This window comes from Echinimonas agarilytica (assembly GCF_023703465.1).
In the GTDB taxonomy this organism is placed as follows: domain Bacteria; phylum Pseudomonadota; class Gammaproteobacteria; order Enterobacterales; family Neiellaceae; genus Echinimonas; species Echinimonas agarilytica.
Map to the genome: position 1 here is coordinate 230686 of NZ_JAMQGP010000006.1, position 56685 is coordinate 287370.

62 protein-coding genes (2 of these 62 cut by a window edge) are annotated in these 56685 nt (G+C 46.2%); 40 read left to right on the forward strand and 22 right to left on the reverse strand.

Features of this window, described 5'->3' with window-relative positions:
- The 4 genes from NAF29_RS12755 to ettA all read right to left on the reverse strand — a co-directional run.
- On the reverse strand, positions 1-315 hold the 5' portion of the coding sequence (locus NAF29_RS12755) for a PilZ domain-containing protein (RefSeq protein WP_349665578.1). The gene continues 48 nt to the left of window position 1, outside the view; only the first 315 of its 363 coding nucleotides appear in the window; it begins with the start codon at positions 313-315; its stop codon lies off the left edge, out of view.
- A 70-nt stretch (positions 316-385) separates the two neighbouring features.
- Positions 386-697: a hypothetical protein gene (locus tag NAF29_RS12760; protein ID WP_251261980.1), complete on the reverse strand. Its 312-nt coding sequence runs from the start codon at positions 695-697 to the stop codon at positions 386-388.
- Positions 697-1584, reverse strand: coding sequence for a VOC family protein (locus tag NAF29_RS18430; RefSeq protein ID WP_251261981.1), 888 nt, complete (start codon positions 1582-1584; stop codon positions 697-699). Before NAF29_RS18430 ends, NAF29_RS12760 begins: the two co-directional genes overlap by 1 nt.
- A 104-nt stretch (positions 1585-1688) precedes the next feature.
- Positions 1689-3356, reverse strand: a complete 1668-nt coding sequence (gene ettA / locus NAF29_RS12770; RefSeq protein ID WP_251261982.1) for an energy-dependent translational throttle protein EttA — start codon at positions 3354-3356, stop codon at positions 1689-1691.
- A 255-nt stretch (positions 3357-3611) separates the two neighbouring features.
- Between ettA and glyA the strand changes: the two genes are divergently transcribed.
- The 9 genes from glyA to NAF29_RS12815 all read left to right on the forward strand — a co-directional run bounded on the left by glyA (position 3612) and on the right by NAF29_RS12815 (position 10792).
- Entirely contained in the window at positions 3612-4865 is a 1254-nt protein-coding gene (gene glyA / locus NAF29_RS12775) for a serine hydroxymethyltransferase (RefSeq protein WP_251261984.1), read from the forward strand.
- A 71-nt stretch (positions 4866-4936) separates the two neighbouring features.
- On the forward strand, positions 4937-5386 hold the full coding sequence (gene nrdR / locus NAF29_RS12780; RefSeq protein WP_251261985.1) for a transcriptional regulator NrdR: 450 nt from the start codon (positions 4937-4939) through the stop codon (positions 5384-5386).
- Positions 5387-5389: 3 nt separating this feature from the next.
- Positions 5390-6499 (forward strand): bifunctional diaminohydroxyphosphoribosylaminopyrimidine deaminase/5-amino-6-(5-phosphoribosylamino)uracil reductase RibD, encoded by a 1110-nt coding sequence (gene ribD / locus NAF29_RS12785; protein ID WP_251261986.1) that lies wholly within the window; start codon positions 5390-5392, stop codon positions 6497-6499.
- A gap of 13 nt (positions 6500-6512) precedes the next feature.
- Complete coding sequence (locus NAF29_RS12790; RefSeq protein ID WP_251261987.1) at positions 6513-7178, forward strand: riboflavin synthase; 666 nt, start codon at positions 6513-6515, stop codon at positions 7176-7178.
- Positions 7179-7226: 48 nt separating this feature from the next.
- The gene (gene ribBA, locus NAF29_RS12795; protein ID WP_251261988.1) at positions 7227-8336 is read left to right on the forward strand and encodes a bifunctional 3,4-dihydroxy-2-butanone-4-phosphate synthase/GTP cyclohydrolase II; all 1110 of its coding nucleotides are present in this window, start codon (positions 7227-7229) and stop codon (positions 8334-8336) included.
- Between the two features lie 116 nt (positions 8337-8452).
- Complete coding sequence (gene ribH / locus NAF29_RS12800; protein ID WP_251261989.1) at positions 8453-8920, forward strand: 6,7-dimethyl-8-ribityllumazine synthase; 468 nt, start codon at positions 8453-8455, stop codon at positions 8918-8920.
- A gap of 15 nt (positions 8921-8935) precedes the next feature.
- Positions 8936-9337, forward strand: coding sequence for a transcription antitermination factor NusB (gene nusB, locus NAF29_RS12805; RefSeq protein WP_285817747.1), 402 nt, complete (start codon positions 8936-8938; stop codon positions 9335-9337).
- 20 nt (positions 9338-9357) lie between these two features.
- A complete protein-coding gene (gene thiL / locus NAF29_RS12810) occupies positions 9358-10326 on the forward strand; it encodes a thiamine-phosphate kinase (RefSeq protein WP_251261990.1) in 969 nt (322 codons plus the stop codon).
- Positions 10310-10792, forward strand: a complete 483-nt coding sequence (locus NAF29_RS12815; protein WP_251261991.1) for a phosphatidylglycerophosphatase A family protein — start codon at positions 10310-10312, stop codon at positions 10790-10792. Before thiL ends, NAF29_RS12815 begins: the two co-directional genes overlap by 17 nt.
- A 310-nt stretch (positions 10793-11102) precedes the next feature.
- Here the strand turns inward: NAF29_RS12815 and dxs are convergent, their stop codons facing one another.
- From dxs to xseB, 3 genes are read right to left on the reverse strand one after another with little or no spacing between them, the layout of a single operon-like run.
- Complete coding sequence (dxs, locus tag NAF29_RS12820) at positions 11103-12974, reverse strand: 1-deoxy-D-xylulose-5-phosphate synthase (RefSeq protein ID WP_251261992.1); 1872 nt, start codon at positions 12972-12974, stop codon at positions 11103-11105.
- Positions 12975-13008: 34 nt separating this feature from the next.
- A complete protein-coding gene (ispA, locus tag NAF29_RS12825) occupies positions 13009-13908 on the reverse strand; it encodes a (2E,6E)-farnesyl diphosphate synthase (RefSeq protein ID WP_251261993.1) in 900 nt (299 codons plus the stop codon).
- Positions 13905-14147, reverse strand: a complete 243-nt coding sequence (gene xseB, locus NAF29_RS12830) for an exodeoxyribonuclease VII small subunit (protein ID WP_251261994.1) — start codon at positions 14145-14147, stop codon at positions 13905-13907. Before xseB ends, ispA begins: the two co-directional genes overlap by 4 nt.
- A 205-nt stretch (positions 14148-14352) precedes the next feature.
- On the opposite strand from xseB, the gene pomA reads away from it, so the two are divergent.
- The 3 genes from pomA to thiI all read left to right on the forward strand — a co-directional run bounded on the left by pomA (position 14353) and on the right by thiI (position 17641).
- On the forward strand, positions 14353-15117 hold the full coding sequence (gene pomA / locus NAF29_RS12835; RefSeq protein ID WP_251261995.1) for a flagellar motor protein PomA: 765 nt from the start codon (positions 14353-14355) through the stop codon (positions 15115-15117).
- A 5-nt stretch (positions 15118-15122) separates the two neighbouring features.
- Entirely contained in the window at positions 15123-16040 is a 918-nt protein-coding gene (locus NAF29_RS12840) for a flagellar motor protein MotB (protein WP_251261997.1), read from the forward strand.
- Positions 16041-16183: 143 nt separating this feature from the next.
- Positions 16184-17641 carry a tRNA uracil 4-sulfurtransferase ThiI gene (gene thiI, locus NAF29_RS12845; protein ID WP_251261998.1) on the forward strand — a complete coding sequence of 486 codons (1458 nt, stop codon included), beginning with the start codon at positions 16184-16186 and terminating at the stop codon, positions 17639-17641.
- An 11-nt stretch (positions 17642-17652) separates the two neighbouring features.
- Here the strand turns inward: thiI and NAF29_RS12850 are convergent, their stop codons facing one another.
- The 10 genes from NAF29_RS12850 to NAF29_RS12895 form a co-directional block, all read right to left on the reverse strand.
- Positions 17653-18273 (reverse strand): DJ-1 family glyoxalase III, encoded by a 621-nt coding sequence (locus NAF29_RS12850; RefSeq protein WP_251261999.1) that lies wholly within the window; start codon positions 18271-18273, stop codon positions 17653-17655.
- Positions 18274-18285: 12 nt separating this feature from the next.
- Entirely contained in the window at positions 18286-19188 is a 903-nt protein-coding gene (locus NAF29_RS12855; RefSeq protein ID WP_251262000.1) for a ketopantoate reductase family protein, read from the reverse strand.
- Entirely contained in the window at positions 19176-19565 is a 390-nt protein-coding gene (locus NAF29_RS12860) for a VanZ family protein (protein ID WP_251262001.1), read from the reverse strand. Before NAF29_RS12860 ends, NAF29_RS12855 begins: the two co-directional genes overlap by 13 nt.
- A gap of 63 nt (positions 19566-19628) precedes the next feature.
- Complete coding sequence (locus tag NAF29_RS12865) at positions 19629-20156, reverse strand: 3'-5' exonuclease (protein WP_251262002.1); 528 nt, start codon at positions 20154-20156, stop codon at positions 19629-19631.
- On the reverse strand, positions 20143-21468 hold the full coding sequence (locus tag NAF29_RS12870) for an AmpG family muropeptide MFS transporter (protein ID WP_251262003.1): 1326 nt from the start codon (positions 21466-21468) through the stop codon (positions 20143-20145). Before NAF29_RS12870 ends, NAF29_RS12865 begins: the two co-directional genes overlap by 14 nt.
- A gap of 57 nt (positions 21469-21525) precedes the next feature.
- Positions 21526-21867 carry a hypothetical protein gene (locus NAF29_RS12875; protein ID WP_251262005.1) on the reverse strand — a complete coding sequence of 114 codons (342 nt, stop codon included), beginning with the start codon at positions 21865-21867 and terminating at the stop codon, positions 21526-21528.
- Between the two features lie 27 nt (positions 21868-21894).
- On the reverse strand, positions 21895-22476 hold the full coding sequence (locus NAF29_RS12880; protein ID WP_285817768.1) for a peptidylprolyl isomerase: 582 nt from the start codon (positions 22474-22476) through the stop codon (positions 21895-21897).
- 43 nt (positions 22477-22519) lie between these two features.
- Positions 22520-23707 carry a methyltransferase gene (locus NAF29_RS12885; protein ID WP_251262009.1) on the reverse strand — a complete coding sequence of 396 codons (1188 nt, stop codon included), beginning with the start codon at positions 23705-23707 and terminating at the stop codon, positions 22520-22522.
- Positions 23708-23792: 85 nt separating this feature from the next.
- Positions 23793-25241: an ATP-binding protein gene (locus NAF29_RS12890; protein WP_251262010.1), complete on the reverse strand. Its 1449-nt coding sequence runs from the start codon at positions 25239-25241 to the stop codon at positions 23793-23795.
- Complete coding sequence (locus NAF29_RS12895; RefSeq protein WP_349665579.1) at positions 25234-26019, reverse strand: response regulator; 786 nt, start codon at positions 26017-26019, stop codon at positions 25234-25236. Before NAF29_RS12895 ends, NAF29_RS12890 begins: the two co-directional genes overlap by 8 nt.
- 26 nt (positions 26020-26045) lie before the next feature.
- Between NAF29_RS12895 and NAF29_RS12900 the strand changes: the two genes are divergently transcribed.
- From NAF29_RS12900 to NAF29_RS12990, 19 genes are all read left to right on the forward strand, one after another.
- Positions 26046-26681, forward strand: a complete 636-nt coding sequence (locus NAF29_RS12900) for an alpha-ketoglutarate-dependent dioxygenase AlkB family protein (protein WP_251262012.1) — start codon at positions 26046-26048, stop codon at positions 26679-26681.
- Between the two features lie 49 nt (positions 26682-26730).
- On the forward strand, positions 26731-27045 hold the full coding sequence (locus NAF29_RS12905) for a BolA family protein (protein ID WP_251262013.1): 315 nt from the start codon (positions 26731-26733) through the stop codon (positions 27043-27045).
- 219 nt (positions 27046-27264) lie between these two features.
- Entirely contained in the window at positions 27265-27702 is a 438-nt protein-coding gene (locus tag NAF29_RS12910) for a TRAP transporter small permease subunit (protein ID WP_251262014.1), read from the forward strand.
- Positions 27692-29080 carry a TRAP transporter large permease gene (locus NAF29_RS12915; RefSeq protein ID WP_285817748.1) on the forward strand — a complete coding sequence of 463 codons (1389 nt, stop codon included), beginning with the start codon at positions 27692-27694 and terminating at the stop codon, positions 29078-29080. The genes NAF29_RS12910 and NAF29_RS12915 overlap by 11 nt, the downstream gene beginning before the upstream one ends.
- 13 nt (positions 29081-29093) lie before the next feature.
- Entirely contained in the window at positions 29094-30179 is a 1086-nt protein-coding gene (locus tag NAF29_RS12920; RefSeq protein ID WP_251262015.1) for a TRAP transporter substrate-binding protein, read from the forward strand.
- Between the two features lie 364 nt (positions 30180-30543).
- Positions 30544-31872: a Na(+)-translocating NADH-quinone reductase subunit A gene (locus NAF29_RS12925; RefSeq protein ID WP_251262016.1), complete on the forward strand. Its 1329-nt coding sequence runs from the start codon at positions 30544-30546 to the stop codon at positions 31870-31872.
- On the forward strand, positions 31872-33080 hold the full coding sequence (locus NAF29_RS12930) for an NADH:ubiquinone reductase (Na(+)-transporting) subunit B (protein ID WP_251262018.1): 1209 nt from the start codon (positions 31872-31874) through the stop codon (positions 33078-33080). The genes NAF29_RS12925 and NAF29_RS12930 overlap by 1 nt, the downstream gene beginning before the upstream one ends.
- Positions 33073-33858 carry a Na(+)-translocating NADH-quinone reductase subunit C gene (locus NAF29_RS12935; RefSeq protein WP_251262019.1) on the forward strand — a complete coding sequence of 262 codons (786 nt, stop codon included), beginning with the start codon at positions 33073-33075 and terminating at the stop codon, positions 33856-33858. The genes NAF29_RS12930 and NAF29_RS12935 overlap by 8 nt, the downstream gene beginning before the upstream one ends.
- Positions 33851-34483, forward strand: a complete 633-nt coding sequence (locus NAF29_RS12940; protein ID WP_251262020.1) for an NADH:ubiquinone reductase (Na(+)-transporting) subunit D — start codon at positions 33851-33853, stop codon at positions 34481-34483. Before NAF29_RS12935 ends, NAF29_RS12940 begins: the two co-directional genes overlap by 8 nt.
- Entirely contained in the window at positions 34483-35094 is a 612-nt protein-coding gene (nqrE, locus tag NAF29_RS12945; RefSeq protein ID WP_251262021.1) for an NADH:ubiquinone reductase (Na(+)-transporting) subunit E, read from the forward strand. The genes NAF29_RS12940 and nqrE overlap by 1 nt, the downstream gene beginning before the upstream one ends.
- 28 nt (positions 35095-35122) lie before the next feature.
- A complete protein-coding gene (nqrF, locus tag NAF29_RS12950) occupies positions 35123-36349 on the forward strand; it encodes an NADH:ubiquinone reductase (Na(+)-transporting) subunit F (protein ID WP_251262022.1) in 1227 nt (408 codons plus the stop codon).
- A gap of 9 nt (positions 36350-36358) precedes the next feature.
- Positions 36359-37387, forward strand: a complete 1029-nt coding sequence (locus NAF29_RS12955; protein ID WP_251262023.1) for an FAD:protein FMN transferase — start codon at positions 36359-36361, stop codon at positions 37385-37387.
- 72 nt (positions 37388-37459) lie between these two features.
- Complete coding sequence (nqrM, locus tag NAF29_RS12960) at positions 37460-37693, forward strand: (Na+)-NQR maturation NqrM (RefSeq protein ID WP_251262024.1); 234 nt, start codon at positions 37460-37462, stop codon at positions 37691-37693.
- A gap of 217 nt (positions 37694-37910) precedes the next feature.
- Entirely contained in the window at positions 37911-38951 is a 1041-nt protein-coding gene (locus NAF29_RS12965) for an acyltransferase family protein (protein ID WP_251262026.1), read from the forward strand.
- 136 nt (positions 38952-39087) lie between these two features.
- Positions 39088-39582, forward strand: a complete 495-nt coding sequence (locus tag NAF29_RS12970; protein ID WP_251262027.1) for a DUF3429 domain-containing protein — start codon at positions 39088-39090, stop codon at positions 39580-39582.
- Positions 39583-39584: 2 nt separating this feature from the next.
- The gene (locus tag NAF29_RS12975; protein WP_349665581.1) at positions 39585-40292 is read left to right on the forward strand and encodes an SDR family NAD(P)-dependent oxidoreductase; all 708 of its coding nucleotides are present in this window, start codon (positions 39585-39587) and stop codon (positions 40290-40292) included.
- A gap of 101 nt (positions 40293-40393) precedes the next feature.
- A complete protein-coding gene (locus NAF29_RS12980) occupies positions 40394-40618 on the forward strand; it encodes a hypothetical protein (protein ID WP_251262030.1) in 225 nt (74 codons plus the stop codon).
- Between the two features lie 27 nt (positions 40619-40645).
- The gene (locus tag NAF29_RS12985; protein WP_251262032.1) at positions 40646-40843 is read left to right on the forward strand and encodes a hypothetical protein; all 198 of its coding nucleotides are present in this window, start codon (positions 40646-40648) and stop codon (positions 40841-40843) included.
- 53 nt (positions 40844-40896) lie between these two features.
- Positions 40897-41184, forward strand: coding sequence for a peptidylprolyl isomerase (locus tag NAF29_RS12990; protein WP_251262033.1), 288 nt, complete (start codon positions 40897-40899; stop codon positions 41182-41184).
- On the opposite strand, the gene NAF29_RS12995 is transcribed toward NAF29_RS12990, so the two are convergent.
- Positions 41159-41677, reverse strand: a complete 519-nt coding sequence (locus tag NAF29_RS12995; protein WP_251262034.1) for an LEA/WHy family protein — start codon at positions 41675-41677, stop codon at positions 41159-41161. The two genes, NAF29_RS12990 and NAF29_RS12995, sit on opposite strands and share 26 nt — an antisense overlap.
- A gap of 58 nt (positions 41678-41735) precedes the next feature.
- Here NAF29_RS12995 and NAF29_RS13000 point away from each other — a divergent pair, with 58 nt between their 5' ends.
- A complete protein-coding gene (locus tag NAF29_RS13000; RefSeq protein ID WP_251262035.1) occupies positions 41736-42308 on the forward strand; it encodes an NUDIX domain-containing protein in 573 nt (190 codons plus the stop codon).
- 53 nt (positions 42309-42361) lie between these two features.
- The gene (gene yfbR / locus NAF29_RS13005) at positions 42362-42997 is read left to right on the forward strand and encodes a 5'-deoxynucleotidase (protein WP_251262036.1); all 636 of its coding nucleotides are present in this window, start codon (positions 42362-42364) and stop codon (positions 42995-42997) included.
- 60 nt (positions 42998-43057) lie between these two features.
- On the opposite strand, the gene NAF29_RS13010 is transcribed toward yfbR, so the two are convergent.
- The gene (locus NAF29_RS13010) at positions 43058-43381 is read right to left on the reverse strand and encodes an isoamylase early set domain-containing protein (protein WP_251262037.1); all 324 of its coding nucleotides are present in this window, start codon (positions 43379-43381) and stop codon (positions 43058-43060) included.
- A 153-nt stretch (positions 43382-43534) separates the two neighbouring features.
- Positions 43535-44206 carry a DNA mismatch repair endonuclease MutH gene (gene mutH / locus NAF29_RS13015; protein WP_251262038.1) on the reverse strand — a complete coding sequence of 224 codons (672 nt, stop codon included), beginning with the start codon at positions 44204-44206 and terminating at the stop codon, positions 43535-43537.
- Positions 44207-44900: 694 nt separating this feature from the next.
- Between mutH and rppH the strand changes: the two genes are divergently transcribed.
- The 4 genes from rppH (at position 44901) to NAF29_RS13035 (ending at position 49458) form a co-directional block, all read left to right on the forward strand.
- Positions 44901-45440, forward strand: a complete 540-nt coding sequence (rppH, locus tag NAF29_RS13020; protein WP_251262039.1) for an RNA pyrophosphohydrolase — start codon at positions 44901-44903, stop codon at positions 45438-45440.
- Positions 45430-47700: a phosphoenolpyruvate--protein phosphotransferase gene (gene ptsP, locus NAF29_RS13025; protein WP_251262041.1), complete on the forward strand. Its 2271-nt coding sequence runs from the start codon at positions 45430-45432 to the stop codon at positions 47698-47700. Before rppH ends, ptsP begins: the two co-directional genes overlap by 11 nt.
- Before the next feature lie 97 nt (positions 47701-47797).
- Positions 47798-48610, forward strand: a complete 813-nt coding sequence (gene lgt / locus NAF29_RS13030) for a prolipoprotein diacylglyceryl transferase (RefSeq protein ID WP_251262043.1) — start codon at positions 47798-47800, stop codon at positions 48608-48610.
- Positions 48607-49458, forward strand: coding sequence for a thymidylate synthase (locus tag NAF29_RS13035; RefSeq protein WP_251262046.1), 852 nt, complete (start codon positions 48607-48609; stop codon positions 49456-49458). Before lgt ends, NAF29_RS13035 begins: the two co-directional genes overlap by 4 nt.
- 74 nt (positions 49459-49532) lie before the next feature.
- Here the strand turns inward: NAF29_RS13035 and olsF are convergent, their stop codons facing one another.
- On the reverse strand, positions 49533-51251 hold the full coding sequence (olsF, locus tag NAF29_RS13040; RefSeq protein ID WP_251262048.1) for a bifunctional ornithine lipid synthase OlsF: 1719 nt from the start codon (positions 51249-51251) through the stop codon (positions 49533-49535).
- Positions 51252-51370: 119 nt separating this feature from the next.
- Complete coding sequence (locus tag NAF29_RS13045) at positions 51371-52174, reverse strand: UDP-2,3-diacylglucosamine diphosphatase (RefSeq protein ID WP_251262050.1); 804 nt, start codon at positions 52172-52174, stop codon at positions 51371-51373.
- A gap of 216 nt (positions 52175-52390) precedes the next feature.
- Between NAF29_RS13045 and NAF29_RS13050 the strand changes: the two genes are divergently transcribed.
- The 3 genes from NAF29_RS13050 to NAF29_RS13060 all read left to right on the forward strand — a co-directional run.
- Positions 52391-53431 (forward strand): lipid A deacylase LpxR family protein, encoded by a 1041-nt coding sequence (locus NAF29_RS13050; protein WP_251262052.1) that lies wholly within the window; start codon positions 52391-52393, stop codon positions 53429-53431.
- Between the two features lie 514 nt (positions 53432-53945).
- On the forward strand, positions 53946-55325 hold the full coding sequence (locus tag NAF29_RS13055; RefSeq protein ID WP_251262054.1) for a helix-turn-helix transcriptional regulator: 1380 nt from the start codon (positions 53946-53948) through the stop codon (positions 55323-55325).
- A 607-nt stretch (positions 55326-55932) separates the two neighbouring features.
- On the forward strand, positions 55933-56685 hold the beginning of the coding sequence (locus tag NAF29_RS13060; protein WP_251262055.1) for an Ig-like domain-containing protein. The gene runs 3207 nt beyond the window's last position; 753 of the gene's 3960 nt are visible here — the first part of the coding sequence; it begins with the start codon at positions 55933-55935; its stop codon lies off the right edge, out of view.

Here is a 56685-nt window from a genome sequence, read left to right on the forward strand (position 1 = left end):
ATCGCCCAAGTTTAATTCAATAACGCGGCGAAGCTCACTCATGCTTTCTATGTCTAAGGCGTCAATCACGAATGCTAATACTGAACCATTTTGTCGCAGCAAATGAGCTTTGAACTCTAAATCAAGCTGAGACTGTGGGATGTGCAAATGAATTCTGATGGTGGCGTTGGGCTCCAGTTCAATGCGCTCGCAATTAAGCAAAACGCCTTTAAACGATAAGTCGATTAAAGTTGAAGGCCAGCGTTCTCCATGCTGAATTATTTCCACAGGCCAATCTAATACTATCCTTGAAAACTGGCGACGTTCTTCCATCATTGAACCTTATTTGTCATTCGTATTTCTACATTTCAGTATAAGCCTGATCGCGTGCGACTCCAAATTTGACCTACCTCATTCGAGAGGGGCGTGGTCTAGAAGGCAACGACGGCATAGGGCGAGGCCTTGGCATTGGTTTAACATTATGCGGAGGCGCAATGGGCTGAACGGGTTTGGGAGGACGAGTTCCCGGGCGGTCCGGCCTTGGTGGCGGTACTACAATTGTTGGCCCTCGGTTCCAGTTGTTGTAATACCAAGGGTCATACCAACCACTGCCATAATAAGCCGACACGCCAACACTTGTGCTGACATTGTCTGAGCTCGAACAGCTTACCAATGAAGTACCGCTGACCAATATGATGAACATCAAAAAGTATTTCATTACTTGGCCTCCTGTGGGGTGTATTCCCACGTCATTACACCAATCACAGCACCATTGGGGTCGCTTAATACAGCGAGCTGACCGTCGAGTACGTCACTGTCTGGCGCCATGACGATGGTGGCACCATTTTCGATCGCAATATCGAGTGTCTGCGCCACGCTTTCAACTTGTACAAACGGCACCCACTGAGATTTCGCCGTTTGGCTAAATGCTTCTGGCATTGCGCGAATGGCTCCGCGGGCATGAGATTGACTGGCAAGAATGTAATGTTCAACGCCTTCCTTATTCTGCAAGGTGTGCTCAAACGTATTGTAGTTAAACAGAGTTTGATAGAAGGCCGTGGCTTTGGTGGGTTGGTGGCTATAAAGCTGCTGCCAAATCCAATCGCCCGCTTCAGCCTGAAAATCTTCTGGATCCTTGCCATTTGTTTGCAATGTGGCAAACAGAGCGCCACTTGGGTCACGTGCGATAAGCGCTTCGCCGCGCCCTAACAGATCGCGTGACTCCATTAAAACTTTACCGCCAGAAGCCGTAATCATTTTCTCTGCTTTTTGTGTACTGGCTGCGCTAATACTCGGAAGCCACAAAGCCTTGCTCGTGCTTTGTAACACTGAGTCGCGTTGTACTAGACCTGCAACAGGGTGGTCACCATTATAAAATGTGTAGTATTTGATATTCCCAGCTTCAACCGCAATGGCTTGCCAGCCGAACACAGCTTGATAAAACTTTAATGATGATTGCGGGGTGGCTGTGAAAATGTCATACCAAATAAACTTGCCCGGCAAATTGGCCCGTTCATCAGTAATGGGGGGGAATTGAACTTGCGATGCATTGGCGAGGCTTTGCACCAAGAGCAATAATGCTCCGCACACGATCCTTAATTTCACACGATTGACTCCAGTTTTATCACTGCAGTAAGCGTGGTGCTAAATCATGGTTTTGTAAAATAAAAAAGGAGGCTTAATACCTCCTTTTGTTGATAGTTAACGAGTTACTTGTGAATTCGTTTGTATTTCAAGCGGTGCGGTGCTGCTGCATCTTTACCGAGGGTTTCGGTTAGCCATGCTTCATATTCGGTGTAGTTACCCTCATAGAAATTCACTTGCCCCTCGTCACGGTAATCAAGAATATGCGTTGCAATACGGTCGAGGAACCAACGGTCATGCGAGATCACCATGGCGCAGCCTGGGAATTCTAACAAGGCTTCTTCGAGTGCTCGAAGAGTTTCAACATCCAAGTCATTGGTGGGCTCATCCAGCAGTAGCAGGTTGCCGCCAGCTTTGAGCAGTTTGGCTAAGTGAACGCGGTTGCGCTCACCTCCAGACAAGTCACCAATGCGTTTTTGTTGATCACTACCTTTAAAATTAAAACGTGACACATAAGCGCGCGAGTTAATTTCAAAACTGCCAATGCGAAGAATTTCTTCACCCTCGGAGATCTCTTGGTAAACAGTATTGCTGTCGACCATGCTGTCACGAAACTGCTCGACAGATGCCATTTGCACTGTTTCGCCCACAGAGACTGAGCCACTGTCGGGTTGTTCTGCGCCGCTGAGCATTTTAAATAATGTTGATTTACCGGCACCGTTGGGGCCGATAATGCCAACAATGGCACCTTTGGGAACTGAGAATGACAAATTCTCAATGAGTACGCGATCACCAAAGCTTTTGCTCAGATTTTCAACGTCGATGACCTTATCACCCAAACGTGGGCCCGGTGGAATGAATAATTCATTGGTTTCGTTACGGGCTTGGTGATCGCCGCTTTGTAGCTCTTCAAAACGCGCCATACGTGCTTTGCTTTTTGCTTGTCGACCTTTCGGGTTAGAACGCACCCATTCGAGTTCCTTTTCAATCGTTTTTTGGCGCGCTTTTTCTTGAGAGGCTTCTTCTTTGAGGCGAGCATCTTTTTGCTCTAACCAGCTCGAATAATTGCCTTCCCACGGAATCCCGTGGCCGCGGTCAAGTTCTAAGATCCAACCGGCTGCATTGTCGAGGAAGTAGCGGTCATGGGTAATGGCCACAACAGTGCCCGAATAATCAACCAGAAAGCGCTCAAGCCAACCGACAGATTCGGCGTCTAAGTGGTTGGTGGGTTCGTCGAGTAGCAGCATGTCTGGCTTTTCAAGCAGTAATCGACAGATTGCCACGCGACGGCGCTCACCACCCGATAGATTTTTGATCACTGCATCCCATTCAGGGAGGCGCAATGCATCGGCGGCACGTTCAAGTTGGTTTTCGATATTGTGCCCCTCTTGGGCATTGATAATGGCTTCAAGCTCGCCTTGTTCGCGGGCAAGGGCATCAAAATCTGCACCTTCTTCGGCATATTCGGCATACACTTCATCGAGCCGCGCCATAGCTTTTTTTACGTCACCGAGGGCTTCTTCAACGGCCTCGCGCACCGTTTGTTCTTCATTTAACTTAGGTTCTTGCGGTAGGTAGCCCACTTTGATGTCGGCCATAGGGCGTGCTTCGCCCTCATAATCTTGATCCACGCCGGCCATAATGCGTAGTAATGTTGACTTACCCGCACCATTGAGGCCGAGTACGCCAATTTTGGCGCCAGGGAAAAAGCTCAATGAGATGTTTTTAAGAATCTCGCGCTTTGGTGGAACAATTTTCCCCACGCGATTCATGGTATAGACAAATTGGGACATAGGATCAGTTTCGTTCTTAAGTCGGAATTTGGCGCTGATTGTAGCGCAAATTGAGATGTTTTTGGTCGCTGAGGTCAGGTTAAGTTCCAATGCATTATTTGGGACTTAGTATATTCCTAAATATTGCCGCGAAATGATGAACAAAAGGTAGGCAAAAAGGGCGTCTTGAGGGTAGAATGTGCGCCCTAAATTATAGAATCCGTTGGAGCTTTAGCCACAGATTGAGCTAAGGCTGATATTGAATTGGGAGAGACCATGTTAGAGCGCAATATGAACATTGCTGATTTTGATCCTGAGTTGTGGGAATCCATGCAGCAGGAAGTGAAGCGTCAAGAAGACCACATTGAGCTGATTGCTTCTGAAAACTATTGTAGCCCACGCGTACTAGAAGCACAGGGCTCCCAACTCACCAACAAGTATGCCGAAGGTTATCCGGGCAAGCGTTACTATGGTGGTTGTGAATACGTGGACGTGTCTGAGCAACTGGCTATCGACCGCGCTAAGCAATTATTCGGTGCTGACTACGCGAACGTGCAACCACATTCTGGTTCACAAGCAAACTCTGCGGTATTCCAAGCATTGTTGCAAGGTGGCGATAAAGTATTGGGCATGAGCTTGGCACATGGTGGTCACTTAACTCATGGCTCACACGTGAGCTTCTCTGGCAAATTATACGATGCGGTTCAGTACGGCATCGACGAAAACGGTGTGATTGACTACAACGAAATCGAAGCGTTGGCTGTTGAGCACAAGCCTAAAATGATTATCGCTGGTTTCTCAGCATATTCAGGCATTTTAGACTGGTCTAAATTCCGTGAAATCGCAGACAAAGTGGGCGCCTACCTATTTGTTGATATGGCACACGTTGCAGGTTTGATTGCTGCTGGTTTGTATCCAAATCCACTGCCGCACGCTCACGTTGTAACAACAACAACTCACAAAACATTGGCTGGCCCTCGCGGCGGTTTGATTTTGTCTGCAGCGAAAGATGAAGACATTTACAAGAAATTAAACAGCGCAGTATTCCCTGGTGGTCAAGGTGGTCCTTTGTGTCATGTGATTGCAGCAAAAGCAGTGGCATTTAAAGAAGCGTTACAACCTGAATTCAAAACTTACCAAGCACAAGTATTGGAAAATGCAAAAGCGATGGCGAGTGTTTTCATGGAGCGCGGGTACGACATCGTTTCTGGTGGTACAGACAACCATCTATTCTTGGTTGACCTGATTTCTAAGAATATGACAGGTAAAGACGCGGATGCAGCATTGGGGCGCGCCAACATAACAGTGAACAAAAACTCGGTTCCAAACGACCCGCGTTCACCGTTTGTAACCAGTGGTTTGCGTATTGGTACGCCAGCAATTACACGTCGTGGCTTTAAAGCTGATGAATCTCGCTTACTGGCGGGTTGGATGTGTGACGTATTAGACAACATTGAAGATGAAGCGGTAGAAGCCGAAGTTCGCAACAAAGTTGTGGAGATTTGCGCTAAACTCCCGGTTTACGCTTAATGATAAAGGCCGGCGTAAGCCGGCTTTTTTTTTGAGACGAATAAAGACAGTGATTCATTTAAGGAGTTGTTATGCATTGCCCCTTTTGCAATCAGGATGATACGAAGGTGATCGACTCCCGGCTGGTTTCAAGTGGTTTTCAAGTTCGCCGCCGCCGAGAATGTACCGCGTGCCACGAGCGTTTCACAACGTTCGAGAGTGCCGAACTTGTGATGCCTCGATTGGTGAAACGAGATGGCTCTCGTGAACCCTTCAATGAAGATAAATTGCGCTCAGGCATTCAACGTGCCTTAGAAAAACGCCCAGTGAGCACAGAGCAAACTGAACAAATGATTAGTTCAATCATGTCTAACCTTCGCGCGACTGGTGAGCGAGAGGTGGGCAGTGAAATGGTTGGATATTGGGTGATGGAAGCGCTCAAAGACGCCGACAAAGTTGCATACATTCGTTTTGCATCTGTGTATTTCTCATTTGAAGACTTAGATGACTTCGCTCAAGCGATTGCGAAATTGGAAAAATAACAGATGGCGGCATCAGAAATAGATCATCATTGGATGACCCGAGCGATTCAACTTGCCCGTAAAGGTTGGTACACCACAACCCCGAACCCAAGAGTGGGTTGCGTGATTGTAGGCCCTCAAGGCGTTTTATCTGAAGGCGCGCATTTGAAAGCAGGCTTGGGCCATGCTGAGGCGAATGCCATTGCCGATGCAAAGCAATCTCTTGAAGGCGCAACTGCCTACGTTACTTTAGAGCCATGTTCGCACACGGGTAAAACTGGCCCATGCTCTGATGCTCTCATCGCAGCAAAAGTGAAGCGTGTGGTGGTGGGGATGACTGACCCTAATCCGCTTGTCGCAGGCCAGGGTATTCAGCGTTTAGAAAATGCAGGCATTGAGGTCGAAGTGGGAGTGTTAGCCGAACAATGTGAAGAGCTAAACCCTGGCTTTTTGAAGCGAATGAAAACCGATTTTCCTCGTGTGACGGTGAAAATGGCATCGTCGCTCGATGGCAAAACAGCGCTGGCGAATGGCAAAAGTAAATGGATTACTTCATCGCAAGCACGCTCTGATGTGCAGCGTTTTAGAGCTGAAAGTTGCGCAGTGCTGTCCAGTGCCGAAACCGTGCTTTCAGACAATGCTCGCTTAACCGTTCGTCAAGAGCAGTTACCGGCAACCATGAAGCAATACGGCAAATCATCACTGCGCCAGCCCGATCGTATTATTTTGGATGGCCGCTGCCGTTTAACGGGTGAAGAACCCCTATTTGAACAGCTCGATAGCTTGGTCATTGTTCGCCCCGAAGGCCAACCAGCACCTCGCCCAGATGTTCGTTTGTTATCTTTACCGTACACTCGGCACAGATTTGACTTACCGCGTTTGGTGGCCGAGTTAGGGGCTCGACAATATAATGAGCTTTGGGTTGAAGCTGGCCCAGCCTTGTCAGGCGCATTTGTCGCTGCGGGACTCGTTGACCGTTTAGTGGTGTACATTGCGCCTAAGTTAATGGGGCATCACAGTAAAGATTTACTGGCGTTGCCGATGATGAACGAAATGAATCAAGTGATACAAATGCAGTGGGAGTCAGTGACAAACATTGGTCCTGATGTTCGCTTGATTGCTGAATTTAAATAAGACGTAAATTAACGTGTTTACTGGAATAATCGAATCCGTAGGAAATGTTGCGAAAGCTCGTAAGCAGGGCAGTGACATGATGTTGTCGATCAATGTTGGCAAGATGGACATGTCAGACGTGAAACTTGGCGATAGCATTGCCGTGAATGGTGTTTGCCTAACCGTCACAGGCTTTGATTCAAGCCAATTCAGTGCCGATGTTTCTGTGGAATCATTGGCCCGCACGAGCCTTGCAGATTTGCAAATGGGCACGCGTGTGAATTTAGAAAAAGCAGTCACACCTACCACACGCCTAGGTGGCCATATGGTCAGCGGTCATGTGGATGGTTTAGCCACGATAGTGTCAGTGGAGCAAGACGGGCGCGCATGGCAATACTGGTTGCAAACGCCGCCAGAGTTAAGCCGTTATATTGCTGAGAAAGGCTCGGTCACGATTGACGGTATTAGTTTGACCGTGAACGCTGTGGAACGAGATCAGTTTCGACTGACTATCATTCCTCACACGCGGGACGAAACCACACTGAAAGATTTGAATGTTGGCGATCACGTCAATTTAGAAGTTGATTTGGTGGCTCGTTATCTAGAACGGTTAATGACGTTCGGAGGCGCAAACGCGCAAAGCTCTCAGGGTGACAGGGTCAGTATGGAGCTTTTAGCTCGCAGTGGCTTTTTGAAATAACAATAATCAATAAAAACAACACACAACTAACAGTCTAGAGGTCCATGTATGAGTTTTGCAAAGGCATCTGAAATCATCGAAGCCATTCGTAATCGCGAAATGGTGATTTTAGTGGATGACGAAGACCGCGAGAATGAGGGTGACCTTATTATGGCGGCAGAGGCAATTACGCCAGAAGCAATTAACTTTATGGCGACCTATGGACGCGGATTGATTTGCTTGACTCTGACTCAGAGTCGATGCGAGCAATTGAACTTACCTTTGATGGTTGACAGTAACACCGCTCAATTTTCGACCAACTTCACCGTATCTATTGAAGCGGCTGAAGGGGTGACAACGGGGATTTCCGCTGCTGACCGTGCGCGCACTGTTCAAGCTGCAGTGGCTCCGGATGCGGTGGCGGCAGACTTGGTACAACCGGGTCATATCTTCCCTGTGATGGCGCAAGAAGGCGGCGTATTAACGCGCGCAGGGCACACTGAAGCAGGGTGTGATTTAGCTCGCTTAGGCGGGTTTGACCCATCGGCTGTGATCGTCGAAATTTTAAATGACGATGGCACCATGGCTCGCCGCGACGACCTGCTAAAATTTGCCGAAAAGCACGGTGTTAAAATTGGCACCATTGCAGACTTAATCGAGTATCGCAGTTTCAATGAAACCACCATTGAACGCGTGGCTCATTGTAAACTCCCGACCGAATTCGGCGATTTTGAGCTTCACACATTCCGTGACACCATCGACAACCAACTACACTATGCCATGCAAATGGGTGAGGTTGAGCCAGAACAGCCAACGATGGTTCGAGTGCATCTGCAGAACTTGTTTAATGATGTACTTCATACCGAGCGAGCGGCTGACCGAAGCTGGAATTTGCCCCGCGCTTTAGGACGTATTGCGTCTGAAGGTGGTGTGTTGGTGGTGTTAGGACGCGAAGAGACTAATGACGAGATTCTCGCCAAGCTCAAGAACTTTGAGCTTGAAGATCGCGGAGAGCGTCCACCTGCGGCTAAGTGGCAAGGGACTTCACGTCGCGTGGGCGTTGGCAGTCAAATACTGGCGCAATTAGGCGTTCGTCAAATGCGACTGCTAAGCTCACAGAAGCGTTATCATGCGTTGTCTGGATTTGGCTTGGAAGTGGTCGAGTACATTTCTGATTAAGCCGTTTTAGCAAATCGCTAGAAAGGTATATAACTGCCCGTATGCGGCGCGGATGTGCTATTATCCCGCCGATTATGTGCGTGGTGCACAAAACTGATGAGTTAGTGAGTTCAAAGATGAAGGTAATTGAAGGCGCCGTTGCTGCCCCAGATGCTAAAGTCACGATTGTTGTCAGTCGTTTCAACAGCTTTTTAGTCGAAAGTTTGGTCGAAGGTGCAGTGGATACACTGAAACGTTTTGGCCAAGTCAAAGATGACAATATTACGATTGTCCGTGTTCCTGGAGCCTATGAGCTCCCTGTTGCTGCGCAACGCGTTGCGAAAAAAGGCGGCACTGATGCAATTATTGCGTTGGGCGCTGTGATTCGTGGCGGTACACCTCACTTTGAATTTGTTGCAGGTGAGAGCAATAAAGGTTTGGCGCATGTTGCAATGGAATACGATATTCCTGTTGCGTTTGGTGTGCTCACAACCGACACCATTGAACAAGCAATTGAACGCGCAGGCACTAAAGCGGGCAATAAAGGCGGCGAAGCTGCTCTCGGCGCGCTAGAAATGATTAATGTTTTAGCCGAAATTGGCTAATTTGAGGTAAGTAAGTTGAATCCTAAAGCACGCCGTAAGGCACGCGAAATGGCACTACAGGCCATTTATAGTTGGCAAATCAGTGGCGATTCAATGGCTGATATTGAACTGCACTTTTTAACTGATCAAGACACTGCAGGTTGTGATCTCGAATACTTCCGAGAGTTGATTTCAGGTGTTGCCAGCCAAGTGAAAAGCCTTGATGCTCGTTTAGCTGCCCTTACTTCTCGTCCGCTGGACGAAGTTGATCAAATCGACAAAGCCATCTTGCGCTTGTCGGCCTTTGAGTTGACTGCCCGACAGACACCTTATCGTGTTGTGATCAATGAAGCTGTCGAGCTGGCAAAAGTATTTGCTCAAGATGACAGCCACAAGTTCGTCAACGGCGTACTTGATAAAATGGCTCCTCGCAGCTAATTTTCTCAGGAGTATAAGCCGTGAACGAGTTTGATCTCATACGGCAGTATTTTGAGACCCCTTCTGTGAATCGCGCTGATGTCCCTTTGGGCATCGGTGACGATTGTGCCCTCGTGCAACCCAAACCCGGTTTTCAACTTGCTATCACGACCGACACCATGGTCGATGGCATTCACTTTGATTCGCGTTTAAGCCCTGCAGATATTGGTCACAAATTACTGGCTGTTAATCTATCAGATTTAGCTGCAATGGGCGCAGAGCCTTGCTGGATTTCGTTAGCGACCACATTACCTGAAGTCAATGAACATTGGTTGGCAGGCTTTTCTGAGGGCTTATTTGCACTGGCGCGTGAGTTTGATGTGAGCCTTATTGGTGGGGATGTGACGCGCGGTGCTTTAACGTTAAGCATTACTGCGCAAGGGCAAGTTGCGGCTGGTAAAGCATTGACTCGAAGTGGCGCGAATGTTGGCGACTTAATTTATGTCTCTGGTCACTTAGGTGATGCTGCGCTGGCACTGAATCATAGCCAGATCACTCAATTGCCAAAAGACCAGCAACAGCAGCTCGAACAACGCCTGTTCAGGCCCTCACCGCGTGTATCTCTGGGGCAAGCCCTTGTTGGCTATGCGACTGCGTGTATTGATTTGTCGGATGGACTATCGGTTGATTTAGGGCACTTGCTGAAGCGTTCGGGAAAAGGCGCTTCGTTAATGTTAGATCAGGTTCCTACCTCCAGCATTGCACGCAACTTATTGGGGCACGAGCAAGCTGCAAAATTAGCCTTCAGTGGCGGCGATGATTATGAACTTTGTTTCACCGTACCGGCCCATCATCAAGAGGCTATTGAGACGATATCTACCGATGCAGAAACGCCCGTCACCCTCATCGGCCAAGTGACATCAGACTCTGGGCTGAAGCTGCGTTTTAATGACGTGCCCGTGAATTGGAAAAGCCAAGGATTTATGCACTTTTATGACCAAGACCAATAAAAAGCCGTTAAAGCCAAGCACACTCACTCACTGGTTAGCGGTGGGGTTTGGTAGCGGTTTAGCACCGAAAGCACCCGGTACATTTGGTACCATTGCCGCGTTACCCATTGTTTGGGCGATGTCATATTTGAGCCTGTATGGTTTTTTAGCTGTGACACTCGTTAGTTGTGTTGTGGGCATTTATTTGTGCGGAAAAACGGCTGAGGACTTCAATTACCACGATCACCCAGGCATTGTGTGGGATGAGTTTGCTGGCATGATGATCACCATGATCGCAGTGCCCATGACTTGGCAATACCTGCTCGCTGGATTTATTCTTTTTCGCATCTTCGATATTTTAAAGCCGTGGCCGATTAGCTGGCTTGATAAGCATGTGGATGGTGGCTTTGGAATTATGATTGATGACATATTGGCCGGCCTAATGGCACTGGGCTGCATGCACTTAGGAATGATGTGGTTAAACTAAAAAAGTGCACCGGAAGTGAGTCTTCATAGCAACTGGGTTGAGGGCCGAGACTGCAACTATAAAGATGGCTCCCACTCCCAGTGCGAGACCACTAATAAAAGTCTAAAAGATTTATGCAATTTCAGTCAGAAACTCAGTTGTGTTGGGAACTAAAACACGCCTGAGACACATAACAACACGCATAACTCAAGGGACGGATGAGAGTATATCTAAGCCAACTGAACTCAGCCTGAACGATTTTTGTAACTCTATATTTGAACACAAAAAAAGCACGCGATAAGCGTGCTTTTTTGTGGGTCAATTGAACAGGTTAGGTATTGATGTAAGCTTCTATGGAGGTTTGAATTCCTGATGAATCTAAGCCAAGTTCAGCTAAGATTTCTGCTTGTTCCCCGTGTTTGATAAACACATCTGGTAGCCCCAGGTTGAGTACAGGCTTCGGCATTTTATTGGCCATTAAATACTCTATCACCGCAGAGCCAGCGCCACCCTTAATCGCATGGTCTTCAACTGTGACGAGTACGTCATGGCTTTGCGCCAATTCTGCCACTCTAGCTTCGTCAATAGGTTTGGCGAAGCGCATATCAACGAGTGTTGCGTCTATCGCTTCTGCTACGCTAACGCATTCATGTAGTAATGGCCCAAAACAAAGAATCGCAACTTTTTGCGCCGTACTTTGACGAACGGTGTTCGACTGACCGATTTCAATGCGTTGCATAGGACCTGATATGTCCGCACCTGTGCCTTTTCCGCGTGGATAGCGAACAGCGGCAGGTTTATCTAATGTATGCCCAGTAAAGAGCATGTTACGGCACTCTGCTTCATCTGACGGTACCATAATGACCATCTTGGGAATGCAGCGCAAAAAGCTAATATCGAATGCACCCTGATGTGTAGGGCCATCGGACCCGACTACGCCAGCTCGGTCAATGGCAAACAAGACAGGTTGATCTTGAATGGCAACGTCATGAATAACTTGATCATATCCGCGTTGTAAAAACGTCGAATAAATAGCGACAACTGGATTTAGCCCTTCGCACGACAAACCCGCGGCAAGGGTTACCGCATGCTGCTCTGCAATCGCAACATCAAAGTATTGCTCTGGAAACTCTTTTGAGAACCGAACCATGCCAGAACCTTCGCGCATGGCAGGGGTAATCGCCATGAGTTTTGGATCTTCGGTGGCCATGTCACAAAGCCAGTCTCCGAATACTTTTGAATAGGTGGGTAGGCCGGGTTTGCTGCTTGGCAATTGTTGGTCGGACGGATCAAACTGCGGCACGGCATGATAGCCAATGGGATCTTTTTCCGCAGGCTCGTAGCCTTTGCCCTTGGTTGTTTTAATGTGCAACAACTGAGGGCCTTTGAGTTGGCGCATGTTCGATAGCGTGTCAACCAAAGCTTCTACATCATGACCGTCAATTGGGCCGATGTAGTTAAACCCAAGCTCTTCAAAAATAGTGCCGGGTACCACCATGCCTTTTAAGTGTTCTTCCGTGCGTTTGGCCAACTCTTTGATGGGGGGAATGCCGGAAAGAACAATTTTACTGCTTTCTCGGATAGTTGAATAGAAACTACCCGACAACAAGCGAGCAAAGTGGTTATTCAGTGCGCCGACGTTTTCACTAATAGACATCTCGTTGTCATTGAGAACGACAAGCATGTCGGGATGCACATCGCCTGCGTGGTTGAGCGCTTCAAATGCCATGCCAGCGGTAATGGCACCGTCGCCAATGATCGATACAACCTTACGGTTCTTTTGTTCTTTTTGAGCCGCAATCGCCATACCCAGAGCAGCACTGATGGTTGTACTTGAGTGACCTACATTGAAGTGGTCATACTCACTTTCATTGCGCCAAGGGAACGGGTGAAGGCCATCTTTTTTCTTGATGGTTTCCATGCGATCGCGACGGCCTGTGATGATCTTATGAGGATAGGCTTGATGACCTACATCCCACAACAAGCGGTCAAATGGGGTATTGAACACGTAATGCAGAGCAACAGTGAGTTCCACTGTTCCTAACCCTGAAGCGAGATGCCCGCTGCTACGACTCACTGACGCAAGCAGGTATTGACGAAGTTCTTGGCAAATTTGCTCAAGCTGTGGCTCTGAAAGCAGTCTTAGATCATCAGGACTGTTAACTTTCATGAGCAATGGGTAATGGGCCGGTTCAATTGTCATTGTCAGGTACGCAGAATTCTTATGTAATAATTTTTTAGTAATTGCGAGTAATGATGTAATGCGCAAAATTTGCAAGCAGGTCGCTATTGTAGGGCAAAGCTCTCAAGGCTTGTAGCGAAGATTGCAATAGAGTGTCTGCTTTTTGACGTGCACCGTCTAAGCCCAGCAGAGAGGGGTAGGTCGATTTATTGGCTTCAATGTCTGAGCCTTGGGGTTTTCCGAGGGTTTCAGTGTCAGACGTTACATCTAAAATGTCGTCTTGAACCTGAAATGCCAAGCCAATATCTCGTGCAAATTTTATGAGCTGCAGGTGCTGTTTGGGTTCAATATTGGCGGCTAATGCTGCAAGATCTACGGAACACTGTAACAAAGCCCCTGTTTTGGCTCGGTGAATGGCTTCTAATTGCTCAAGCGTGATGGACTTGTCTGTTGCGTCTAGATCCATTGCTTGGCCGCCGCACATTCCAATGTAACCACTGGCTTGCGATAGACTTTTGACCATGCGCAATTGTTGCTCCGCATTGAGGCCTTCGATGGGCGTGCTAAGCAAATCAAACGCAAGCGTCTGCAAAGCGTCACCGGCAAGTATTGCAGTGGCTTCATCGAATGCTACATGGCAGGTTGGTTTTCCGCGGCGTAAGTCGTCGTCATCCATGGCAGGCAAATCATCATGAATCAATGAGTATGCATGGATGCATTCAATGGCGCATGCGGCGGCATCGAGTTGATGTTGTGGCACATCTAGCATGTCACCCACGGCATACACCATGAATGGACGCACTCTCTTACCGCCAAGGAGCAAGCCGTGACGCATGGCTGCTTTTAATTGCGGCGTGTCGTCAGCCAGCGTATTAATGGCGCAGCTGAGTTGTTCATCAATGCGTTGGCGAACGGAATCTTGATAATCAGCTAAATTTTGTTGTGTTTCGATCATGAGTTCGTTTCATCAAACAAAGACAAGGGCGCTTGCTCGTCTTGAGACAACAAGATTTTGACTTGTTGCTCTGCATTATCCAATTTCAGGCGTGTCGCTCTGGCTAGGGCAATACCGCGTTCAAATTGCTTTAATGCTTGTTCTAGCGGGACTTCTCCTGACTCAAGTTGAACCACAACATGTTCCAGTTCAGACATTGCGTCTTCAAAGCTGAGGTTTTCTGGTTTTTTAGCTGCCATTGTGGACTCCTTAACAATATCGCGCAAAGTTACCTTAGCAAGCAGATTGGATCAATCTAAGTCCGTGATCTTGTGCCAAAATGTATTATGCATTGATAACTTAACTTGCCTACAAATCATGTTACCTTTATAAAGTTAAAAGGTAGGCCAAAATACCAAACAATTGAATGCACAGACAATTGTAGTGCGATAAAGGAGTAATCGGGTGGATTTAGCGACTCTCATAGGACTTATTGGAGCCTTTGCCTTCGTAATCATGGCGATGGTATCTGGTGGTTCAATCAGTATGTTCGTTGATGTTCCTTCAGTTCTTATTGTTTTATGTGGTTCTTTGTTCGTAGTGCTCATGAAATTCAATATGGCGCAATTTCTCGGCGCAGCCAAAATTGCCGGCAAAGCCTTCATGTTCAAAAACGACAAACCCGACGATCTCATCGAAAAATCAGTAGAAATGGCCGATGCTGCACGCAAAGGCGGTTTTTTAGCACTGGAAGAAGCAGAAATATCAAACCCCTTTATGCAAAAAGGAGTCGACTTGTTAGTGGATGGCCACGATGCTGAAGTGGTGCGCTCTGCAATGTCGAAAGATATCAAACTGACCAACGACCGCCATGAAATCGGTATCGGCTTTTTCACCAAACTAGGTGATGTAGCACCCGCAATGGGAATGATTGGTACGTTGATTGGTTTAGTGGCCATGTTGTCCAACATGGACGACCCCAAAGCAATTGGTCCAGCTATGGCTGTTGCACTATTAACAACATTGTATGGTGCAATGCTAGCCAATATGGTGGCGATTCCTATCGCTGATAAATTAGCACTGCGTAAAGAAGAAGAAATGCTCAATAGGCGTTTGATCATGGATGCCATTCTGGGTATTCAAGATGGCCAAAACCCGCGAGTTCTTGATGGCATGTTGAAAAACTACCTTGCTGAGAAAAAGCGGCAAGTCAACACCACCGAGGAGTAGGTCGGATGGAAGAAGAAGAGTGCAAATGCGAACCGGGAATTCCGGCTTGGATGGCGACATTCGCAGACTTGATGTCGCTACTCATGTGCTTCTTCGTGCTGTTGTTGGCGTTTTCAGAAATGGACGTGCTGAAATTTAAGCAAATTGCAGGTTCTATGAAATATGCATTTGGTGTTCAAAACCAAATTGAAGTGAAGGATATCCCCAAAGGAACCAGTGTGATTGCCCAGGAATTTCGTCCTGGTCGCCCAGACCCTACGCCTATTGAAGAAATTACTCAGCAGACCATGGACATGACGCAGCAAACGTTAGAGTTCCAAGCGGGTAAAGATGACTCTTCTGGCGGCCAAAGTCAAAACGAGGCGCAATCTAAATCCAATCCTTCTTTTGAGCAGACTGAATCTGAAAGCGATTCTAGTGCAGTTTCAGAAGCGGCTGCAGAGACTGCTGAAACAGCCAAACAAATTGCTCAGCAACTTGAGGAACAGATTGTTGATGGCGCCATTGAAATCGAAGCGTTGGGTCAACAAATTATTATTCGTATCCGTGAGCAAGGCGCGTTCCCGTCTGGCTCTGCTTTCTTACAACCGAAGTTCAAGCCGATTGTGCGCGAGGTTGCTAGTTTGCTCAAAGATGTCCCCGGTGAAGTGACTATTTCAGGTCATACCGATGACAATACGATTAGTTCAGAGCTGTATCGCTCAAATTGGGATTTATCCAGCCAACGAGCAGTTGCCGTGGCGCACGAAATGATGAATGCTGAAGGTTTTGAAGATTCTCGGATGATGGTGGTTGGTCGCGCTGATTCGATGCCTTTGGTGCCAAATTCATCCGACGCGAATCGTCGCAAAAACAGGCGCGTTGAGATTTCGATTATGCAGGGTAAAGCCAAAGAGTCACGTGAAATTCAAGTGACTCAGTAGCATTCACGCTTCAAATCGTGCAGCAGCGGCTTTGGAATTCCAAGGCCGCAAACCTTCCTTTGTTTAAAATTAACCAATTCTGTGGGTGGCTGGTATAATACCGCGCTGTTTTTTCGTCAGCGCCCATGAAAGGTTCGGCAATCATGAAGTTCATCATCAAGCTATTCCCAGAAATCGTCATTAAGAGTAAGTCGGTTCGTAAGCGTTTCAATAAAATATTGGAAGGTAATTTGCGTACAGTGCTGAAGCGAATTGACGATCGAGTTCGAATTCGTTCAGCTTGGGATCGGATGGAAGTGCAAACACCGGATGGCTTAGACCTTGAAACACAAGACGCTTTGATTGCCGCCATGTGCCGCACACCCGGCATTAGCGCTGTACAACAGGTTGAGCAATGCGTGTATGAATCCGTTGACCATATTTATCAAGAAGCGCTGAAAGTGTATGGCGCGCAGCTTGCGGGTAAAACATTCTGTGTTCGGGTAAAGCGCTTGGGCAACCAAGATTTCTCGTCGCTCGATGTTGAACGATACGTAGGGGGCGGCTTAAACCAAAATACAGATGCAATAGGCGTTAAGCTCAAAAAGCCAGACATCGAAGTTCGTTTGGATATTAATAACGACGTACTCTCAATGGTGACGCGCCAGCATAAAGGTTTGGGTGGTTTTCCTATTGCCACGCAAGAAAGTGTTTTAAGCTTGATTTCCGGTGGTTTTGATTCCGGCGTTTCGTCATTTCAGTTTATTAAGCGCGGCTGTCGCGTGCACTACTGCTTTTTCAACTTAGGTGGCGACGCTCACGAGTCGGGTGTTCGCGAGATGGCGTATCACATTTGGCAACGCTATGGTTTTTCTCATCGAGTGAAGTTTGTTGCGGTACCGTTTGAAGATGTTGTGGCTGATATTTTGGAAAATGTCGAAAACGGCTACATGGGCGTGGTATTGAAGCGTCAAATGATGCGGGCTGCTTCAAAAGTGGCTGATAACTTGAATATTCAAGCGTTGGTGACAGGTGAGGCTGTAGGGCAAGTTTCAAGTCAAACCATTAGTAACTTGCGGGTGATTGATGAGGTGTCTGAACATGTCATTATGCGCCCGCTGATTGTGTCTGATAAGCAAACCATTATCGACCAGGCGATTAAAATTGGTACTCATGATTTAGCAGCAAGCATGCCGGAATTTTGTGGTGTGATTTCAAAAAGTCCCACCATCAAAGCAAGCCCTAAACGCTTGGCTGAAGAAGAAGCAAAACTTAACCTGAGCTTGATCGACGAAGTCGTTTATCGTTCCAATACGGAAGACATTCGCGACATTTTGAATACGAATAAACCGGCACCGCAAGAGGTTGAGATCGTCGCTGAACTCGTTCCACACTCGCATGTGATCGACGTGAGAAGTGATGAAGAGGTTGAGGCGTCACCTTTGGAACTCAACAATGCCTTTGTTGAGCACATTCCGTTTTTCAAACTCAATTCTGAGTTCCCAAAACTAGATGCGAATACGGATTACTATTTGTATTGTGATAGGGGCGTAATGAGCCGCTTACAAGCGATTCATTTAAATGAGGCCGGCTTTGCTAACGCAAAAGTCTACCGGCCTTAAATGATAGAGGGTTAGTTGGACGGATCGCAACTGCCCTCTGTGATTTCTTCCTCGTCGTAAACGTCTTCGAAGATACATAAAGGCGCTTCTACATCATCTGCAGCATCAAACCCTAGCAGCTCTTCAATCAAGGTCAGTGCAAACCTCATTGCCGTGCCTGGACCTTGGCTGGTGATCAGCATTTCATGTTCGTCAACAACAACGGCCTCATTCGGCATGCCATACTCTTCGTCGAGTTGCTCATGGCACGATGAGTGGCATGTGATGTATGCATCTTTGTCTAAGCCGTGATGCATGAGCACGAGCACTGGTGATGCGCAAATAGCAGCCACCCACTTTTGTGCTTCTCGCTGTGCTTTGAGTATTGCAGTGAGCTCTTCGCTGTCACGCAAGTGTTCAGCTCCAGGCAGTCCTCCGGGCAACACAATCATATCGAACTCTTGAGTGGTCACATCCGACAACATGGCATCTGCTGTGACTTTTAAGCCATGGGCAAACGTCAGCTGGCGTTGCTTACCTACGCTGGCAAGTGTCACTTCGATGCCTGCTCGGCGCAGAATGTCTGAAATAATCACGACTTCCATATCTTCACTGCCATCAGCGATGGGCACTAATACATGTTTTGTCATCATGAAACCTTTTGATTAGAGGTGAATATAACTGCGCTCAATCTGTTTGATGTGTTGCACTATGGTTTGGTGATTCGGAACATCCACGTGGAATTGTTCTGCACACGCCACAATATAGCCATTAATGTAGTCGATTTCTGTGGTGCGGTGGTGCAAAACATCTTGCAGCATGGACGATTTGTTGTGGGCTGTGGCAGTTGCTACATCAAATACAGTATTTATCATTTGTTCGGGGCAAATATCGATACCGGCGTGTTGGACAACCTCACAGGCTTGTGTGCACAGCTGTTGAACGTCATGGTGATACGCAGGCGTATTGATAGCGCCATTGAGCACTTGGTCGCGAGCTGTGAGTGGGTTGATGACGGCATTGATAATCAGTTTTTGCCACAGCTGAATCATTATATCGTCGCACCACTCAACTTGGCCTAAGGCTGAGTTGAGTGCGCGGAATACCGGCATCTGCACGTGTGGTGTGGGGCTTATGGAACCTATTTGCGTTAACCCTTCGCCTGTGTGTTGTACACGGTGAGGTTGGACAAGTAGAGCTCCATGACGCGAACTCGCCAATAGCAATGGGTGTTGCGGAACAAGCGTTTGAATAGCTTGAGCATTTCCTAAACCATTGTGAAGCAGAATGATGGGGCTGGAGAAAGGAAGCTTGACCTGTTCCAGCAACTGGCGCAATGCTGCTTCAGCTTGAAAAACTTTGGTTGTCACCAGCACCGCATCCACAGGGGAACTTTGAATTGTCGAGGTTTGCCACGCGGTAGTATGTCCTTGACGGTCGATCAATTCATACCCTTTTGGAGCAACTTCGCCCAATCGTCCCCAAAAGCTCACACTGTGGTCGTGAAGGGCCAATTTGCTGCCATAGAGTTGGCCCAGAGCGCCCGGCCCTACAATTAGCCAGTGCATGATGCGGCTTTAGTTGCGGGTGGCTTGGCAAGCTTTCTAACGATAGGCATTAGGGCTAAATAGCAAAATACGCCTAGAGAATTTGCGATCAGATCGGCCAAGCTCGCCGAGCGATAACCCGTTTGGCCTTGTAGCAGCTCAATCAGGCCACTGTAGGCAATTAATGCAATGATCCCGACTTTAATAAAGTGATTTGGAAAGGAGCGTTCGAACAGGCCTGCCAACACAAAATAAGCGCCCAAGTGCATGACTTTATCAAAGTTGTTGATGTTAACGACGGGTTCGTCGAGAGGCATCAAGCAAGTCCAAGTGACAGTAATGAGCGCCGAAACAAAGAAAAAGCGAAACAGGATTGGCTGATTGAGTAAGTAATGCACAGTAAACTCTGAGGCAAAAGTAGTGCGCTTGATGTTACCCAATTGCAACCTCGGTGAAAATGCTTATTTTTGCTGAACAAGGCTCAGAGTGTATTGCACCACACGCGCATCGCTTGATGCTCGGTGACGACGTAAATGAAGCTTATCTTGTGCTTGCTTTTGGCAGCTATGGTAATGATTTAGTTGCGTTTCATTCATTAACGAGCGGATCGTTTCTAGCTTGTAATTGGGCCACATGCCTGCTGCGTCGTAGAGCTTCATCAACCAAGATTGATCCTGCCCCCAAGCATCACTATAAATGACCAATCCTTTGAGTAACTTATTGAGCGTCTCGGCCACTTCTCGCACAGAAATGCCGTGCGTGAGAATAATTTCGCGCGAGATGCCATGAATTTGCTCGGCTTGATTAGACCAATGAACCCAAGAGCTTTCGGGTTTAATTAAAAAGCAGTGACATTCTTGGTTCGCTAAGCATACACCAATCTCAATAGGGTAACTGCCTCGGCCGAAGCCGGAAGCTTCAATGTCGATGACATTATAAGCCTCGGCGGTGGCAGAGTTTTCATCCAAGTTGGGCTTAAGTGGGTCCATGATTCGCATTCTTCGAAGATATATCCATACGGCTGACGATCCAAATGAGTACGACTACAGGCAGTCCCATAAGCGCGGTGATGACGAAGAAGTTTGAATAACCAACGGATTCAACCATGACACCGGAAAAGCCTGCTATCAGTTTGGGTAAAAGAAACATGAGTGCGCTAAATAAGGCGTATTGAGTGGCAGAATAAGCCACATTTGTAAGCCCTGACATATAGGCAATAAAAGCTGCTGATGCGATGCCCGCGCTTAAATTGTCGGCACTGATCACCAACGTTAGCCACAGAATATCGGGCTGGCCGAGTTGTGCCAAAAATGAAAATAGCAAATTGGTGATTGCACTCAGCACTGCTCCCGCCATTAATATACGCCACACCGCAAACTTAACGATTAATGCGCCACCAATAAAAATACCGAGTAAAGTCATGATCACACCGTATATTTTACTGACCGCTGCAACGGCTTCTTTGCTGTAACCCATATCGACGTAGAAAGGGTTGGCCATCACGCCCATGACAACATCAGAAATTCGATAGATGGCAATCAAGCAAAGAATCATGACGGCTTGGTATCGATAGCGCGTAAAAAAGTCTGCGAATGGCGCAACAACGTGTTCTTTTAGCCAAGACAAAGGGCCGGTTGTGTTTGATGGGGGGATATCAACTACCGGCTCTTTACAAAACAATGTGGTAATGACGCCTGCGGACATGAGCAATGCCATGATTTTGTAGGTGTGTTGCCATGCTTGTACATCGTAGCCTTCGCCTGTTGCAAGCCATGCAGCAAGAGCAAGAGAGCCCGCGCCACTCACGATCATTGCACAACGGTAACCCAACGTATAGGTCGCGGCCATTGCGCCTTGCATCTCTTGAGGGGCCGATTCAATTCGGTATGCATCTATCACAATATCTTGTGTGGCGCTGCAAAAGGCAACGACCACGGCCATCAACGCTAATTGTGGTAAGGTGCCATCAAGCGCGGGATCAAAAGTGCTCATGCCAAATAAAGCACCACCAATGGCAATTTGACTGACCAACAACCAAGCTCTGCGCTTGCCGAGTTTTTGACCGAGTATGGGAATTGAAATGCCGTCAACGAGCGGCGCCCACACCCATTTAAACGCATATGCCAACCCCGCTAAACTAAAAAAGCCAATGGCGGACAAGCTCACGTCTGCTTCGCGAAGCCAGAATGATAAAGATGAAAAAACCAACATCAACGGTAAGCCCGCTGAAAACCCGAGGGGGAGTAAAGTTAGGACGCGGCGATCAAAATACGGTGTCATTGAGCTGAGTAGCTTTGACATCAGCGTCTCCGGAGAAAGAATGAAGGAGAGTAGATACTACTACAACCAATTGAAATTTTAAGGACGAATTCCGTGACAATTGAGCAACATAGGCCCTTGATGCTTGAGAAACATCACACCATCTAGAAGTTGCTTGCGGAGGAACATGTTTCCTCTGAGCGCTGATTCAGGCCAACGCTCAAGAAGATGAAATAAATGCCACAACACACTTTCTTGCTCAGATTGTTTATGAGAGTCATGATCAACCTGACGCCACTCCTCAAGTGAATCCCAAATAAAGATTTGGAGCTCTGAAAAAGGAACCGTGTCGTTTAACATACCGTCAACGTAAAAAGACATTGCATGTGCTTTTTGCGTGACGAAGTCATTAACCTGAATTTGTGGTGTTTTATATTGCATAAATTCGAGTATAGAAGAATTGTTTGATTATGCATCAGCTGGCAGCAAAATTGTTTCCCTTAGTATGACCGGAGTCACAGGAACATCAGGCCAGCCAAGGTTTGCATCCATATGGGTTTCTATCTCAGCCATCTTATCGATGACCTCTTCACCTTCTGAAACAGAACCAAATACAGCATAGCCCCAACTGCGAGGGCCGGGGTCTAAACTTTTATTATCGCCCACATTAAAATAAAATTGTCGGCTTGCACTGTGCGGATGACCTTGTCGAGCCATAGCAATGGTGTAGCTGGTATTTTTCAAACCATTGCCTGCTTCATTGGTAATGGGGTCAAACTTGTCGTCTAACGTCCCCATTTTTTCATCAAAGCCGCCGCCTTGGACCACAAACCCTTCGATAATGCGGTGAAAAATTGTGTTGTCATAACTGCCAGTGACAACATACTTCAAAAAGTTATCCACCGTTACCGGCGCTTTCATACGATCTAATTCAACCACAATTACACCCATGTTAGTGACAAATTTAACTTGAGGGTACAAGTTGTCTGGCTGCAATAATTTAGGATCTATTTTCTCTTCGTCGGCCGTAGAACCAAATGTTATGACCATTAAAATGGCTGCAATGATGAGTCGGCAGCGTTTAAAAAAGTGTTTATTCGCTTTCATGTTCTGATCCAGTATCTTCCTCGACGACATGTTTGCTTTTGTCTGCTTTTCTAGATTCTAAAATGACAAATTTGGAATTGGATGCAAGGATTTCTACATCGCCAAAAATTCGTTTCATTTTAACGTGATAACCCAAGTGACGATTGGCAACGACGCGTAACTTTCCCCCGGTTCGAAGCGCATTCTTAGCCTGATTAAACATCTGCCAAGCAATTTCATCAGTCACAGCTTGCTGCTGATGGAACGGAGGGTTGCACAAGACAAGGTCGGCGGATTCACTCCAAAACCCAACCAGTCCGTGCTGACATAAGAATGTAAATTTGTCGCTCAGCTCTGGCAGGTTGCTTTGTTGGTTCTGGCGAGCAGATTCAATCGCCATGTGCGATTCGTCAACTAACACATACTTGTTGTCTGGGTATCGACGCGCCATGGCCAACGCCAAAATGCCATTCCCACAGCCTAAGTCGATGACTTTCTTTGGCTTGTAGGTTTTAGGTAAATGCTGCAAGAGAAAACGCGTGCCGATGTCTAGAGACTTTCTAGAAAATACGTTGGCTTGGTTTTCTAGCGTTAATTCAAATGCTGGCAGGTCCCATCGAGTGGGCTCTGGACGCGGCTGGATGTCCCCCGAAACTTGAGCATGCATGATGCGAGACTTTCGGCGGGCTAATTCGGGCACCACGTTGCCAAATGCATCTTTCAATAACTTCACCGCTTTTGCGGGTAGGTCCTTTAAGCGAGACGCAATAAGAACTGGCGTACCTTCAGGCAGCTCGCTGATACGAGCAAGCTGATATTCGAACAGTGCAAGGCTCTTCGGCACTTTAATAATGATGCGATTTGGCGCTTCTGGCCATTCATCAGAACAGTCTTTGTATGAGATGCGTTGCTCATCAAGTTGGTTGTGGCTCATGTTGTTCATGGCCGCTTGTTGCGCCAAGAACGAATCAGAGATGTGCACTAATTGTGCCTCCGATTGCTGAGCAAAGAAGCAGCTCAATGCGCCAAAACCATCGTTGATAAAGCAAAGTTGTTGAGCGGATTCTGGGTTATTCAACCACCAATCCATAATGAGCTCATCGGCTGCATCGAAAGGCAGTAATGTCTCGCGCTTATCGAGAGGGTATCGGGCCAGTTCTAAAACTGGTGATGACAGATTTAAAGGGCTGTACATATATGGTTAAACTGCTGTCTGGATAGGAAACTGGCACCCATTTTAGAAGTGCAAGTATTTTTAGCAAGTCGCACGTGCTTTTATATTATCGACGAGGCAGTAAAACTCGCACTAATAGTCCGCCGTGAGGGTGGTTAGATAAGGCTATTTGGCCTCCATGACCTTGTACGATATTTCGGACAATGCCCATTCCTAAACCTGTGCCACCCTCTCGATTGCGTGAATTGTCGAGTCGAACGTATGGTTCAAAGATACGTTCTCTATCGACCATAGGAACGCCTGGGCCTTGATCGTGGAAATACAAGTAGACTCCGTCTTCTCGCTCGCGAATGATCACGTGCACAGATTCACCATACTGAATTGCATTGTCTACGAGGTTGCTAATGCAGCGTTTAAGCGCCAACGGTTTGCCCATAAAGGGCTCGTCTAAGCCTCCAGTAATTCTCAAACGCCATGCGTCTTTGGCTAAATCAAGCTGAATTTGTTTGAGGATTTCGTTGATATCAATGGCTTCAAGGTTCTCATGAATATCGGAATCTTTAACGGACTGCAGCGCTCCTTTGACCATCAGGTCTAACTCATCCAAGTTTGCGATAAAGCGCTCTCTATGTTCGTCATCTTCAAGTAGTTCTGCGCGTAATCTCATGCGAGTGATAGGCGTTTTTAAGTCATGAGAAATGGCGGAGAACAAGGTTTCTCGGTCTTTGATGTAGCGTCTAATTCGATTTTGCATGGCATTGAAGGCACGTGCGGCTCGAATGACTTCAGAGCTACCGGTCTCATCAATGGGGCTGGAGTCGATATCACGACCCAGTAAATCGGCTGCTTCTGCTAGTTTTTCCAGAGGTTGGGTAAGCCATTGTGTGATTAAGTAGACCACGGCCAAGAGCACAATGCTGGTCAGCGCCATGAACCACCATTGCGGCATTTCGAATTGCAGTGGCGAAAGCATGGTATAGGGTTCGGGTAGCACCGTAACAATCATCAGCCACTGCTTGTCTGGCATTGGCGCTTGAACGGTTAGAAGAGGGGGGGGCTGGCTGGGGTCGAGTAAATTGTGGCGTGCCCAAACCGTCGCTTGTTCTTTGATGTTGAGGTCACGAGTGCTGTTGATGAGTTCCGCAGCATTGACCAAGCTCACCGCTGCAGGGCGGCCTTGATGTTGTGTACTGCGTAATTGCTGCACCACTTGCGATAACAGTATCCGCCGTTGAAAATTTGAGGGGGCGGGCTCTAAAAATATGGGGCGGTCATTCAGCACCATAAAAAAGCGGTTACTGCCAACGTTGCTCAAGGTGTTGAGCACCAACTGGCGGCGCTGCGCTGTCATCCCCGAAAAGTTGCTGACGGTGTAATCAACTTGCTCAGCGATCCATTGGCTAGTGATGCGCAGATTCTCGTTGTCTTGGCTTTGCTGTTGGGTGTACCACACTAAACTAATCACAAGCTGAGATAGCAGTAGCGCACCCAAAACCAGCGCCAATACACGTGCAGGAAGAGAACTAGGAATAAGCCGTGCAATGCGATCAGTCATTGTGATAACTGATTTCACTGGTGAGAATGTAGCCGCTTCCTCGAATGGTTTTTATGAGCTTAGGGTGTTTGCCATTGTCCATTAGGCGTTGGCGGAGACGGCTGACTTGAACGTCAATGCTTCGATCCAGAGGGGAAGCTTCTCGGCCTCGCAATGCATCTGAAATGGCATCGCGATCGAGCACTTCATTTGCATGCTCCAAAAACAATTGCATTAAATTGAAATCAGCGCCGCTGAGCTCTAAATGACCATGTTCATTATGAACGAGTTCGCGGTTAACTGTGTCGAGTCGCCAGCCCGAAAAGTCAATGTAGCGAGATTGTTTGGGTTTGGTCTCTGTCTGACTGATGCGCACACGGCGAAGCAAGGCTTTGATACGTGCTTGCAATTGTCGTGGATTGAACGGTTTGGCGATGTAGTCATCAGCGCCAATTTCGAGCCCAATCACTTGATCCATATCGTCTGAACTCGCCGTTAACATAATCACTGGAACATCGGAACGTTGGCGGAGCTGTTGGCACAAGCTAAAGCCGTCATCTCCGGGCAAGTTAATATCTAATATAATTAAGTCGACTTGTGCTTGATAGAAAACCTTGAACATTTCAACGCCGTCTTCAGCGCCACTGATTTGGTAGCCTGCGCGACTTAAAAGAGTTGACAGCAGATCTCGAATTTCGGCATCGTCATCAACAACAAGGATGTGGCCTTTTGAAACATCAGACACGATTAACTTCATCTCAGTTACGGTTTGATCAGCAAACGCGGTTGTAAAATCCACATTGGCCGTCAAACAAACAGGTGCATATGCCTCAGACTAAATCACCCTTACAAACGCTGCAAGTTGCAGCATTAGAAGAAGGCTGGAATTATCGTGAACAAGCCCGGTTGGGCTGGTGGCCGAACTTTATCGACGCGCAACAGTGTCAGTCGACTTGGGATGAGTTGAATCAACTAGTGACGCTCGAAGAAGGTTTTATCAACATCTACGGCAAACGTCATAAAATTCCTCGGTTGCAAGCTTGGTTTGGCGATCATGATTATTCGTACAGTGGAGAAACTCTGTCCAGTAAGCCGATGGTTGGTATACTCGCAACATTGTGCGAACGATGTGAACAAATCGCCGAAACTCGCTTTAATTCTGTATTGGTGAACTATTATCGGGATGGCCAAGACTATATGGGCTGGCATGCCGATGATGAAGATGAACTGGGTACGCAACCAGTGATCGCCTCGTTAACTTTCGGCGCATGTCGAGATTTTGATTTAAAGCACAAACAAACCGGAGAACGGCTTAGGCTGGCTTTATCAGACGGTAGTTTGTTGGTGATGGCAGGGGCTACTCAGCATTTTTGGCAGCACTCGTTGCCGAAAAGGTTACGTCTGCAACAGCCTCGTTTCAATTTAACCTTTCGATATATACATTCAATGGACGCGGACTAAATTAGAATCATGTTAGTCTAGCGCCGAACACAATGCTTAGAGGCTTTTCATGTCAACGCAACTGACGATCGAACGTAAAATATTGGCTCACTTTCAACCTGAACATGTTGAAGTGATTAATGAAAGTGGCGCGCATAATGTGCCTCCCGGTAGCGAGTCTCATTTTAAGGTGGTGATTGTGAGTGCGAGGTTTGAAGGACTGCGCTTGATTCAACGGCACCGTGAAGTGAATGGCTTACTCGCCGAAGAACTGCAAAATGGAGTTCATGCACTTGCAATGCATACCTATACGGCTGACGAATGGCGTAGTCAATTTGCTGATGTGCCTAAAAGTCCAGATTGTATGGGGGGGAGCAAAGGATAGGTCGATGCGCGAGTGTGCGACAGGTGATCTGATCTGCGCATAACAATGCAACAACTCAATTAATTTACTGTATCATCACTAGCCGTTGAACAAATTATAACAATTAGAGAGCTAGGATTTAGGGTGCAGGAGCGTGTTTTAGCCACATCAGGAGTGGCGATCTTAGAGCATACAACAACGATTATCGGCCGATTGTTTTCGTGGTGCAGTATTCTGCTCATGATGGTAATTGTTGCCGTTGTTGCGCTGCGTTATGGTTTCAATATTGGCTTAATTGCTTTGCAAGACAGTGCGTTATTTGTTCATGGACTCATTTTCATGGGCGGTGCAGCGTATACTCTGCAACGCGATAAGCACGTCCGCGTGGATGTTTTTTATCGCGCCTTCTCAGAGAGGCGAAAAGCGCTCATTAATCTTGTTGGTCATCTGATATTTCTTTTCCCCGTAGTTCTTTTCATTGCTATTAGTAGCGAGACCTTTATTGCCATGTCTTGGAAAATGGCAGAAGCATCGCCAGAATCCGGCGGGCTGCCCGGCTTCTTCATTCTTAAATCTTACCTTTGGCTATTTTGCTTTCTGATGGGCCTACAGGGCATTTCCGAATGTGTTCGAAATTTGCGCATTTTGAGACAAAAGGAAGCCAGTAATGATGGGTGATTACATGGCAATTTGGCCGGTTGCGTTATTTATTGTGGTGATTCTGGGGCTGATGACAGGCTACCCCGTGGCCTTTGTGCTTGCTGGTGTTGCTTTGATATTTGCAGCATTGGGTAGTTTATTCGGTGTGATGGATGACAGCTTTATTATGCTGTTACCCAACCGGCTCTACGGCATTATGACCAACCCCACCCTAATGGCTGTTCCGCTGTTCGTGCTGATGGGCATCTTGCTTGAAAAATCTAAATTAGCTGAATCGTTATTAACAGCATTGTCGTCTGTGTTCGGCCGTTTTCGTTCGGGCATGGCGATCGCCGTTATTCTGGTGGGAATGTTGCTTGCTGCAAGTACGGGAATCGTAGGGGCGACTGTTGTTACTCTCGGGTTGCTCGCATTGCCAAGCATGCGCCAACAAGGCTATGACATGAAGCTGGCAACGGGCACCATTGCTGCCACAGGAACACTCGGACAGATTATTCCACCATCGATTGCCTTGGTTCTGTTGGGGGATATCTTGTCATCAACTTACCAGCAAGTGCAATTGAACTTAGGTAATTTCTCACCCAAAACAGTTTCTGTGGGTGACTTATTTGCTGGCGCAATTATTCCGGGCTTGCTGCTCGTTGGTGCCTACTTGGCTTATGTCATGTTTCGTGGCAGAGGTTTGTCGCCACAACAGCATGAAGTACAAACCGAATCGGATATTCCAGTCGCAAGCATTAGGCAAATAATTTGGGCTTTGCTGCCTCCACTCGCTTTAATGCTGGTGGTGTTGGGATCGATTCTAACCGGCTTTGCAACTCCTACCGAAGCCGCTGGTGTTGGTGCTATAGGTGCTGCAATTTTGGCGCTATGCCGTGGCAATATGGGCTTAAATACTTGGCGAGCCTGTGCGGTAGAAACCACACTCGTGACCAGCATGGTATTTTTGATCTTGTTTGGCGCATCATTATTTTCTGCTGTGTTTTATGGTTTAGGCGGAGAGCAAATGGTGCATGATGCCATTAGCTATGTGCCTGGCGGTGTGATAGGCGCAACCGTGATGATCATGTTGCTGATCTTCTTACTCGGATTCATTTTAGATTTTATTGAAATCACCTTTGTTGTGGTTCCAATTGTTGCACCGGTTTTACTGATGATGGGATTAGATCCCATTTGGCTCGGTATTATGATCGCGGTGAATTTACAAACTTCATTTTTAACGCCGCCGTTTGGTTTTGCGTTATTTTATCTGCGAGGTGTGGTTCCTGATAATGTTGCTACAACTGATATTTATCGAGGCGTCATCCCGTTTATTGTGATTCAAGTAATGCTCATGATTGCGATGGCCGTTTGGCCAGAGCTGGCCACTTGGTTGCCTGAGCAAATTTATGGCTAAAGGAAAGATGACCATGAAGTGGTTTCTGACGATCGGTTTGGTTACCGTATTAACTGCCTGTGGGGCAGATTCAAAACAAACAGCAAGTACTCAAGCAGCAGCACAACAGACGTATAAGTGGAAGCTTGTTACATCATGGCCGAAGAATTTTCCCGGATTGGGAACTGCGCCAGAACATTTTGCTGAGCGCGTGAATGCCATGAGTGGTGGGCGTTTAACGATACAAGTGTTTGGTGCCAACCAATTGGTGCCTGCATTGCAAGTATTTGATGCGGTGTCTTCAGGCACAGTCGAAATGGGCCACAGCGGCGCATATTACTGGAAAGGTAAAGCACCAGCGGCGCAATTTTTTAGTGCAGTCCCTTTTGGTATGACCGCACAAGAAATGAGTAGCTGGCTGCACTATGGCGGCGGCATGGAATTGTGGGAAGAAGTCTATGCACCCTTTAATTTGGTGCCGCTTGCTGGGGGCAGTACTGGCGTTCAGATGGGGGGATGGTTTAACAAAGAAATCAACTCAGTGGATGATCTTAAAGGTCTAAAAATGCGTTTACCTGGACTCGGTGGCGAAGTATTAAGCCGCATGGGGGGGGTGCCCGTATCACTACCTGGTGGAGAGATTTTTACATCGCTGCAAACCGGCGCTATTGATGCCACGGAATGGGTTGGGCCATATAATGACTTAGCCTTTGGGTTACATGAAGCCGCTCAATTCTACTACTACCCAGGTTGGCATGAGCCAGGTTCCGTGCTTGAGTTTATCGTCAATCAGGAAGCTCTGGCTGAATTGCCTTCGGACTTACAAGCTATAGTTCGCAACGCTGCTCGCGCAGTCAATCAAGACATGATCGACGAATATACATTCCGTAATATCGAAGCGCTCAAGACAATTCAGGCCATGGAGGGTATTCAAATCAAACGCTTTCCGGACGAAGTATTGTCGGCATTGCGAATTGAAACTGAGCAACTGTTAAAAGAGCAGGCTGCCGCAGACCCTATGGTAAGCAAAGTGTATGCCTCTTTTAGTGAATTTAAAGAGGGAGTTACGGCATATCATAATTTAACCGAGCGTGCTTATTTGGACCTTCGGGGAGAGTAGCGCTTAACGCCTTTTTCATTGTTATTTTACAAAGGCGCATGATGCGCCTTTTTTTTGAGACCAGCAAAAAGTCAATAACTGAAACATTGAAAACACGTAAAAATGGCGATGTTTTTAGTGATTTGCCCCTTTTGGGTCATGGTATCTGAAGGGCTAATAGTGGTAGAATGCCGCGCCGGAAATGTTAGGCTCGGATGAGTCCAATGAGCATGACTGAATAATTCTAAATATTTGCTTACACGGCCTGTGCGCTATGCTGTAACAGTGTTGGCACAAAAAATGTACAAAATTAATAACCAACTTGCGAGTCAGAAACACGAGTTCGGTATACCAAGTTTTAACCATTAACCAAGTACTTACGATTATGATCACAATAAAGAAAGGACTGGATATCCCTATGACAGGGGCTCCCTCACAGGAGATCCATAACGGTCCAGCGATCAACCGAGTTGCCATACTCGGCGAAGAGTACCACGGCATGCGACCTACTATGCGAGTCCGCGTAGGAGACGCTGTCAAAAAAGGTACGGTACTGTTCGAAGATAAGAAGTCGCCGGGTGTCATATACACTTCACCTGCTGCCGGAACGATTGTTGAAATCAATCGCGGCGCTAAACGCGTTCTGCAATCAGTAGTTGTTGAGATCGATGGTGATGAATCAGAAGCGCTTACTGCTTATGATTTAAGCCAGATCACTGCTGAGCAAGCGCGCGAACAACTCATTCAAAGCGGTTTGTGGACCTCTTTACGGACACGTCCGTTTAGCCGTGTTCCTGCTGTTGATGCTGTTGCTTCTGCTATTTTTGTCAATGCAATGGACACTAACCCCTTAGCGGTTGATCCTAATATTGTGATCAGCGAACGTCGTGAAGACTTCGCCAATGGCTTAAAAGTGCTTGCAGCCTTAGGTCAAGGACAACTGTTCCTTGCTAAAGCTCCGGGTGCAGATGTACCGTCTGTCGACGGTGTGCAAGTCGAAGAGTTTGCCGGACCGCATCCAGCAGGCTTAGTAGGTACTCACATTCATCACTTACGTCCAGCCAGTGCTCAACACCAAGTGTGGAGTGTGAACTATCAAGACGTGATTTCAATCGGTGCAACATTCACTACCGGACAACTTGACGTTTCTCGTGTGATCTCAGTTGCCGGTCCGGAAGTGACTAAACCGCAAATCGTTCGCACTCAAATCGGCGCTAGCATCGAACAGTTGATCGCTGGAAACACCACAGATAACGAACTGCGAGCGGTTTCTGGCTCTGTCCTGGCGGGTACCAAAGCGTATGGGCCGTTAAGCTATCTGGGCCGTTACCATTTGCAAGTTTCGGTTCTGTTAGAGGGAACAGAAAAAGAATTTTTGGGTTGGGTTGCACCTGGCGCTGATAAATTCTCTGTGACTCGCAGCTTCCTCGCGCATTTTTCACCGAAGAAACTTTTCCCAATGACAACCAGCACTGGTGGTAGTGACCGTGCCATGGTGCCAATTGGAAGTTATGAGAAAGTGATGCCGTTGGATATCTTACCGACATTGCTGCTGCGTGATTTGATCGCGGGTGACTTGGAAAGTGCTCAATCTTTAGGATGCATGGAGCTGGACGAAGAAGACTTGGCCTTGTGTACTTTTGTTTGCCCTGGCAAATACGAGTACGGGACTATTCTCCGTGAATGCCTCGATACGATTGAGAGGGAAGGATAATGAGTTTAAAAGCATTATTTGAGAACGCCGAACATCATTTTGAAGCCGGCGGAAAATATGAAAAATGGTATGCGCTATATGAAGCAGCATTTACCATTTTTTACACCCCAGGTTTGGTGACTAAGAAAAATACTCACGTTCGTGACAACATTGATTTGAAACGAATCATGATTACCGTATGGATGGCAGTTTTTCCTGCAATGTTCTTCGGTATGTACAACATTGGTGATCAAGCTGCGACTGCGCTGGCTGCTGGTTATGGCTTGCCTGATACATGGCAAGTTGGCTTGTTCCAATTATTTGGCGCAGAACTGTCGGTTGATGCCAGTGTCCTGACTAAAATGTGGTACGGCGCGTGCTTCTTCTTACCCATTTACGCGATCGTGTTTGCGGTCGGTGGCTTTTGGGAAGTGTTGTTCGCAATGGTACGTGGTCACGAAGTCAACGAAGGCTTCTTTGTCACTTCCATTTTGTTTGCACTGATTGTTCCTGCAACCTTGCCATTGTGGCAAGCTGCGTTAGGTATTACGTTCGGTGTTGTTGTTGCTAAAGAATTCTTTGGTGGTACAGGTCGTAACTTCCTCAACCCAGCTTTAGCAGGCCGCGCATTCTTATTCTTTGCTTACCCTGCGCAAATCTCAGGTGATTCAGTTTGGACTGCGGTTGATGGCTTCTCAGGAGCAACCGCGTTAAGCCAATGGGCCGCCGGTGGTTTAGAGCAAGTCACAGCGTCTGGTTTGACTTGGACCAATGCATTCATTGGCCACATGCAAGGCTCTGTGGGTGAAGTTTCTACCCTTGGCATCTTGTTGGGTGGATTACTCATCATGTACACCGGTGTTGCGTCATGGCGCATTGTCGTTGGCGTGATGGTTGGCGCTGTTCTAACAAGTTTGTTGTTCAATGCGATTGGCAGTGATACCAATGCGATGTTCAGCATGCCTTGGCATTGGCATCTTGTGTTGGGTGGCTTTGCGTTTGGTATGATCTTCATGGCAACAGACCCTGTGTCTGCATCATTCACTCATACTGGACGTTTTGCCTACGGTATCTTGATTGGTTTAATGGTTGTGTTGATTCGCGTGGTTAACCCTGCGTTCCCAGAAGGCATGATGCTGGCAATCTTGTTCGCAAACTTGTTTGCGCCTTTGTTCGACCACGTAGTGGTTCAATCAAATATCAAACGGAGGCTGGCACGCAATGTCTAGTAATAACGATTCCATCTCCAAAACGTTAATTGTAGTGATTGGCCTATGTTTGGTCTGCTCTCTTATCGTATCGGTTGCCGCGGTTGGTTTAAAACCCACTCAGCAGTACAACAAAGCGTTAGATAAACAACGCAATATTCTCGAAGCTGCAGGCTTGTTGGCGCAAGCAGGCGGAGACATCGCGGGTGTTTACAACCAATACATTGAAGCCAAAGTTGTTGATTTAACAACTGGCGAATATGTCACCGATATCGACGCCAATAAGTTCGATCAACGCAAGGCATCAAAAACGCCAGGCGAAAACATTGAACTCAAAGGCAGCGAAGATATTGCGGGCATCAAGCGTATGTCCAAGTACGCCAATGTTTACTTTGCAAAAAACGACGCTGGTGAAGTTGAGACCTTGATTCTTCCCGTTCATGGCTATGGCTTATGGTCAACGATGTATGCCTTCTTGGCGGTTGAGCCTGATACCAATACCGTCAAAGCTCTGGTCTACTATGACCAGCTTGAAACTCCAGGCTTGGGTGGGGAAATTGAAAACCCATCTTGGAAAGCTCAGTGGGTAGGTAAAAAATTGTTTGATGACAATTGGAACCTCGTCATGAAAGTTGTGAAAGGTGGTGCTACACCGGGTGATATCCACGGTGTAGACGGTTTATCTGGTGCTACCTTAACGGGTAACGGTGTTCAGAACACATTTGACTTTTGGTTGAGCGATAAAGCTTTCGGCAACTACTTGGCGAAGGTTCGCAGCGAGGGCTTAAACAATGGCTAGTGCAAAGGAAATGAAGCAAGTATTGTTTAGCCCTGTGCTCGACAATAACCCAATTGCGCTTCAAATCTTGGGTGTGTGTTCGGCATTGGCCGTCACATCTAAAATGGAAACTGCGTTCGTAATGGCCTTGGCTTTAACTGCCGTAACCGCATTTTCTAACTTGTTCGTATCATTGATTCGTAATCACATTCCTAGCAGTGTGCGGATCATTGTTCAAATGGCAATTATCGCATCCTTGGTGATCGTCGTTGACCAAATCTTGAAAGCATATGCGTATGACGTAGCGAAACAGCTGTCGGTATTTGTTGGTTTGATTATTACCAACTGTATTGTCATGGGACGTGCTGAAGCATATGCCATGAAGAGTCCGCCGTTAATGAGCTTTTTAGACGGTATTGGTAACGGCCTAGGTTACTCTGCGTTGCTATTAGTTGTTGGCTTCTTCCGCGAGTTACTTGGCTCTGGCACATTGTTTGGTGTTGAGATCTTGCCGTTGATTACCAACGGTGGCTGGTACCAAGCAAACGGTCTGTTGCTCTTACCACCAAGTGCTTTCTTCATTATCGGCGGCATCATCTGGGTGTTGCGTACCTTTAAGCCTGATCAAGTGGAGGCCAAGGACTAATGGAACATTATATTAGCTTGTTCGTACGAGCAATTTTCGTAGAGAACATGGCGTTAGCATTCTTCTTGGGAATGTGTACCTTCTTGGCGGTCTCGAAAAAAGTGAAAACTTCTTTCGGTCTTGGTATCGCCGTGATTGTCGTGCTCACGATCGCAGTGCCTGCGAACAACATTATTTATAACTATGTACTCAAAGAGGGTGCATTGGTTTGGTTAGGTTTACCGTCAACAGTTGATTTGAGCTTCTTGGGCTTCATTACCTACATTGGTGTGATTGCAGCCTTGGTTCAAATCTTAGAAATGTTGTTGGATAAGTACTTTCCGCCGCTCTATAACGCGTTAGGAATCTTCCTACCATTGATTACTGTGAACTGTGCCATCTTCGGTGGCGTATCATTCATGGTAGAGCGTGACTACAACTTTACAGAAAGTGTAGTTTACGGTTTTGGTAGCGGAGTGGGCTGGGCATTGGCAATTACTGCCCTTGCGGGTCTGCGTGAGAAGATGAAGTATTCAGATGTGCCAGATGGTCTTCGTGGCTTAGGCATTACTTTCATCACTGTGGGCCTAATGGCTCTGGGCTTTATGTCTTTCTCTGGCGTACAGCTGTAAGAAAGCAATAGCGGAAGGAATTTAAACCATGCAAGAAATTGTACTCGGTGTTGTATTTTTCACCCTGATTGTACTTGCGCTGGTGCTGATCATCCTGTTTGCAAAGTCCAAACTTGTAAGCAGTGGTGAAATCACCATCGATATTAATGAAGACCCTGATAAAGCAATTAAAACCCAAGCGGGTGATAAATTGTTGGGTGCGTTGGCGAATGCTGGAATTTTCGTATCATCAGCCTGTGGTGGCGGTGGCTCGTGTGGCCAGTGTCGCGTGAACATTCTTGATGGTGGCGGAGATATACTGCCAACTGAATTGGATCACATTACCAAGAAAGAAGCTCGCGAAGGGTGTCGTTTGGCATGTCAGGTTGCAGTGAAAACTGACATGAAAATTGAACTCGAAGAAGAAATCTTCGGCGTGAAGCAATGGGAATGTACTGTTCGTTCAAACGACAACAAAGCGACTTTCATTAAAGAATTAGTATTGAATATCCCTGACGGCGAAGCGGTTCCATTCCGTGCCGGTGGTTATATTCAAATTGAAGCGCCCGCGCATCACATTAAATATGCGGATTTTGATGTTCCGAGTGAATATCGTGGAGACTGGGAGCACTTTGGCTTCTTCAAGTTAGAGTCCAAAGTTGACGAGCCGGTGATCCGTGCTTACTCAATGGCGAACTATCCAGAAGAAGAAGGCATCATCATGTTGAACGTGCGTATTGCTACGCCACCGCCTCGTGATTTGAGTCTGCCACCTGGTCAAATGTCGTCATTCATTTGGAGCCTCAAAGAAGGAGACAAAGTGACGATCTCTGGTCCATTCGGAGAGTTTTTTGCGAAAGATACCAATGCTGAAATGGTCTTTGTTGGCGGTGGTGCGGGTATGGCGCCTATGCGTAGCCACATCTTTGATCAGCTTCGCCGTTTGAAAACTGACCGTAAGATGAGCTTCTGGTACGGTGCTCGTTCTAAACGTGAAATGTTCTATGTAGAAGATTTCGATATGTTGCAGGACGAGAATGAGAACTTCCAGTGGCATGTGGCATTGTCGGATCCTCAACCTGAGGACAATTGGGAAGGTTACACAGGCTTTATTCATAATGTATTGCTTGAAAACTACCTGAAAGACCACGAAGCTCCAGAAGATTGTGAGTTCTACATGTGTGGTCCACCGATGATGAACGCAGCGGTCATCAACATGCTCAAAGAATTGGGTGTGGAAGATGAAAATATTCTGTTGGATGACTTTGGCGGATAATCCCTCCTGATGACTAAACAGCAAAAAGTATTGTGGCTAGCCTTGATTGGGCTAGCCATTTTTGTTTTCTGGTGGCAACAACCAGAAAAACTTCAGCAAGTTGAAATTGACGGTCAAACCATGGGGACATATTACGTCGTTAAGGTTGTAGCACCTGAGTCTGAAGTGATTGATGCGGTCGCGCTCAAAGCGAAAATTGATGATGAGTTGGTGAGTGTGAACAAGGCAATGTCGACTTACGATCCCACATCTGAATTATCACTATTCAATCAATCCGAAAGTATCGACCCGCAAGTGGTTTCAACCGCTTTGGCTTATGTAGTGGATGAGGCAATTCGTTTAGGAGAGCTCAGTCATGGGGCGCTTGATGTGACGGTTGGGCCTTTGGTAAACCTTTGGGGCTTTGGTCCTGATGGACGACCTGAAAAGAAACCCGAGCCAGAACAGCAAGAGGCGGCTCAAGCCCGAGTGGGTCTCAAGCACTTGCAGCTGTCTGCACAAGGTTTAAGCAAAACGATTCCAAACCTTTATGTTGACCTCTCTACCATCGCTAAAGGTTATGGTGTGGATCAAGTGGCAGAATTGGTGATGGCTCAAGGTTTTACCAATGTGATGGTTGATATTGGTGGCGAGTTGCGTTTGGAAGGGATGAACGCTAATCGACAAGCTTGGCGGATTGCTATAGAAAAACCTGTGGATGGTGAACGAGCGGTGCAACAAATTGTTGCAGCATCGAATATGGGGATTGCTACATCGGGTGATTATCGCAATTATTTTGAGGTAGACGGTGTTCGTTTCTCGCACATCATCGACCCTGAAACCAGTTTGCCGATCAATCATCGGCTCGTTTCTGTGACCGTGTTGCATCCATCCAGTATGACGGCCGACGGTTTGTCGACCGCATTAATGGTCATGGGTGACAAAGAGGGCTTTGAATGGGCTGAGGCGCTTGAATTGCCGGTTTATATGATCATTAAAACTGACCAAGGATTTGAAGGCAAAGCCACTGCTGCAATGCAAGCATATCTGGTGCACTAAGGTCTAGTTCGGTTAAAATAGAAGCCGATTAACGCGACGAGGTTGATCGGCGTTTTTATATTTGGAGTTGTTATGCTTACTTTTGCTGTTGCGTTCGTTGTCTTATTGCTCGTAGTTGCCGCGATGTCGGTGGGTTATATTGTTCAACGTAAGACCATATCAGGGAGTTGTGGGGGTATTGCAGCCTTAGGTATGGCGAAGGTATGTGATTGCCCTGAGCCTTGCGAAAAGCGCCGTAAGCGCGAGGCTAAAGAAGAGAAAGCCGCTTTACGCCAAAAAATAATTGATGAGAATCGCATTCTTTAAGGTCAATTTTCTCTTATTAGAGTTGTAACGGGCAAGTCGTGGCCGTTGCAACTCATTGATAGTCTCGAATTTCCCCTCGTTAACCTCTGTCTTCTTCTATTGTTATAACCATCACTCGTGCGTTTGTGTTTTCTGTTGCTGATTGTGTGATTCGAGCTTGCGTGTTGTGCGTTCAAGACTCTAGACTCATATTTCTATATCTAACAAGGACGTGCCGGTGTTTCTTCATTCGTTCAATTACTTTCGTGCCATCGCCATCATTTTTGTGGTGTTGGCGCATAGCTATATTCCAGCAGGGTGGCAGCCAAGTTCAGGTACGCTGTTCGAGCGCTTTCAGTTTGATTTGATGATGAATGGCACGGTGTTTTTCGTGTTTATATCAGGTTTTCTGTTTCATCATGTGTTTGTTCCTCGCTACCAATTTAAAAAGTTTATGGTAAAGAAAATCAAATTTGTGTTGATGCCTTACCTATTCCTATCCATTCTGCCGATTCTTTTCTGGCTATATTGGGCACCTATTCCAGCACCACACGAGAGCCTTTATGCAGGGCATTCTGACCTACAAACTGCGATTTGGTATGTGTTAACTGGCCGCCAACTTACGGCATATTGGTACATCCCCATGGTCATGGTATTGTTTGCCATTACGCCCTTTGTGTTGTGGCTCGATAAGCGGAATTGGCTGATGCATGCTGCCATTCCATTGTTGATTATATCGGCACTCATTCACCGACCTGTTAGCAATTTATCAGCGGTTCAATCGCTGTTCTATTTTTTCCCCGTATTTTTAATCGGAGCTTGGGCCAGTCAGCACAAAGATTTGCTCTATCAAAAGCTCGCTAGAAAAGAGATTTGGTTACTGATTGTTGCGGTTGCCCTTGCTGCAATTCAGGCCTTGTTCACCGATCAAATCGGTAATTCTCAGAAAGACGCTTTTGAATGGGCGGGTATTGATTACAGCTTATTTCAAAAGATACTGCTGTGCTTTGCCCTGATGGTATTTCTTCATCGTTTTGAAGACAAAGAGTGGGGTTGGATGAACACTTTAGCCAATGTTAGTTTTGCTGTGTATTTCATTCATCCATGGTTTACCACCACATGGCGATTGTACTACCCAACTCCAGATACTTGGTCGTCAGCGGGTAATCTACTCACGACGCTAGGCGTATGCGCAATACTGATTGGCTTGAGTATTTTGGTGGCGAAGTTATTCAAAGCTATTTTCAAATCAAAAAGCCGCTATCTTATCGGTTGGTAATTGAGGTGCATCACCATTTTCGGCCTGAAAAAAGTGCCGAAGATCGCAGCTTTTGTTTCTAGGCTAATAGTTTGGCGTAGCATGAATCCAATGTGTTGTTTTTTCGTACAAGAGAAAGAGCAACAGGAGAAAGCATGTGTACGGACAAGCGAAAGATTCCAATTTAACGTCATCGTATGACGTTCCTAAGAACTATCAAGCTGACCGCCAACGAAATGCAGAGCGGTTAGGCCACGCGGGGCTTATCCCATTTGTGTGCTTGGCTGCTGCACAATTGATGGTTGCTCCTGAGCGGGTAGAGTCAGTGCAGGTCGCATTACATATTTACTCGGTGGTGATCATGAATTTCGTGGCCGGCTCATTATGGTCTCAATCGTTGCAGCACGCCGCTCGGCGACACGACACCACAGTTCAAACGTTTAGTATCTTGTTGTCATTGCTGTCGTGGTTAACATTCCTGATTGACGTTCACATGGGCTTGCTCGTAATGGCAGTCGCTTTTGGGGTGTTGCGTTTGTTTGAGCGTGAATTCAGTCACGCTTGGCGTGTGCCGCGCTGGTATGAGCAACTGCGAGATAGGCTGACGGTTGTTGTGGCTTGTTCATTAATACTTGTTGTGGTGACTCTGTGAAGGTGCTTATCACGGGGGCCAGTGGTGCAATTGGCAGGGGACTTGCCTTGCATCATCAAGCGCTTGGACATGATGTGGTGTGCGTTACAAGTCAAACCTCTATTGATCCAAACGTTAGATCTTTGCCCCAACTAGATTGGCATCTTGATTGTCATTACGAAGCCTATAGCACTCGCCTTGTTCCGTTGCTTTCCAGCAACAGGTTCGATCAAATTTACCATTGTGCTGGCGGCTTACATTGGAATGGTAGATTGCCTGAAAAGTCGATTGCTCAATTTAGTCCCGATTTTTTCCTTCAAAATATGCAGCGCAATTGTTTGTCTGCTATGGCATTAGTTCAGTCGCTTGATCAAACGATGAATAAATCCAGCGAGACTAAAGTAGCGATGTTATCAGCGATGGTTGGCTCTATTTCTGACAATCAGCTCGGAGGGTGGTATAGCTATCGCGCCAGTAAAGCGGCATTAAATATGCTGATAAAAACAGTGAGTATAGAATGGAAACGCAGATTCCCAGATGCGTCAATTATTGCACTACATCCCGGTACAACTGACAGCGAACTATCACGCCCCTTTCAAAAAAATTTGAATCCAAATAAGCTATATTCGGCAAAATTGACAGCTAAACGACTGACATTGGCGATAAATCAGGTATCATCGAGCCAATCAGGTGCTTTTTTAAATTGGGATGGCGGTCAAATTTCTTGGTAGCAAAGTAAGCCATACCTCGAATTAGCGTATCTGTGTCTGGCGTTCCCAATGGGAATGATCTATAGTTTGTTTTGTTCCCATAGGGAATTATGGAGTTGGCCTTGTCCGATGTTGGCAAAGAGCAGCTTGGCGATTGGGTAATCAAGCATAAATTAAAGAGCAAGGAAGCAGCAAAGATACTGTGCATATCTGCCAGCAAAATGAGTGAATACCTCAATGGCAAACGCAAAGTACCTAGTTATATTATGGCGCATATCGATACCTTAGAACGGCTGACGGACAAGAAACTAGTAAAGCTCATTCGTGAGCGAACTGGGAGGGAATAAACTCCCAGTAAAGACTAAAGGTGCAATATGGTTTTGCAAATTCTGTTGGTCATGGCGCTTGTATTCTTGTTGGTGTTGGGGGCAGTTATACTGACCTGCATTTGGCTGAGTATATGGCGAGGATTAGTCGAAATGGGGCGTTGCAACAATACCAATCGTCTCGGTACGGACATCAGTTTTTCAGACCATCATGACGAGTCTTCCCCTCCGGTGAATCGCACCTGATTTTTAACGCGTTCAGCGCTATCATATCGTTTTAACTCATAGGAACTAACGATATGGCCCGCGCATCAGCTCATGCTCTTCACATTCTTGTCGACTCAGAAGCTCAAGCACTCGAACTACGTAAAAAAATTGAAAATGGCTCTGATTTCGGCGACGTGGCAAAGCGTTTTTCAACCTGCCCATCCTCTAAGAAAGGGGGGGACTTGGGCATGTTCAATAAAGGCGATATGGTGGCTTCGTTCGACAAAGCGGTTTTCTCTGGAGAGCTTTTCAAAATATTGGGTCCAGTGAAAACTCAATTTGGATTTCACTTGATCAAAGTGATTGATCGGACAGGCTAGCTTTTAGATCGTTGGGATTTAAAGAGCCTTCTTCCTTTAAGCGGATGTCGGGTAACAAAGCACCGGCATCCAGCTTGACGTCTATTTCATAATTTAATGCTGTTGGATCTCCTGACCCCCGCACCATTGCGCTCAGCAATCGCATGCCTTGAAATAAACTTAATTCTGCAGGAAGAGTAAATTGGGCTTCGCCATATGCCGGAACTTCAGGTAACTGGCTAGTTGCACCGCTGACAACTTCATAGCCGTTCAAAGACAAACTATAAACTGCGCCATTCAGCGACAGCGCGGTATTGTTAGGATTAACGACCCGAAGCGTGATGTCGAATCGAGGCGCAATGCCTTCACCTGCAGTAGGTTTGATATGAACGAGATTGACTTTGGGGGGATCTAACTGTGGTAAAGCTGCACAAGAAGCTAACACTGCGAGTATAAAACTAACGACAAAAAACTGCTTAATATGAGGTAGATGCATTGCGATGCCCAAATTCATTGCTTATTGTCACAGTTAACCATACGCGCTTGTATTCTGCACTGACGAATTGAAAGTTATGAAAAATCGAGACGACATTGACGAAGATATTAATCCTTGGACACGATTAACCAGCAAGGTAGTGTACGAAAATCTTTGGATTAGCGTTACGCATCAAGACGTCATTCATCCTTCAGGCGTCAAAGGCATCTATGGTTTAGTGCATTTTAAAGGCGTTGCTGCAGCTGTTATACCGATTGAAGGGGAATACACTTGGTTGGTTGGGCAGTACCGATATGCGCTGAATCAATGGTCTTGGGAAGTTCCTATGGGAGGCGTTCTGGCTGGAGAGGATGTTGAGCTTGGCGCATTGCGAGAACTCCAAGAGGAAACGGGCATGACTGCACAACACATTTCCCACGTGATGAGCCTCCATACATCTAACTCTATCACCGATGAACGAGCCGAGATATATTGGGCTTCAGGCTTAACCTTTGGTGTCGCAAATCCAGATGACAGTGAACAGCTTAAAATTAAAAAAATAACGATTAAAGAATGTGTTGCCATGATTGACCGTGGCGAAATTACTGATGCAATTTCAGTTGCTGGTCTATTATCGATCTCACGAAAATTGTTTTCAGATCATCAATGATCTGATTGTATTTAAATGATGATGTGGTCGCTTGAGCGGCTCAAGGAAGCTTTATGCCTCACAAGAATGTGTTTTTTGCTTTACTGTCCCGCATGCAAAACATCCAGCGGTGGAGCAAATCTAATCCCACGCGATCTGAAAATGTTGCGGAACATAGTTTACAAGTCGCAATGTTTGCTCATTGTTTGGGGGTATTGCGCAATCAAGTGTTTACGCATTTGCCCCCGGTTGATGAACACCAACTTGCCACCATGGCGCTGTATCACGACGCACCGGAGGTTTTGACTGAAGATGTGAATAGTTTAGTGAAATATAGTGATACTAGGATGCTTGAGCTATGTCGTGAAATGGAATCAATCTCCTGTCGAATGTTACTCAATTCATTGCCTGAAGAGTTAAAAGCCCATTATGACGGCTTGCTCCACCAAAACGATGAAGTGCTGCATAAATTTGTTAAAGCATCTGATTTATTGTCGGCTTACGCAAAGGCTCTCGGTGAGCTTAGAGCAAACAACACTGAATTTTTGGGCTCGAAAGTGAAAATTGAAAAAGCGCTTCGAAAATATCGAGATGAACTACCTGAAGTGGATTACTTTATGGAACGTTTGATGCCAGCATTTCAGCTCACCATTGATGATCTGATTGATGGAGCTTTTCTAGAAAGCAGCCCTCAAGTGAAACTGTTTTAGAGTTCTACAAAACAAAAAGCCGAGCAAGACTCGGCTTTTTGAATGACCAGAGCGAGCGTTTTAAGCGCTAACGCTAACCACTGAATTGTCACCATTGACGCCGTTCGGGCGATAGCTTTCGGCTTCCCAATCGTTATCGTATTTTTCCGAACCGTCGGCCATGACCAAGCAAAAACGATATTCGTAATCACTTTTCTCGTCGGTCGGCAGATCAACCGCAGCTTTGAAGTGGCCCGCTTTGAATTTTTTCAGCGGTGTTTTTTCCCAATTGAGTGCCTCACACATTAGAAAAACTTGTTCAGCACCTTCAGCGGCTTCAGCTGAAACTTCAAATGTAACTTTAACAACAGGTTTAGTTTTTAAAAATTGCTTTTTGATGGACATAGCAAGTCCTCCATGAACGTAGCGAGCTAGCAAAGTGTGTGTCTTATGTAAAATAGTTTTATGCAAACCTTGCGCCGAAGTGTATCGGCACAACATGACTACTTTATGACCTTGGTGGTCAGATTAACCATAGTCAAAGCAGTGCAAAAGTTCCTATTCTGGTGCAAATTGCTGGCGTAAAACCCATTGAGTAAACGAAGTTCTGAGGTAAAAACCTTTCGGTTGGGCTTGAACTAACTCACCGTTGGCACCAATGGCGTCAGTTTTTACACTGCCGTTTGCAGCTTTTGGGCGAAGCTGCATGAATTGGCCTAAATGAGCATTAATCCTCTCTACGCGTCCTAAAGATAATAACTCCATGAGTTCTTCCCAGTCTTGCCTGAGCGCGAGCTCTTGTTCTGCAGAAGCACGCCACAAAAATGCAGAGCCAATTTGTCGTTCTGCGGGTGAAAGGTGCTTTTCGGCCAAGATAGGTACCCACAATACATGATCGAGTTTGTGCCGTAAGGCCGAAGTCTCCCAATGTTCTCCGGTCATACCCTTCATGGGGGCGACACACACAAAGGTTGTTTCAAGTGGTTGGCCAATACTGGAAATCGGCAGTGTTTTCATCTCAATGCCTAGCGCGGGAAAGTCCGGCTCGGGTCGAGAGCCTGCGGTTGCGCCGAGCGCGCGTTCTAACAATATGCCGCCCCAACCTTTGTCTCGTGAAAAGTCGTGTGGAACCTCAATATTCAGCTGCTGGGCAAGCTCTTGGAGCGTGAGCCCTGCGAGTTGCTGTGCGCGATGGAGCAGTTCCTGGGCAGTATTTGGAGGCAAGATCATAATGTTAAACGTTTAGATATTTAGCCTTATGCTAATGAGCAAAATGAGTTTTGTCATCTTGAACAGAGAACGTACAGCATTTTATTTGGAAAATGACCATTATGTAACCTATTGTTTTTAAATTGTTTAATGAAGTACTGAATAACCGTGAACATATTATTAGATAGGTTATGCACAACTTCATGCACAGTAAACATGGATAACTGTAATTTTATGTGCGGAACTCAGCATTTCTTTGCGTTAAAACCCGATTTTTTGATTGACAAACGCCTCTAATTATCAATTTTCAATCAGCTTTTGTGTATAACTATTGGTGTGGCTAAGTCTTGTTCAACCCAACTTACCCACATTGTTAAAAAATATGTATAGATCAACAGTGATCTCTATTTTTATTTTATTTATTAGTAGTTTATTTTGTTGTGATCAACCTTTGGAGCATGGGGTCTACATCCTCGGAGCGAGTGGGTATTACTTTATTCAGACTTATTCACAGGATTGCGCACAGTTCGTGTGACTAAGTTGGTTTGTGATTTATCTGTTTTGTGGGTAACTTTAGCTTGTTGCTTTCTTTATTCACATTTGCAAAGAGTGACTTGTATTGAGACCTTGCTCCCGACTGCACACAATAGCATTGCTCAACATTACAAATTGTGGATACAATCAAGTCATTGAATTTTCGCTCAGGATTAAGTGAGTGATCGACTCCGACGGATATCGTGCGAACGTCGGGATTATCATCTCTAATCAAGCAGGGCAGGTACTTTGGGCTCGAAGAATAGGTCAGCATTCTTGGCAGTTCCCTCAAGGGGGGATCGATGAGGGTGAGTCGGCAGAGCAGGCAATGTACCGTGAATTATATGAAGAAGTCGGACTGCGACCTGATGATGTAGACATTATCAGTTCTAGTCGCTCTTGGCTTCGTTATCGATTGCCAAAACGCTTGATTCGAGAGGGAACTAATCCCGTCTGTATCGGACAAAAACAGCGCTGGTTTTTGCTTCGGCTAACCGGCAAAGATGATTCAGTTAAACTAGATGCCAGTGGGCACCCCGAGTTTGATGAATGGCGATGGGTGAGTTATTGGTACCCAGTGCGCCAGGTAGTGTCGTTTAAACGCGAGGTCTACCGCAAGGCGATGAAGGAATTCGTGGCAGCAGTGCAAGCTCAAGCCCGCGATCGTCGTCCATCAAAGAATAAACGCAAGAAGCGTAAGCGACACAATAATGCCCGTTAATATGCTCCATACCCTGCGCACTATCGTGCAGGGTGTTAATCAGTCAGAACACTTAGACGATGCATTGAAGCTCTTGGTGACACAAACCAAGCATGCAATGGAGACTCAGTGTTGTTCAGTTTATTTATCAGACGCTGAAGCCGGGCATTTTTTATTAATGGCTACTGACGGTTTGGCCGAGCAGTCAGCCGGTAGTGCAGCGATTGGTTTTACCGAAGGCTTAATTGGACTCGTGGGTGAACGTGAAGAACCAATTAATATTGCCAATGCGCATCAGCACCCTCGTTTTAAATACATGCCAGAAGTTGAAGAGGAAGCGCTTCAAGCATTTCTAGGCACCCCCATTATCCATCAAGGTAAAGTGTTGGGTGTATTAACCATCCAGCAAGCAGAACAGCGGCAATTTTCAGAGCAAGAAGAGTCCTTTCTTGTCACTTTATCGGCTCAGTTGGCCGCCGTATTAGCCGTCGCTAAAGCTCGTGGGCAACTTCAAACCCGTTATTCCGAGCCTCAAATGTTGGTGCTTAATGCTGTGGCTGGAGCCCCGGGTATTGCATCGGCAAAAGCATGGGTGGAGCGGGTTGCTGTATCGCTCGATGACATTTCGATTGTACAACACAATGATCTCAACGTCGAACTCGACCGTTGGGAGCAAGCCATTCAAAAGACGCGAGATTACATCGAACGTTTAGCAGCAAGAATGGGCGAACATCTAGAGCAGGATGCGTTGGCTATTTTTGATGTCTATCAGCACTTGTTAGATGACGCTTCAATCGGTGGTGCGGTTGAAACTCACATTCGGAAAGGTCTCAATGCTCAAAGTGCATTGGTGGAGGTGGCAAAAGATTACATTGCCCAATTCGCGGCAATGGAAGACGCCTACCTCAAAGAGCGCGCAACTGACATTCGCGATGTGTCTCAACGTTTGTTGTACTTTTTGCAGCAGGGAACGAGCGAACTTCAAGAGTGGAATGAAGCCATCATTTTGGTGGCAGAAGAAGTCACCGCTTCGATGTTGGCTTCTATTCCGCGAAGCAAACTGTCGGGCATCATTTCCATTCGCGGTTCTAGCAATTCGCATGCGGCTATTTTGGCCCGAGCCTTAGGTATTCCGGCTATTTTAGGGGCCAGTGAATTACCGCTTAAACGTAGTCATGGCGAGCACTTTATTATTGACGGCTACACCGGCCGTTTATATATGACGCCATCAAACGCTGTGGTTGAAGAATATGGACGTTTGCTCAAAAAAGAATCTGAACTGCAAGCGCAATTTGATAAGACGCTTCATTTGCCTGCGGCCATGGCAGATGGCCGACGTATTTGCATGATGATCAATGCAGGCTTGGCCGCAGATTCTGAACATTATGGCGGTGGTGCCGATGGCGTCGGACTTTATCGAACGGAAATTCCTTTCATGATTCAGGATAAATTTCCGTCGGAAGACGCTCAATGCCAGATCTACAAGTCGGTTCTTGAAGGTTTTCCTGAACAGCCTGTCACCATGCGAACGCTGGATGTGGGCGGCGACAAAGCTCTACCATACTTTCCTATTCGTGAAGAAAACCCATTTCTTGGCTGGCGTGGAATTCGGATGACGCTGGACCATCCAGAAATCTTTCTAGTTCAAATTCGAGCCATGCTCAAAGCGAATATAGAGACGCAAAATCTTAAAATCATGTTCCCCATGGTGACTGAGATTCGAGAGTTGCAGCAGGCTAAGCGACTGGTACTTAAGGCTCATTCTGAGCTGCAAGAGGAATTGGGCATGCACTTTCCATTACCTCAAATGGGGGTGATGATTGAAGTGCCTGCATTGCTCTATCAATTGCGCGCAGTAGCAGACATAGCAGATTTCATTTCAGTGGGAAGTAACGACTTAACCCAATATCTATTAGCGGTTGATCGAAATAACTCGCGCGTTGCTAGCTTGTATGACGAATTGAATCCTGCGGTGTTGAATGCGCTCAATCATATTGCCCAAGAATGCCGGCAATACGAATTAGAATTCTCTATTTGTGGAGAGCTCGCAGGTGACCCTTTGGGGGCTATTTTGTTAGTAGCCATGGGATACGAGCATCTGAGCATGAATGCTGCAAATATAGGGCGAGTGAAATGGGCCATTGGTAAAGTCAGCCAAGCCCAATGCGATCACATGTTACAAAAAGCATTGAACCTATCTTGCCCTGATACTATTCGACGCCAGTTGCATGTTGATATGGATGCGTTTGGTTTAGGGTCACTGGTCCGAACCGGCCGTTAATCAATCGATACAAATTCAATATGATGTTGTCCAAGAGCTGTCGTACAAGTCGTGTTACCCTAAGCGCGTTGCGCCCTTTCCCATGGAGTTTTGTTAGATGTTGACGCAAGCTTTAGCTTTTCCTGAAATTGATCCAGTTTTACTCGATTTAGGATTAATCAAAGTTCGTTGGTACGGACTAATGTATTTGGTTGGTTTTGTAGCGGCCATGTGGCTGGGCAATCGCCAAGCGCGTCAACCGAACAGCGGTTGGACGGAACAAGAAGTTAGCGACTTACTCTTCTACGGTTTTATTGGTGTTATTTTAGGCGGGCGTTTTGGTTATGTCATGTTCTACCAATTTTCTCAATTTGCTGATGATCCGCTGTATTTATTTAGAATTTGGGAAGGCGGCATGTCGTTCCACGGCGGCGTGTTAGGTGTCATGGCAGCGATGGCTGTATTTGCTCGTAAATTTCATAAATCGTATTTGTCAGTAGGGGACTTTATCACCCCGCTATTGCCGATTGGTCTGGGTGCCGGACGCTTAGGTAATTTCATTAATGGCGAATTGTGGGGCCGCGAGACAGATCTGTCGTTTGCTATGATCTTTCCTCAAGACCCACTCGGTTTGGCTCGCCATCCTTCCCAATTGTATGAGTTTGCACTTGAAGGTGTCGTATTGTTCTGTATCTTGTGGTGGTTTAAAAGTAAGCCAAGACCCGCAGGAACAGTGGCGGGACTTTTCTTATTGGGGTATGGAAGCTTCCGTTTCTTAGTTGAATTTGCTCGCGAACCGGATGCTCACTTAGGCTTATTGCAGCTGGGTATGAGTATGGGGCAGTGGTTGTGTTTACCGATGATATTTGGCGGCTTAGGACTCATCGCGTACGGTTATTCGAGAAAAACTGCGGTTGGAGATAAGGCATGAAACAGTATTTAGAATTGTGCCAGCATATCGTTGATGACGGTATATGGATCGAAAATGAACGCACGGGTAAACGTTGTTTAACCGTAATAAATGCCGACTTAACCTACGACGTAGCCAATAATAAGTTTCCGCTTATCACCACTCGAAAGAGCTTTTGGAAGTCTGCTATTGCTGAATTCTTGGGATATATCCGCGGCTATGATAATGCGGCTGATTTTCGCGCGCTTGGCACCAAAACATGGGATGCAAACGCCAATGACAATGAAGCTTGGCTGAACAATCCTGCCCGTACCGGTGACGATGACATGGGCCGAGTGTACGGTGTTCAAGGCCGATCATGGAAAAGCCCAGACGGCTCTACCATTGATCAACTTCGAAAGCTGGTCGATAACCTCAGCCAAGGCAAAGATGACCGTGGTGAAATCCTGACCTTTTATAACCCCGGTGAATTCGGCCTCGGTTGTTTGCGTCCTTGCATGCACACGCATACATTTTCATTGTTGGGCGACACTTTGTTTCTCACCAGTTATCAGCGTTCGTGCGATGTGCCGCTAGGGCTCAACTTCAATCAAATTCAGGTATTCACTTTTCTCGCGCTGATGGCTCAAATTACAGGTAATAAAGCAGGCAAAGCGTATCACAAGATAGTGAATGCTCACATTTATGAAGACCAACTTGAATTGATGCGCGATGTGCAACTGAAACGAGAGCCGTTTCCGTCGCCACAATTGAACATTAACCCAGATATTAAATCACTCAAAGATTTAGAAACCTGGGTGACCATGGATGATTTTGAAGTGGTGGGATATGAGCACCATGACCCGATCAAGTATCCATTTGCTGTGTAATGCTTAGTGCATGGAAACGAAAAAAGCGCCGAGAGGCGCTTTTTTATTGCGAGCTCAACCCGCGAGGATTGTGCCTAAGCGTATTCGTCACCCATGTAGCGAGCGCGCTTTTTAGATTTGATCTTTTGAATATCAACTAACACCAAACCGTCTACACAATCTGCAAAATCAGGGTCGATACCAAAGTCCAGAAAGTTTACACCATCTGTTTCAGCCACTTCGGTGTATTGTTTGTAAAGAGTTGGAACCGACACGCCTATGTTGGCCATTAAGTGTTTCAGGCGGCTGAAGTCTTGCTTATAGTCATCGCCGCTAAACGTATCTTTTAGAGTTTGCATGGCTTCGTCGGCAATGCTGTAGGGCTGGCGGCTTTGTGCCATGCTTTTATCAGGCGAGAAATACAGGCTATAGAAATACACCAATAAATCACGTGCAGGCTTGGGGAAGCTATTGCTGATACTGACAGGTCCATACATGTAGCGGTAGCCTGGATATTTTACCAAATAGGCGCCAATGCCGTACCAAAGGTAGTCTAGTGAACGTTTGCCCCAATATCTGGGTTGAACAAATGAACGGCCTAACTCAAGGCTCTGTTCTAAATGGCTGTCCATCTCTTTTGAAAAGTTGAACAACGAATGTGTATATAGGCCTTTGTGACCTTTGCGTTCAATCACATCACGGGTGTCTGCCAATCGGTACGCGCCAACGATTTCAAGATCGTCAGTGTCCCACAATACAAGGTGCATATAGTCTGCGTCATATTGGTCGATATCGCGGCGTTCTCCGGTGCCTTCACCTACAGCGCGGAAACTGACTTCGCGCAGACGCCCAATTTCGCGCATGATAGGAGAACTTTCATCAAATCGGTACAAGTAAATCTTTTTGCCATCAGCTGTTTCACCCAATAGCTCACAACTTTCAACCGCTTGTTTGAGAGTTGCTTTTGGTTCTGGGTGAGCAATGGCTGAAAATGTTTTAAAAAGCCCACTTTTGCCTTTTCCGATACGGTAAAGGTGGCGTTTAAACATTTTTACTTTTTCGCGGCGAGTGATATTACCGCTGGTATAGCTTTCATAGGGAATTGGATCGCCGACACGAATGTTGACGCTTTTGTTTTGTTGGCGGAACATTTCCTTCACCAGTAAGGCAGTTGATAGCGGCTTGTAGACCATTGATGCACTATAAAATAAGGCTGAATTTCGGCCGTGTACAAAGATGGGTAAGATGGGTGCTTGAGACTGCGTTGCCATTCTTAAAAAACCACTGCGCCAGCGAGTATCTTTAATTCCTGTGGGGCGTAATCGAGACACTTCGCCTGCGGGAAAGATGATCAAAGCCCCTTCAGACTGCAGGTGACAGTTGATATCTTGCAGGCTTTCTTTCGCAGTATTGCCGGTCATGTTATTCACCGGTAGCAACAATTTACTCAGCGGAGCAATATTCATGAGTAAATCGTTCACAACGGCTTTTGCATCTGGACGAATTTCTGCAATGAGCTTGATTAATGCAAGTCCGTCCAGCGAACCAATCGGATGATTTGCAATGATCACCACTCGGCCTGTGGCTGGAATGCGAGCGCGTTCGCGATCACTGATGGTGTAACTAAAACTAAAGTAATCCAACACCTTTTCAACAAAATCGACACCGTCGAGGTGGGGATTTTTTTCGGCAAATTCAATCATGTCGCTTTCATGAAGAAGATGACGAAGTACGCCTTTTACCGGCTTTGCAAGCCACGGTTTCTGATCTAACTGAGGATAATTGTCACGAACAACTTGATCGACCGTAAACATAAATAGCTCCGAACTGCCAAAGGCAAAATGATTGGACTAACTTATGTCGTTTTCGTGACAGAAATTTCTCAATGAGATTTCAGTTTTATGAATTAGCCATCTTCCTTGTTGTCATTTAGCTAGGCGGCTTTACGTCCGGCGATCACTAAATCAGCCGGCAAATGATTGATTAATTTATGGGTGTTACTCCAATGGAGTAGCTCAATTTGGCCTGATTCATGCTCGACTGCAGCGGTGCAGCTTTCTACCCAATCACCGTCATTTAAATAAAGAATTCCGTTTTCGTAGCGCATATTCGGGCTATGAATATGGCCGCAAACAATGCCATCTACACCGCGTTTTTTGGCTTCGTGCATGGCTGCATCCTCAAAGCGACGAATGGCCGCTTCTGCTTTTCTAACTTTTTTCTTGAGGTAACTAGCCGCGGACCAGTATGAAAATCCAAACCACGAGCGGCATCGATTGACCCATCGGTTAATAAAGAGCAGTAGGTCATACCCCATGTCGCCGAACCACGTATTTATCTTGCTGTACTTAACGGCGCCATCAAACTCATCACCATGCAGCATGAGCAATTTTCCGTATGAAATACTGTTGTATTCATATTCACGATGCAGCTCGATGCCTTGGAACATGCTTCCGTCATAATTTCTCATCGGCTCGTCGTGATTGCCGGGCACATAAATCACATTGCAACCGTCGGCAGCTTTGGCTAGCAGCGCATCGAGTACTTGTTGATGAGATTTGGGCCAAAAGACTTGTCGCTTCATCGACCAAAGGTCAACTATATCTCCCACTAAGAACAAGTATTCACATTGAGTCTTGGCGAGAAAATCTAACAAAAACTCTGACTTACAGTCCTTGTAGCCAAGGTGAATGTCTGAAAGCCATACAGCTTTGTATTTCGATTGTTCGGATTGCATGATTTTTAATCCCCCCAGCTGGATTGCCTGCCAAGCTAGGCCTTGAATTTGACACCTCGGTTACAGTGATTTGATGATTTGGTGACATCGTTCTGAATCAGTCTTGAGGCTCTTAAAATGCTGATCTGAACCCAGCCTGAATGATGTTTTTGTTTAGCTTGTTGGTTAAATAGACAACTGGCCTAATGACGGGAGTGAGTCGGAGGGCCTCAATATATGCGCACCCAATCGAAAAAAATTCTGTCATCAGCCATTGTCGCTTCGGCGCTTTTGTCGGCTAAAACTGTGGCCGAAGATCGCCTGTTTCGCTTTGAGTTTGCGAATGATGCAATGACGTTTTCAGACAACATGTACACCAATGGCATTTCTCTGCAGTGGCATAGTCAGGCGTTCGAGAACTGGCAACAAGCACAAGAGCAGAATTGGTTCGCCGGTTTGGGCGGTGCTATTGCCCAATACGGTTGGGCGCTTGAGTCTTGGGCCCCAAGTGCTCATCATCGGCATGCCGTGAGTCTCTCCCAATATATTCAGACTCCGGAAGATCTAGATGCACGAGATTTGATTATTGATGATGTGCCGTACGCGGGGGCGTTAATCATCAGCAACTCTTGGTATAGCTATGATCAGTCTGACTTTAGTGGATGGCAGTTAGATGTTGGCCTTGTGGGCCCAAATTCTTTTGCAGAACACGTTCAAAAAGGCGTGCACAACCTGATTGGATCTGACACTCCGAGAGGCTGGGAGCACCAATTAAAGTCTGAGCCCATTGTGAATATGACCTATCAACGCAAACACAAGTTTTGGCGGTCACCTGCCAGTCATGAGTTTGAGTCTGATGTTGCGTGGAATGTGACCGCAGCATTGGGCAATTTTTACACTGGGGCAGGGGCTGGTTTAGAGTGGCGTTGGGGTAGGCCGAATCAAACCGGATTCCAAGATGGGCAGAATTTGGTGGGCCGCAGTGTGTTTAAGGAGACCGAAGGCAACATTGCGAAGGGGAGTTGGCACATTAGCGGGCAACTTCAGCTGAACTATGTGGCACAAGATATTTTTTTGGACGGTAATACTTGGAAAGACAGCCATAGTGTCGACAAAGAGCCTGTGTATGCCAGTATGGGGCTAGGTGCGCACTACCATTGGCAGAATTGGGCTGTTCATATGCGCTATTGGATGACGAGCAATATTGTAAGGTCAGATCTTGCACACACTGATAACAACATGAACTACGGCAGCCTTTTGTTTGAATACCGTTACTAGTAAAAGCCGATACTCATAGTGATTTTTGAATCTCTTGCGTTCACTACGGCCTCGCGTCATGCATTCTACTGGCGCTCCTACAAAGCTTTTTAATCGTCATTCCTCTTTCACATTCATGCGTGGGCCTTGCCACTTTTAGCCAGAACTAGAGCGATTTAACTGCTATTTCTGCTCGTTTGTTGTCCGAATTTAGAGGGTTGAGGCATGTGATGAGACTCTAGGAATGATTCAACAGCCGCAGAAGGCTGTGAAACAGATTGCAAATGCAATGGTTTTACCATGAAAATTTTCAGAGCTTGTGCTTGTATGAAGTTGTGTCGGTTACACACCCTCATTTGTTTCAAAGGGAAAAGCAGGTGCTAGTAGTCTGATTTTTAAATGCTGACTTGTTAAATGGATAACTCATTCATTGGTTGTCATTCAGCGCGACTTAAATCAAGAGCAATTACCTTGAGGTATCGGTGCCAAGACAGCGAGGCGTTTTGGCGACTCGTGTGTATTTAATAACAAAAGCATGATGCTTTTATTTCTCAAAATTATTACTCATAACATTCAATATATGCTGGATATACCCGAAGAAATAACGCAATACGTGATATTGCCATTGATGGCTGCTCAACTATTTTTAGTGGTGTCGTTGTATTTTACGTTTGTAGGGCGGCACGTCCTCAATCAGGTGGGGTTCTTTAACTGCTTTGTTGCCACTTATGTGCTCTACATGGTAGGCCAAGCTGCTCAGATGTATTCAGACACAGCATTGTCTTACAGTATCTTATTCTTTCGTGTCACCTTGTTTCTCACTATTTGCCTGCCTTCGCTTTGCATGTTCTTGTTTAGCCAATGCGGTGTGAAGTTATCGCGAGCATGGTTAGTTTTTCCGTATGTCTTTGGCTTTCTACTGTCGCTTGTGTATGTTATCTGCGCTGACGCGAGGCATGAGCAGCTTATGTTTGATGCCAGCTATGTTCAGCTTTTACCTTTTACTATGATCAGAGCCAATCATATTGATGCCGAAATGACAGGGCTTGTGGTGTTGTCGCTGTTACCGACTAGCTTTTTGTTATACCGAGAGCTTACCGGAGAGAGAAGATCGATCTGCTTGGCGTTTTTAATTGGCGCAGTCATGATTACTTCTTTGTATATCACGGGGCTATATCATCAAGTCTATTGGCTGTATTACTTCGGTGCAATTTTTACTGCTCTGTATTGGAGCCGGGCCGTTTATAGAGACGTTAAGAGCACGAAGAGCCAAGCGCAGTATTTGAAAGAGCAGTTGCAGTTGAGTCTTAAGCGCGATGAAACAACATCGAATATCACACTAAACAATCTCTTGCAGCAAATAGAACGCGATAGCTCTGTCGATTTAAAACGATACAAGTTGAAGGTGCGTGAAATACTCGATGTGCTCACGGATACAACCATCGAGGCAGGAGGAGATGCAGACGCACTCATTGATCGTAACTTGAATAAAGTAAAGTCGATTATCGATAGTGATGATGTTAATGCTATTCGAGACATCGCAAAAAAAGAGACAATCGAACTTACGAATATGATTTCGGATCTGCCAGCTAAGCGTAGCGAACGTATTATCTTCCAAACGAAATTATTTATAGAAAATAATTACCATGAAGATATAGAAGTGGCTTCACTAGCTGAAGCAGCTGGCGTGAGTCAATCATATTTAATGCGATGTTTCAAAGAGTATACTGGGCAAACAATCAAGCAATACCTCAATCAATATCGTATTGAAAAAGCGAAAGAAAGACTTGCAGATTTGACGGTTTCGGATACGGCATTTTCTGTAGGGTTCAATGATTCTAACTATTTTGGTGCCGTGTTTAAAAAATTAACCGGGATTGGCCCACAACAATATAAGAAAGAGACTTACGGCTAGGTTCCCTCGGTTGAGCCACTGAATGGTGGCTCAATTGTTTGTTCATTTTTATCTGGATTGTGTTCATTTTAGTCCCTATCTCCTTCCTCTGAATCTCCTTGATATTGATGAATGTTTACAAAATGAGAATCTAAATCAGTCTTATTGTTTGGTTATGTGGTTGATAATTGTCGATTTTTTTGTGTGTTCATTTCTGTGCTTGTTTGTTGTTCAGCTTTGTTAAGGACGTGTTAATGTGAGGTTGTTACTTTTGCGGTGTCTTAGGCTTCGCACTGCTCTAGTTTGATTTTCCTATGCTCGAATGTGTTACCAAACCGATTCGGTACACGGAATTTATGCTTCTAGAAAATGCATGCTTACGTCGAATAATAACGTTTATGATCGAAAGCAAAATTGAACAGGGTATGCTGTACGAAAAACTATTTTTAAATAGTATATTTAAATATGTTTGATGTGTAATTAAATTTAACTGTCACCTATTTATGATTAAAGCGCATTGAATATTTTGAAAGTATTCGAACCTTATTTTTGAGCTTTTTTTACGTTATTTATAAGACATAAAAACAATAAACTTTATCTTTAGTATACAGATACAGGAAAAGCTCCAATGTTTTCGAATATAAAATATAGAAGCGTAGCATTAAGCATTCTGATCATGCTTCTAACCGCGTGTGATGACAATGATAAATCTCCTCCAATGAATGACGACCAGACACAAGAACCTGGCGATAATACTCCGCCAGACTCAGACAATGATTCCGATTCCGACGGTGATTCCGATTCCGACGGTGATTCCGATTCCGACGGTGATTCAGATTCCGATGGGGATTCAGATTCCGATGGTGATTCCGATTCCGACGGTGATTCAGATTCCGACGGTGATTCAGATTCCGATGGAGATTCCGATTCCGACGGTGATTCAGACTCCGATGGTGATTCAGGCTCCGATGGAGATTCAGACTCCGATGGAGATTCAGATTCAGGTCAACCTAGCCTCATCGATACAATGGTCGAGATCACGCCATTATCTGCTTATGAAACGACTTACACCGTTGAAGGCGTCACTGTAAAAACCGTCACAGCAAACGTTAATATTGAATCGAGCTATGCCAATTTAAGTTTGATGTCAGATGGTGAAATTCTGATCGATAGCCTTAATATTCCTAGTTCAGGAGAGCACACGATCAGCGCCACCGTTGATTTTGGTTCGACCGGCGAAAAAAACCTTAAAATTATGGCTCGAGCGGCTGATGTTGAAGTAAATCGTTTGACCGTAAGCGAAGCTGAGATGCCCAGCTTGCCTGTCTTTACAGATATTTCTGAGTCATTGGGTTTAGTTGATGATCCAAGTTTGAAATAT

What these genes read in the sequence shown, in the direction of transcription:
- NAF29_RS13010 (WP_251262037.1), bottom strand. Translation starts at nt 43,381, where the DNA reads ATGTCCATCAAAAAGCAATTTTTAAAAACTAAACCTGTTGTTAAAGTT.
- NAF29_RS12915 (WP_285817748.1), top strand. Translation starts at nt 27,692, where the DNA reads ATGATGGGTGATTACATGGCAATTTGGCCGGTTGCGTTATTTATTGTG.
- NAF29_RS12940 (WP_251262020.1), top strand. Translation starts at nt 33,851, where the DNA reads ATGGCTAGTGCAAAGGAAATGAAGCAAGTATTGTTTAGCCCTGTGCTC.
- NAF29_RS12870 (WP_251262003.1), bottom strand. Translation starts at nt 21,468, where the DNA reads ATGTCAAAGCTACTCAGCTCAATGACACCGTATTTTGATCGCCGCGTC.
- NAF29_RS12925 (WP_251262016.1), top strand. Translation starts at nt 30,544, where the DNA reads ATGATCACAATAAAGAAAGGACTGGATATCCCTATGACAGGGGCTCCC.
- NAF29_RS12865 (WP_251262002.1), bottom strand. Translation starts at nt 20,156, where the DNA reads ATGGACCCACTTAAGCCCAACTTGGATGAAAACTCTGCCACCGCCGAG.
- NAF29_RS13050 (WP_251262052.1), top strand. Translation starts at nt 52,391, where the DNA reads ATGCGCACCCAATCGAAAAAAATTCTGTCATCAGCCATTGTCGCTTCG.
- NAF29_RS12985 (WP_251262032.1), top strand. Translation starts at nt 40,646, where the DNA reads ATGGTTTTGCAAATTCTGTTGGTCATGGCGCTTGTATTCTTGTTGGTG.
- nrdR (WP_251261985.1), top strand. Translation starts at nt 4,937, where the DNA reads ATGCATTGCCCCTTTTGCAATCAGGATGATACGAAGGTGATCGACTCC.
- NAF29_RS12900 (WP_251262012.1), top strand. Translation starts at nt 26,046, where the DNA reads ATGCCTCAGACTAAATCACCCTTACAAACGCTGCAAGTTGCAGCATTA.
- nqrF (WP_251262022.1), top strand. Translation starts at nt 35,123, where the DNA reads ATGCAAGAAATTGTACTCGGTGTTGTATTTTTCACCCTGATTGTACTT.
- lgt (WP_251262043.1), top strand. Translation starts at nt 47,798, where the DNA reads ATGTTGACGCAAGCTTTAGCTTTTCCTGAAATTGATCCAGTTTTACTC.
- NAF29_RS12850 (WP_251261999.1), bottom strand. Translation starts at nt 18,273, where the DNA reads ATGATGACAAAACATGTATTAGTGCCCATCGCTGATGGCAGTGAAGAT.
- ribD (WP_251261986.1), top strand. Translation starts at nt 5,390, where the DNA reads ATGGCGGCATCAGAAATAGATCATCATTGGATGACCCGAGCGATTCAA.
- NAF29_RS12955 (WP_251262023.1), top strand. Translation starts at nt 36,359, where the DNA reads ATGACTAAACAGCAAAAAGTATTGTGGCTAGCCTTGATTGGGCTAGCC.
- dxs (WP_251261992.1), bottom strand. Translation starts at nt 12,974, where the DNA reads ATGACAATTGAACCGGCCCATTACCCATTGCTCATGAAAGTTAACAGT.
- NAF29_RS12840 (WP_251261997.1), top strand. Translation starts at nt 15,123, where the DNA reads ATGGAAGAAGAAGAGTGCAAATGCGAACCGGGAATTCCGGCTTGGATG.
- ribBA (WP_251261988.1), top strand. Translation starts at nt 7,227, where the DNA reads ATGAGTTTTGCAAAGGCATCTGAAATCATCGAAGCCATTCGTAATCGC.
- NAF29_RS12760 (WP_251261980.1), bottom strand. Translation starts at nt 697, where the DNA reads ATGAAATACTTTTTGATGTTCATCATATTGGTCAGCGGTACTTCATTG.
- ribH (WP_251261989.1), top strand. Translation starts at nt 8,453, where the DNA reads ATGAAGGTAATTGAAGGCGCCGTTGCTGCCCCAGATGCTAAAGTCACG.
- NAF29_RS13055 (WP_251262054.1), top strand. Translation starts at nt 53,946, where the DNA reads ATGATGCTTTTATTTCTCAAAATTATTACTCATAACATTCAATATATG.
- ispA (WP_251261993.1), bottom strand. Translation starts at nt 13,908, where the DNA reads ATGATCGAAACACAACAAAATTTAGCTGATTATCAAGATTCCGTTCGC.
- NAF29_RS13035 (WP_251262046.1), top strand. Translation starts at nt 48,607, where the DNA reads ATGAAACAGTATTTAGAATTGTGCCAGCATATCGTTGATGACGGTATA.
- NAF29_RS12930 (WP_251262018.1), top strand. Translation starts at nt 31,872, where the DNA reads ATGAGTTTAAAAGCATTATTTGAGAACGCCGAACATCATTTTGAAGCC.
- xseB (WP_251261994.1), bottom strand. Translation starts at nt 14,147, where the DNA reads ATGGCAGCTAAAAAACCAGAAAACCTCAGCTTTGAAGACGCAATGTCT.
- NAF29_RS12910 (WP_251262014.1), top strand. Translation starts at nt 27,265, where the DNA reads ATGATGGTAATTGTTGCCGTTGTTGCGCTGCGTTATGGTTTCAATATT.
- NAF29_RS12885 (WP_251262009.1), bottom strand. Translation starts at nt 23,707, where the DNA reads ATGTACAGCCCTTTAAATCTGTCATCACCAGTTTTAGAACTGGCCCGA.
- mutH (WP_251262038.1), bottom strand. Translation starts at nt 44,206, where the DNA reads ATGATCTTGCCTCCAAATACTGCCCAGGAACTGCTCCATCGCGCACAG.
- ptsP (WP_251262041.1), top strand. Translation starts at nt 45,430, where the DNA reads ATGCCCGTTAATATGCTCCATACCCTGCGCACTATCGTGCAGGGTGTT.
- nqrM (WP_251262024.1), top strand. Translation starts at nt 37,460, where the DNA reads ATGCTTACTTTTGCTGTTGCGTTCGTTGTCTTATTGCTCGTAGTTGCC.
- ettA (WP_251261982.1), bottom strand. Translation starts at nt 3,356, where the DNA reads ATGTCCCAATTTGTCTATACCATGAATCGCGTGGGGAAAATTGTTCCA.
- NAF29_RS12995 (WP_251262034.1), bottom strand. Translation starts at nt 41,677, where the DNA reads ATGAATTTGGGCATCGCAATGCATCTACCTCATATTAAGCAGTTTTTT.
- NAF29_RS12815 (WP_251261991.1), top strand. Translation starts at nt 10,310, where the DNA reads ATGACCAAGACCAATAAAAAGCCGTTAAAGCCAAGCACACTCACTCAC.
- NAF29_RS13045 (WP_251262050.1), bottom strand. Translation starts at nt 52,174, where the DNA reads ATGCAATCCGAACAATCGAAATACAAAGCTGTATGGCTTTCAGACATT.
- NAF29_RS12920 (WP_251262015.1), top strand. Translation starts at nt 29,094, where the DNA reads ATGAAGTGGTTTCTGACGATCGGTTTGGTTACCGTATTAACTGCCTGT.
- NAF29_RS12875 (WP_251262005.1), bottom strand. Translation starts at nt 21,867, where the DNA reads ATGCAATATAAAACACCACAAATTCAGGTTAATGACTTCGTCACGCAA.
- NAF29_RS12880 (WP_285817768.1), bottom strand. Translation starts at nt 22,476, where the DNA reads ATGGTCATAACATTTGGTTCTACGGCCGACGAAGAGAAAATAGATCCT.
- NAF29_RS13000 (WP_251262035.1), top strand. Translation starts at nt 41,736, where the DNA reads ATGAAAAATCGAGACGACATTGACGAAGATATTAATCCTTGGACACGA.
- NAF29_RS12855 (WP_251262000.1), bottom strand. Translation starts at nt 19,188, where the DNA reads ATGCACTGGCTAATTGTAGGGCCGGGCGCTCTGGGCCAACTCTATGGC.
- olsF (WP_251262048.1), bottom strand. Translation starts at nt 51,251, where the DNA reads ATGTTTACGGTCGATCAAGTTGTTCGTGACAATTATCCTCAGTTAGAT.
- NAF29_RS12935 (WP_251262019.1), top strand. Translation starts at nt 33,073, where the DNA reads ATGTCTAGTAATAACGATTCCATCTCCAAAACGTTAATTGTAGTGATT.
- NAF29_RS12890 (WP_251262010.1), bottom strand. Translation starts at nt 25,241, where the DNA reads ATGACTGATCGCATTGCACGGCTTATTCCTAGTTCTCTTCCTGCACGT.
- nqrE (WP_251262021.1), top strand. Translation starts at nt 34,483, where the DNA reads ATGGAACATTATATTAGCTTGTTCGTACGAGCAATTTTCGTAGAGAAC.
- glyA (WP_251261984.1), top strand. Translation starts at nt 3,612, where the DNA reads ATGTTAGAGCGCAATATGAACATTGCTGATTTTGATCCTGAGTTGTGG.
- thiI (WP_251261998.1), top strand. Translation starts at nt 16,184, where the DNA reads ATGAAGTTCATCATCAAGCTATTCCCAGAAATCGTCATTAAGAGTAAG.
- yfbR (WP_251262036.1), top strand. Translation starts at nt 42,362, where the DNA reads ATGCCTCACAAGAATGTGTTTTTTGCTTTACTGTCCCGCATGCAAAAC.
- NAF29_RS12905 (WP_251262013.1), top strand. Translation starts at nt 26,731, where the DNA reads ATGTCAACGCAACTGACGATCGAACGTAAAATATTGGCTCACTTTCAA.
- NAF29_RS12990 (WP_251262033.1), top strand. Translation starts at nt 40,897, where the DNA reads ATGGCCCGCGCATCAGCTCATGCTCTTCACATTCTTGTCGACTCAGAA.